This is a genomic window from Hahella sp. HNIBRBA332, from assembly GCF_030719035.1.
Lineage (GTDB): Bacteria > Pseudomonadota > Gammaproteobacteria > Pseudomonadales > Oleiphilaceae > Hahella.
On sequence record NZ_CP132203.1, the window covers coordinates 6,761,732 to 6,819,402 of the forward strand.

Consider the following 57,671-nt stretch of genomic DNA (forward strand, 5'->3'; position numbering starts at 1 on the left):
CCATAAGCCCCCTGCGATCAGATCCGTCTTGCCGCCTTTGACTGACTGCCAAAGCGTTGATCCGGATATGCCCAGCAGGGCGATGATGCTGGCGCCCAGGCCTGAGCCGGTGATATGTCCGGATAGTTTTCCGCCTTGTAGCACCACTACGCCTAATCCCGCCAGTCCCAGCATCACGCCGATCCACTGTAAAGGGCGTAAGGGCGAGCCAATTCCCAAAGGCCAACTGACCAGTGCGGTCAGCAAAGGCTGCACGCCGACAATCAGAGCGACGATGCCTGCCGGCATGCCCGCCGCAATGGCGTAGAACACGCCGCCGAGGTAGAGACCATGAGTGCCGATGCCGGTAATCATCTGCTGGCGGCGCTGCTCGGCGTTAAGCCGCGGGCGCTTCATAGTGATCGCCAGGAGCGCGAATAGAGGCACAACCAGCAACATGCGCAGGCTAAGAAAGGTGAAGGGCTCGGCGTAAGGCAGGCCCCATTTGGCGCTGACGAACCCGGTCGCCCACAACAAGACAAAAAGATAAGGGATATAGGTGGCCTGCATGTTGTCTCTATCGCCGAAGCGGCATTAATTTATTGAATTGAGGATCTTTATTGTACGGGGAGCGTTAAATCGCCGATAAGCCACAGATTGTGCTCGTTTGCAGGGATACAGATTGTCGACGCAGATTCTGTTATGGCGGCGGTGAGGAGTACAGAAAGGACCTTTAGCAGCCCTCGGTTTAACCCCGAAGGCCTTGTGTTTCGCGGGCTCAGAACAAGGGGGACGGAGCCAGGGGGATCAGATCGGTCAGCAGCTCCGCCAAAAAGCGCTCATCGACGGCGTCGAAAGCGTCGATATGGTCGGAATCGATGTCGAGCACCGCGGCGACGTCGCCATTGGCGTTGAATAAAGGCAGCACGATTTCACTTTGCGTTGTGCTGGAGCAGGCGATATGGCCGGGAAACTTATTAACGTCCGGCACTAACTGTACTTTCTGTTCACGGGCGGCGGCGCCGCACACGCCGCGGCTGAACGGAATGGTAAGGCAGCCGTGGCCGCCCTGATAGGGGCCCACTTTCATTAACTCGTGAGCCACGACGCGGTAAAAACCGGTCCAGTGAAAATATTCGAAGCGATGATGAAGTTCGCAGACAACAGTGGAAAGAATCGCCGTCCAGTCCGTTTCTCCCTCAATCGCGTGACGGATCGCCCGCAGGGTGTGTTGGTAGTGAGCGGATTTTTCTTCCTCGGAGCTCAATAAAGGCAGGCTGTCATACATGGTTGTGCGTTCCCTGAGTAAAAACGCTCACTATCATAGCGGTTGCGTCGACGGCTTGGCCATAGCTTCTGTACCTTTGCGAAGCTCAAAGCATCGACGCCGGCACAGGAGAAAATTGCCCGAAATCAGATAAGTAGCGGAATGTCACTGAAATAGTCGCGGAATTCAGTATGATCTCGAAAAACGCCTACCGATGGCTTTTTGAGCGCAATGGCTATCCATAAAGCTTTCTAGAAAATCTATCTATAAGAACTGCCTACAAAGACTGCGAGGGATATTATGCTGAGACAACTGCTTTCGGGACTGGGGCTCGCGCTGATCTGCCTGGGATTGGCGGGATGCTGGGCCGGCGCTGCGGCGGTGGCGACGGATGTGGCTATCGTCAAACGCACGGAGCAAAAACATGACTTCGTCCATGCGGTGAAAGAGGGATACGCCAAATATCAGGAAGAATTCGAAAGGGTCGACTGCCCGCGCCAGCAGTACCGCATCAGCCCGGAAATCATTGAGTTCGTGAAAAGCCGGCCTCCTCATGGTCTCGATCAGGCGATTGAGCTGTTGCTGGACATATACAACGACAAGACCCAAACGGCGGATGTACGCTCCCACGCTTTGTATCACGTCGCCGTGGCTTATATGCGCCGTCGAGAGAGCAACCTGGATCTGGCCAAAGGCTATCTGCTGACGATAAAGGAAGAATTTCCTGGCACCCATGACTGCGTCATCGCCTATCTGCTGGCGGAAATCAAAGAGCGTAAAGCCTATCAGGAGCAGATGGACGCGTTGGAGGATGAGTAAGTTCCGACGCTGCGATTAGAGCGCGGCCAAATCTAGTAGTTCCAACACCCTGGCGCTGTCGGACAGGTCGCCAATAATGCGTCGACTTCCCCAGGCCAGGGTCGGCGTCGCCAGCACGGCGTCATGCTCGGCGGTCTGAGGGTTTTGATCGAGGTCGACGATGTGCAGAGCGCAGCGGCCCGCCAGTACATTTTCGCAAAGGTGACGGGCTGCGCGGATCGCATTCATTGATACTTTAGACGCGGATTGCACATAGAGCGTCAGCTCAAGCGGTGATGAGTCAGGCCCGGGCTGCATCGCTGACTCCGCTCGCTGTGTCCAACAGTCGCGTCTGGTGTTCTTTTTCGTATTGCTCAAAGGCTTCCGTCACGACTTGCTGTAGTTTGTCATCCTGCCAGGGCTTGGTAAGGAACTTGAATATCCAGCCTTTGTTTACCGCTTCTGTGATGGTCTCCATATCTACATAGCCGGTGAGAATCAGGCGGATTGCGTTGGGGTGCAGCTCTTTCACCCGATTCAGAAACTCGGTCCCTGACATGTCCGGCATACGCTGATCGGAGATAACGACCTGAATTGGAGTGCGCGCCATGATGTCAAACGCTTGCCGCGACGTGGTGGCGTGGAACACGTTGAACTGATGACGCAGCAATCGCTTGATGGCGCTACCCACGTTCATCTCGTCATCCAGCACCAGCAGGTTGCGGGCGGCGGTGGAAGGGGGAGGACGCACAGAGCGAATACGGGGGCTGGCGAGCAACGCTTCGATATTCGGCGCGCAGGCCGGTCGTCCCAGGAAAAAACCCTGGCCGACGTCACACCCCAGTCGTTGCAGATAGCGCAACTGAGCTTCCGTTTCGATGCCTTCCGCCACCACTTGCATATGCATGGTTCTAGCCATCGACATGACGGTGCGGGCGATGGAGGCGGTATTGGGGTCGGTAGTGATATCGCGGACGAAAGTGATATCAAGTTTGAGCCGGTCAAAGGAGAAACTGCGCAGATGGCTGAAGCTGGAATAACCGACGCCGAAGTCGTCCACCGCCAGTTTGAGTCCCTGTTCCTTCAAGATATTCAGACGCTCGCGCATTTCGTCCACGTTGCGCATGATGGCGCTTTCCGTCAGTTCGATCTCGATATGGCGACAGTCCACGCCGGTGTCAGTGAGAATGCTGTGCAGGGCGCTTTCGAAACGCGCCATGGTCAGTTGCTTCGCAGACAGGTTGATGGACATGGTCAATGGATGTGCGACCAAGTCAGACCAGGCTTTGGCTTGAACGCAGGCGGCGTGCAATACCCATTCTCCAATGGCGCCGATAAGACCGGTTTCCTCTGCAATGGGGATGAACTTTCCGGGCGGGATGTCGCCGAGCTCTGGTTCATGCCAGCGCAACAGCGCTTCGACGCCGGTGATGACGCCGCTACGCAGGTCAACTTGAGGCTGATATTCCAAATGAAACTGCTGTTTCTCCAAGGCGGCGCGCAGGCGCACTTCCAGATCCAGGCGCTCCATCGCGGTTTTGTTGAGGTCTTCAGTAAAGAAGTGGAAGCGGTTGCGGCCCTCTTCTTTGGCCAGATACATGGCGATATCCGCGTTTTTTATCAGGACTTCGGGGTGATCGCCATCCTGAGGGTAGATGCTGACGCCGATGCTGGCGGAAACCCGAATGTCGCGATGATCCAGTTGAATGGGCTGCGCGATCACATCCATAAGACGGGAAATGAAGCTGGCGACTTTCTCTGGCGGCGAGATATCTGGAAGTATGATGACGAACTCGTCGCCGCCATAGCGCACAACGGTATCGCTGGCGCGGGCCATGCCGGTGAGTCGCTTGGCGATTACCTTCAGCATGGCGTCGCCGGCGTTATGACCGAGGCTGTCATTGATCAATTTAAACTGGTCAATATCCAGAAATACAATCGCCACTTTGTGTTTGTTGCGGGCGGCGCGCCACAGCTCCTGACCCAGGCGGTCGCGCATCATGTTGCGGTTGGGCAGGCCGGTCAGGTCGTCATGGGTGGCCTGGTACTCCAGTTGTTCCTGATAATGCCGGCTTTCCGTGACGTCGTTGATCACGGCGACAAAATGGGTAAGCATGCGCCGGTCATCGTAGACTGGCGCAATATGCAGCTCATTCCAGAATTGTGAACCGTCTTTGCGTTTATTGCGCAACAGAACGCAGCCTTCCTCCCGGTTGCGAATCAGAAAGTGCAGAGATTCTCTGCGGCGCTCTTCATCAACATCGCTTTGTAGAAAAAACGGGCCCTTCCCCAACACTTCATCGCTGCTATATCCCGTAATACGCTCGAATGCGGGGTTGACATAGACCAGCGGCAGATCAGGGCGGCGCGCATTGAGAATCAGGATGCCGTTGGGGGTGGACTCTACTGCGCGATTGCGCAAGCGCAGCGATTCTTCCGCCTTTTCCCGGGCATGCCGGGTGCGCAGGGAGACAACACCGTAGTAGAGGTCATCCGCGAGCTGTTCAAGCAACTCAATCTCTTCATGGTCGAAAGCTTCCGCATATTCCGAATAAATGACCATGACCCCCAGCGTTTCGGGGGACTTGCCCACGGGTAAGGCGATCATGGACTGGCACAAGAGCGGGTTGTCCGTGTTGGCGGGGAGTCCATAGAGATCTGTCAGGTTATATTGCGTCACAGAGCTGTCCTCGCGAAGCGCGCGGATAACGGGATCATTCTCAGCCAGCGCCAGTCGCAGTCGCTCCTTCATCAATAAAAAGGGCGTCTCGTTTCCGGCCAATATGACATTGCCTGAGGTGTCCAGCCGCCCGTCATCGACCCATCCAAACCAGGCGGTTTGATGGCGACCCACGCCAACCAACTGACGACAGAAGGACTCAATTAAATGCCTTTCGTCATTCTCTCTGACCAAGTGGTGGTCGCAGGCGGTGAGCACCGCCAGCGTGCGGTTACGACGCTGCAACAGGTGTTCTCGTTTACGGTGATCCGTCACGTCATGCAAAGTAATCAGATGCGCCTGGATATCGTTCCAGGGTAACGGTTGCGCTCTCATTTCCGCGATACGCTTGCCGCCTCTGGGAAACTCGACTTCAGCGTAATCGCCTATCAGGCAAGGGAAGCCGAATGACTGACCGATCAACATCTCTTTGGGCTTGCCGAAAATACGCTCCGCCGCCGGGTTGGCGAAGCGAATGACGCCCGCGTCGTCAATCACCAGAATACTGTCCGCTTCAGCTGAAACGAGAGCGCCAAGCCGGTTTTCACTCTGGCGCAGCGCAACTTCATTTTGTTTTTGCTGACTGATATCCGTGACATAGATATTGGCGACTTTCTCCCGAGAGGAGGACGGTCGGTCGCAGGATAGAGTCAGAAGAAAGTGTCGATTGTTGCGCTCCAGCTCCAGCGTCGCCGTGTCTCCTGATTTGATCACCTTGTGCAGGGCGGCGGACCAGGATGAGGGAATCGATTCGCCGATGGCGGTTCCCCACAGCTTGAGAAATTCCGCCGCAGCGTAATTGACGTAGATAATCGCTCCATTGCTGGTTGCGCGCATGATCGGGTGGGGGCTTAAGGTCGCCAGACTGGCCATGGAGCCTATCTGTTCATTGGTTTCCCGGCTGTCAGTGATGTCGCGACCGATGGATTGAAACTCCAGCAGTCGCCCTTGTGAGTCAAAAATCCCTCGGTCCGTCCAAAGCAACCATCGCTGGGCTCCGCGCCCGTCGATAACTCTGCGTTCTTGCTGGCTGACAGGGGAGGACTGAGTAATCCGGCGCATTTGTTCATGAATCACGTTGCGTTCTTCAGGGGGCGACAAGGTGAAGATCGATTTTCCAATCAAGGCGTCTCTGGAAGACCCGAAGTAGCGGCAATATTGCGAATTCACATAAGTGATGGTTCCGTCCGGTTTCCAGCGGCATATCAATTCGGGAATGTCGTCGAGGATGTACTGAAATCGGGCTTCATGAGGAACGGCGAGAAAGGGACCTTTTATGGCGCGCCGCCCGCTGGGAAGGGCTTTGTCAGATCTGGGCCCGGCGTGGGCCTGCGGTTGGCGCAGACGCCCGCTGTTCCTTGTATTTTTCGGCATCCATCTTGGTCCTTATAAGCCCTGAAATCTCTCAGTCGGTCTCAAAAGAATAGGTCAGCTTACTCAATATATCCAAGGCTCACGGGCGTGAAAAATGAGCCGGCGGCCCCGTTGTTATGCGAATGCGGCAGGAGTATTCGTTAAGTGGCGGAAAACGTGACGGATTTATAAATGAAGGGATTCGGCGGCGAGTTTTCGCCGCCGAAAAAAGTGGGAATCAGGCGTTTTTGTTTGCCTGCTCCCGGGCGATAGCGCGGTAAGCGATATCTTTGCGGTAGTACATGTCCAGCCAGTCGATGCGGGCGACCTGTTCATACGCTTTACGTTGCGCTTCGGTGACATCCGCGCCCAAGGCGGTGGCGCACAGTACGCGTCCACCCTGGGTGACGACTTGGCCGTCGCGCAGGGTCGTGCCGGCGTGAAATACTTTGGCGTCAGCCCGGTCTGCGTTCTCCAGTCCGGAGATTACGGCGCCTTTCGCATAGCTGTCCGGATATCCGCCGGCGGCCAACACTACGCCCACGGCGGCGCGCGCGTCCCACTCCGAGGTTTTGCTGTCCAGCGCGCCTTGAGTGGCGGCGATGCACAGTTCAACCAAATCTGACTGCATGCGCATCATGATGGGTTGGGTTTCAGGGTCGCCGAAACGGCAGTTGTACTCAATGACTTTAGGCGCGCCATCCGCGCCGATCATCAAGCCAGCGTACAGGAAGCCCACGTAATCGTTGCCTTCCTGCGCCATGCCCTGCACGGTGGGATAAATCACTTCGCGCATGACGCGCTCATGGACGCTGTCAGTGACGACTGGCGCGGGAGAATAAGCGCCCATGCCGCCGGTATTGGGACCAGTGTCGCCGTCGCCGACGCGTTTGTGATCCTGACTGGTGGCCATAGGCAACACGTGTTTACCGTCCACCATCACGATGAAACTGGCTTCTTCGCCTTCCAGAAATTCTTCAATCACCACGCGGTGCCCTGCGTCGCCGAATTTGGCGTCAGCCAGCATATCACGCACTGCGTCTTCCGCTTCTTCCAGCGTCATCGCGACAATAACGCCTTTGCCTGCGGCAAGGCCGTCCGCTTTCACCACGATCGGAGCGCCCTGTTCGCGCAGGTAGGCGAGAGCGGGCTCAATCTCAGTGAAGCTCTGATAGGCGGCGGTAGGAATATTGTGGCGAGCCAGAAAATCTTTGGTGAAGGCCTTTGAGCCCTCCAGTTGCGCGGCGCCCTGAGAGGGGCCGAAGATGCGCAAACCTTCCGCCTGGAAGCGGTTTACAACACCCGCCACCAATGGGGCTTCTGGACCAACGATAGTGAGCTCCACCTGGTTGTCTTTGGCGAAGGCAATCAGCGCATCGAAGTCGAGCACATCAATCGCCACATTTTCCAGTTTGGGTTCCAGAGCTGTGCCGGCGTTACCTGGCGCGACAAATACGGTGTTTACATAATCCGCCTGCGCCGCTTTCCAGGCCAGGGCGTGTTCCCGGCCGCCGCTGCCGATGACCAAAACATTCATCTGTTTGCTCCACATTTGCGAGCGGAGCCTGACGCTCCGCGGTAATTGGGGTTTAGCGGCTACTCGGACGCTGGTAGCCGCTGGTGCGGAATTAGTGTCGGAAATGGCGCATGCCGGTGAACACCATGGCGATGCCGTGTTCATTGGCTGCGTCGATCACTTCCTGATCGCGCATTGAGCCGCCGGGCTGAATGATCGCCGTAATGCCGGCCGCCGCCGCTGCGTCAACGCTGTCCCGGAACGGGAAGAAGGCGTCTGACGCCATGACCGAGCCTTTGACTTCCAGGTTCTCATCCGCTGCTTTGATACCTGCGATCTTGGCGCTGTATACGCGGCTCATCTGGCCGGCGCCGATGCCGATCGTGCGTCCGCTCTTGGCGTAAACAATGGCGTTGGATTTTACGAACTTGGCGACTTCCCAGGCGAACAGCAGGTCGTTCAGTTCCTGTTCCGTGGGCGCGCGATCCGTCACCATTTTCAGCGCATCCATATTCACCATGCCCAGATCGCGGTCCTGCACCAGCAGGCCGCCAGTGACGCGCTTGAAGTCGAACGCGCTGAGGCGTTCGCCCTGGAACTCTCCGCATTCCAGCACCCGGACATTGGTCTTGGCGGACAGTGCTGCACGGGCTCCCTCGCTGACTTTGGGGGCGATGATCACCTCAACGAACTGGCGGGAAATGATCGCCTCAGCGGTGTCGGCGTCCAGCTCGCGGTTAAAGGCGATAATGCCGCCGAAAGCGGAGGTGGGGTCCGTCGCATAGGCCAGTTCGTAGGCTTGCTTGATGTCTACGCCAATGGCGACGCCGCAAGGATTGGCGTGCTTGACGATAACGCAGGCGGCGTCGGCGAATGGCTTCACGCACTCCAGCGCAGCGTCGGTGTCTGCGATGTTGTTATAGGACAGCTCTTTGCCCTGCAACTGAGTGGCGGTGGAGACAGAGGCCTCGCGCGCATTCGCTTCTACATAAAAGGCGGCGCTTTGGTGAGGATTTTCCCCATAACGGAGATCCTGCTTCTTAATAAACTGCTGATTGAGGGTGCGAGGATAAGCGCTCTCTTCGCTCTGAACCTTCAGGCCGAGATAATTGGCGATGGCTCCGTCGTAGGCGGAAGTGTGTTCAAACGCTTTGACGGCGAGATCAAAGCGGCGAGAGAAAGCCAGGGCGCCGCCATTTGCCTGCAACTCGGCGACAATGTCGTTGTAATCGGAAGGATTAACCACAATCGCTACATCTTTATGGTTTTTCGCCGCAGAACGCACCATTGTCGGCCCGCCGATGTCGATGTTCTCAATCGCATCTTCCAGCGAGCAATTAGGGCGTGCGATGGTGGCTTCGAAAGGATAGAGATTGACGACCACCAGATCGATCTGCGCGATGCCGTGCTCCGTCATCACCGCGTCGTCCTGACCGCGACGGCCCAGAATGCCGCCGTGTACTTTGGGGTGCAATGTTTTCACTCGCCCGTCCATCATTTCCGGGAAACCGGTGTAGTCAGAAACTTCACGCACCGGGACGGATTCCTGCTGCAATAATTTATACGTACCGCCGGTGGACAGGATTTCCACGCCGAGATCAGCCAGGGACTTGGCGAATTCGACGATGCCGGATTTATCGGAAACGCTGATGAGCGCTCGTTTGATCTTCACATTATCTGGGCTGGACATGATAAGTTGATCTCTTGCCTTAGTGCAGAATTATCAGGGTCAGTTACCGAAACGCCAACAGACCCTAGCGTAAAAAAGCTTAGCCTGTTGTGCAAAAAACAAAAGAGGGCTCTTGTGCCGGACATTTCAGAGTTGGATGAGAAATGTCGGCGAGCCCTCTTTTAAAAGATGTGTGATTCAGCGATTACAGTAGGTCGTACTGCTTCAGCTTCTTGCGCAGCGTGCCGCGGTTCAAGCCCAGCAGGACAGAAGCCTTGGTTTGGTTATTGCGGGTGTATTTCAGCACCTGCTCAAGCAGGGGAGCTTCAACTTCGGAAAGCACCATTTGATAGACGTCTTTGACGGGAGCTCCGTCCAGTTGCGCGAAATAGTTCGCCAGCGCTTGATCAACGCTATCGCGCAAAGTCATGGTTTGAGTGGCCGACTGCTCCACGGTCAGTAATTTATTAGCTCCAGAACCGGTTTCTGTTGTAACGATAGATTCTGTAGTCATGCGGCTTTTTCCTCTCCTTCAATACTCAGATGCTCAAAAAAGTGATGGAGTTCATCCAGCTGCGCTTGAGCATCGTTTAAACGATTAAATTGTGACTTGAAAATGGCCCCAATATTTGCGGTTTGCAGATACCAGCCCACATGCTTGCGTGCGATGCGGACGCCTTGGTAGTCACCATAAAACTCGTGTAACGCTTTAATATGACCGATGAGTATCTGCTTAATCTCATCCATTGGCGGTTCCGGTAAGCGCTCTCCGGTAGCGATAAAGTGTTCGATTTCACGGAAAATCCAGGGACGTCCCTGGGCTCCTCTGCCGATCATCAATGCGTCGACGCCGGTGTAATCCAACACATGCCTGGCTTGTTCAACACAGGTAATATCGCCGTTGGCCACCACCGGAATGGATACGCTTTGCTTGATCTCAGCTATAGTGTCGTACTCCGCCGTTCCCTCGTATTTGCACTCGCGGGTTCTGCCGTGCACAGCGAGCGATTGTATGCCGCAATCTTCCGCAATGCGGGCGACAGTCACCCCGTTCCGGCTTTGCCGGCTCCATCCGGTACGTATTTTCAGTGTCACCGGCACAGAGACAGCGCTTACCACAGCCGTCAATATATCTTTCACCAGGGCTTCATCTCTTAACAAAGCTGAGCCTGCCGCTTTGTTACAGACCTTTTTTGCGGGACAACCCATGTTGATATCGATGATTTGCGCGCCATGTTCGACGTTGTATCTCGCCGCTTCGGCCAACATCTCCGGCTCAGCGCCGGCGATTTGCACCGCAATGGGCTCGCCTTCGCCGTCGTGATCCATACGTAATCTGGATTTTCGGGTATCTCGCAGATCCGGATTCGCAGCCATCATTTCCGACACTGCGAGGCCTGCGCCCAGACTACGGCACAGCAGCCTGAAGGGGCGGTCGGTCACTCCAGCCATCGGGGCCAGTATCAAATTGTTACGCAACTCATAGGGTCCAATTTTCACGGCCGCTTCCGCTCTGGTCATAAGAAATGACTAAAAAGTGTTCGCCCTGGATAGGGGTGCCTATGATACTCAGATGATGAATGACGGGAAAGACTTGAAATTTTAAAAATAGAGTATTTTTTATCCCAAATCTCAATATGTTGGTTATTCGTTAATCATAACGACGAGGCGTATAGGTTAAATGGCCTATTTGTAGAACTTGGCCATCGAGTCAAGTCCAAATTGCGCTTGTTTGTATCGGCTCTTGTCTCAATGGCGCGCCCCTTCCGGGCCTTCCTATTGGGAGGGCGCCGGACCAGATAGGGCAGAGATGAAGTCGAGTGTGTAATTGACCGCCTGCTTGCCGGGGTCAAGGATTTCCAAAGTAATATGGACGGGCGCGCTCGGCGGCATCTGAGTCATGTCCTTCGCCTCGCCGGACAGATACTCAAGCGGCGTGAAGATGCGATGGGCAATGACATTGTTGTTAATGTCTGAAAAGTTCAGCGAAATGTTTGGGAAGGGCTGCGCAAAACTGGCTTGATTGGTGATGATGGCGTCAATGATCAGCGCCTTGTTAACCAAGGGGTGACTGCGCACCACTAGGTTCTGACTACGAATCTGGCCAACATCATATAAAGAAGGCAGGGTGCAGCCAATGACTTCGCATGCCTTGGCGTACCAGGGGCGCAGTTGGTCGTAGCGGGCCAGTTTATCGAAATGGAACCAGGCCAACTGTGAAACCAGGAACACCACCAACAACAGATTGGCGAAGGTCCACATGATTTTACTTAAAACGCCGGGTGACGCTTTTTGCTCATATGAGTGGTCGATGCTGATCGGTTCTGCGCGTAACCCATGGAACTGGGAGGGGGGCTCCGCGTGCATGGGTGTCTCAAACTCGGGATAGCTCTCATATTCCGGCTCTGGCTCCGGCGCAGCAGGGACTGGCGCGGGCTCTGGTTTGGGCGGCGGCGGAGGGTCGACTTTTAGCGCTTCTTTGGGAGCTGCCTTTTTAACATCTTGCTTTGCTTCCTGAACGGGGGGAGGGGGAGGCGCCTGTCCTGGGCGCTCCAACTCACGCAACATCTGTTCAGCCCAGCTTTCGTCAGTGGTTTCCTCTTCTTCCGTTTCTTCAGGCGTTTCGAATTCGCGCTTGGCGCTGGAGCCGCCTCGGTCAAGCTCCCTGAAGCTGTCGCTCAACTCGCTCTGATCGAACATGCCGCCGGAGTAGCCCTCGTCGTGCTTGTCCTCTTCCGGATTATCCTGAAATATGAATTCATCATCATCGTCTCCCGCTGCGACCAGCGCGTCGGTCAGATCGCCAAGATCGTCGTCCGGGTCCATCGCTGTGAGTGGAGTAATAACTGAAGATGAGGCCTTTGCCGCGCTTTCTTTTATACCGCGCTCTACTTTGGGTTTCGTCGCTGGCTTGGGAGCGGAAGAAACTGTCGCTGGTCTGGGCGGCGGCGCTTTAACGGGAGTCGGGTCCACATGCGCGGGAGCGCTGTCAGACATCAAATGCTCCGCTGCGTTGAATACCTTCATGCAAGCGCCGCATCTTACTTTGCCATGGGCGGCTTGCAGCTGTTTATCAGTAACCCTGAAACTTGCAGCGCAATGTGGGCAGCGAGTGAGCAAAACGCCTCCTGGAGAAAACTGCGTCAGTAGTTAAATGTAGACCAACTCTATGTTAAGGGTGTTACTGCAAATGGGGCGCCGAGATTGTCGCACATTCGCAAAGTTGTTTAAAAATGAATGAATTGTTCCCTATTTGCAAGAGCAACCTTGCGCTCCATTGTCGCCTAGCGAAGGGGGGCTGTCTATCACGGGAGTGGCTAACCGGCGCCTTGAAAAAACGCCGGATTGGAGATCAATAAGGCAGGCGTCTGCCGCTGATCAGGACCCAGTCCTCTTTGTACTCGGTGGGATCCAGTTCGAAGTAATTTCGATACGCTTCCGCCACGGCTTCTTCCTGATCTTTCAGTATGCCGGACAGGGCGATGGAGCCGCCGGGCAGGGTAAGAGCCGCCAGTTTGGGCGCCAGGCTGATCAAGGGATTGGCCAGGATATTGGCGATAACGACTTCCGCCTGCATCTCTGGCATTTGTTCCGGGAAGTGCAGAGTCAGACCTTCGCTGACGCTGTTGCGCTCGGCGTTGTCGCGGCTGGCTTCCAGGGCTTGTGGATCGATATCCGTGCCGGTGGCGTGGTCCGCGCCCAGCAATAAGGCTGCGATGGCGAGCACGCCGGAACCGCAGCCAAAGTCGATAACCTGTTTACCTTGCAGCTTCTGGCTATCCAGCCATGTGAGGCAAAGCGCGGTTGTAGGGTGAGTGCCGGTGCCAAAAGCCAGGCCGGGGTCGAGCAATAAATTGACCCCGTTTGGATCTTCGGGCTCTCCCCAGCTTGGGCAAATCCAAAGCCGGGAGCCAAAGCGCATGGGGTGGAAGTGGGTCATCCACTCCCTTTCCCAGTCACGATCTTCAATGACTTCGCACTCTATATCCGCCGCGGCAATCTGATTGCGCTCTAGCTGCTCACGGACCATTTCTGCGCTGGTGTCGGCGCTGAAAAGCGCGACGACCTGAGTGTTGCGCCACAGGGGCGTGGTTCCAAGGTCAGGCTCAAGGACGGGATCGTCGGCGGCGTCGAGCATAGTGACGGAGAGGGCGCCAAGGCCCTCGAAAATCTGCTCCAGAGCGGCCGCCCCGGCTTCATCAGTTAAGACTTTTACTTGTAACCAGGACACCTGTGTTCCTCAAATCAAGCTTTTAACAGCTTTTCCAGATAGTGAATGGTGTACTCCATACGGCGTACGCCTGCGTCGGTCACTAACCGGCGATGCAGAGGAATATTGGTTTTGATGCCTTCCACCAGCATTTCGTCCAGAGCATTGTTCATGCGATCCAGTGCGTTGTTGCGGTTGGAGCCCCAGCAAATCACCTTGCCGATCAGTGAGTCATAATAAGGGGGAACCTTATATCCGCTATATAAATGGGAGTCAACACGCACGCCGTTGCCGCCTGGCGCATGGTAATGCGTCACGGTTCCGGGGCTGGGAGTGAAGGTGCGTGGATCTTCCGCGTTGATGCGGCACTCAATGGCGTGACCGCGGAACTGGATGTCTTCCTGCTTGATGGACAGAGGCATGCCGGAGGCGATGCGCAACTGCTCTTTGACGATATCGACGCCAGTGATCATCTCTGATACGGGGTGCTCAACCTGAACGCGCGTATTCATCTCAATGAAGTAAAAACGTCCGTCCTGGTACAGGAACTCGAACGTTCCGGCGCCACGGTAGCCGATATCCAGACAGGCCTGCACACAGGCGTTCAGTGTGGCGGCGCGGGCTTCAGGATCGACGTCCGGAGCCGGGGCTTCCTCCAGTACTTTCTGGTGGCGGCGCTGCAGAGAGCAGTCGCGGTCGCCCAGGTGGATAACGTTGCCTTGTCCGTCAGCCAGCACCTGTACTTCAATGTGGCGGGGACGGTCGAGAAACTTCTCCAAATAGACAGTGGGGTCGCCAAAAGCGGCCTTGGCTTCGCTTTGCGTCAGCTGGATAGCGTTCAGCAACGCCGCTTCGCTATTGACCACTTGCATGCCGCGTCCACCGCCGCCGGAAGCGGCTTTGATGATGACTGGGTAGCCAATTTTACGAGCGACTTCCAGCGTGCGTTCTTTGTCTTCAGTGATGGAGCCGTCGGAGCCTGGCACTGTCGGCACGCCCGCTTTGCGCATGGCCTGGATGGCGGAAACTTTGTTGCCCATCAGGCGAATGGTGTCCGGCTTGGGACCGATAAAGACGAAGCCGCTTTTCTCCACCTGCTCGGCGAAATCGGCGTTTTCCGCCAGAAAGCCGTAGCCTGGGTGAATGCCAACGCTGTCAGTGACTTCCGCAGCGCTGATAATAGCGGGAATATTCAGGTAGCTGTCCGTGGGGCTGTTCGGGCCGATGCAGACGGATTCGTCCGCCAGTCGTACATGCATCAGGTCGCGATCCACGCTTGAGTGCACCGCTACGGTATTAATGCCCAACTCTTTACAGGCGCGCAGGATGCGTAACGCAATTTCGCCTCGATTGGCGATAAGCACTTTTTCCAACATGGTAGGAGTACCCTAAAAAAACATTGCCGTCCGGCTTGCGCCGGAATGATCAGGATGTCCCGCTGGGCGGGAAGAGCCCGGATAGGGGCTCTTAAACAATCGAGAACAGCGGCTGGTCGAACTCCACCGGTTGTCCGTTTTCCACCAGAATGGCTTCAATCGTGCCGGACTTGTCCGCTTCAATCTGGTTCATCATCTTCATTGCTTCGACGATGCACAGTACGTCGCCTGCTTTGACGGTTTGTCCAACTTCAGCGAACACTGGCGCGGAGGGCGATGGGGCGCGGTAGAAGGTGCCAACCATAGGCGACTTGACCAGATGACCATTATATTGAGGGCCGGCGTCGACTTCCGCCGCAGGAGCCGCAGCGGCGACAGGTGCGGCGGCCGGACGGGCTTCCACTGTCGCAGAAGAAACGTATACAGGCTCGGCGCCAGCCAAACGGCGGCTGATGCGTACGGAATCATCGCCTTCTTTAATTTCGATTTCGGCGATGTCTGACTCTTCAATCAGTTCAATTAGCTTTTTTACTTTTCTGATATCCATCATAGGCTCTCGTAATTTATTTTCCGGTAATCTTTGAAAAGGCGGCCTGTAAAGCGAGTTCGTAACTCTGGCTGCCGAATCCGCATATCACACCGACGGCGACATCGGAGAAATAGGAGTGGTGGCGGAACGCCTCACGGGCGTGCACATTGGACAAGTGCGTCTCAATAAAAGGGATGCCTACGCCGAGAAGGGCGTCACGTAGCGCCACGCTGGTATGGGTAAAGGCCGCTGGATTGATAATGATGAAATCCACGCCTTCTTTCTTGGCTTCATGGATGCGATCAATCAATTCGTATTCTGCATTGCTTTGCAGCGTCAGCAGATGGTGGCCTGCCTGCCTGGCGATTTCCGTCAGGCGGAAATTAATATCGTCCAAGGTTTCTGCGCCATAAATTTCCGGTTCGCGCGTTCCCAATAAGTTCAAATTAGGGCCGTGCAACACTAGAATGCTTGCCATGGCGTCTTGTCCTTATATGTCGGATATTTAAGGTGTAATAAAAGCAAGATTTCGGAAGTTTGACTCTTTTGTCTACTATATTCAAGCAGATTGCCGCACTTTGCGGTCATACTTTGGTAGTAGCGCAGCGTCTGCGAAAATGGATGCGTTTTTCCCAGAAAAAACAGGGCGTTCGCGTACTTGGCGGGAACTATTATGTCGCCGTCATGATGGCGGCGACAGTGGCAATTTAACCCAGTCCTGTGAACTATTTTTGATACTTCGGTTTAAAACACAATAAGCGCATTGTTGTAGGCGGTTTCCACGATAGCTGGAAACCGGTGAGTTCAGAGCCTTTGAGCTTATCTGAACACTTTCACGCAGTTCCGGCCGGCGTGTTTGGCTTCATAAAGCGCTTTATCCGCCTTCTGCGCCAGCACCTGCTGAGTGTTGCCAGCCTGATAAGCGGCGATACCGCAGCTGAACGTCACTTTGAACGTGTCGCTCTCGGTGGGGTGCATGAGCTCTCCGAAACGTTCACGAATGTCGTTCATCATATTTTTTGCGTCGCACTCGTCTGTATTGGGGAGCACGACGGCGAACTCTTCTCCGCCGTAACGGCCAATATGGTCGGTCTTTCGCAGTCGCTGTTTAAGGAATAGCGACATACTCTTTAACACTCTGTCGCCAACGGGGTGGCCATGAGTGTCGTTAATGCGTTTGAAGTAGTCGATGTCCATCATGGCGAAGCTGAGCGGTTCGCGGGTCTGATTGGCCTTGTTGATCTCCATGCTGAGCAGATTCAGCGTATGGGTGTGATTGTAGAGTCCAGTCAGGCTGTCGCGGATCATCATGGCGTGCAATGTGCGCGCTCGCCGCCCACGGTTGTGAATAGTGGCGATCAGATGCCGGGGATTGATCGGCTTCACCAGGAAATCGTCGCCGCCAAGGCTCATCGCGTGCAACTGCTTGTTGATGTCATCTTCCGCGGACAGATAAATAATGGGGACGCTGACGAACTTGTCCTGCTGGCGGATCACTTTAGCCAGCTCAGTTCCTGTGCAGCCCGGCATGTACATGTCCATGATGATGATCTCGGGAGAGAACTCATCCAGAGCAATCAAAACCTGCATTGGGTCGGTGATGATCTTGGCGGTCATGCCCGCTTTGCGCAGGGTGCTCTCCATAAACGCAGCCTGGGCTCTGGAGTCGTCCACCACCATGATGCGATAGGGCTCATGGGCGCTGGAGCGAGTGTAAGTCTCCACTTTCTCGATAAGTTGCGCCGCGTCCAGGGTGCGTTCAACAAATTCTTCACCTCCGCAACGCGCAGCTTCCAGGCGGGTCTTGATATCGCCCTCACGAGGGCAGATAAACATGACCGGAATGGGCGTCTCATGATTGGCCTGGATGCGTTTGATCAGCTCGATCCCGGCATTTTTCTCGCCGCCAAAATCCACGTCGACAATCATGGTTTCAGGTTTATTCTTCTGAGTCGCCGCCTGCAGGGTGTCGTGAGAGGAATACAATTCACCACGGAAGCCAAAAAACTGCATTTGCTGCGCGATGCGCTGCGCCAGATCTTTTTGATTTAAGGCCAAATAGATTGGTGAGCGCAGATAAGTCCGGTTGGCGCTGCTGTCGGTGCGATCGGTTTTGCGTTGGGTGACAGTCGCCAGTTGCATGACCTGCTGCTCCACCGCGAGGATATCCGCAGTAGTGACGGGGGTTTTGCGCAGGCTGATGCTTTTGAGGCTGGTATTGATCGACTGTGCGATGCACAGGTGATCCGTCATGTCGAAACGGGCTGCGTAACGGCCCAATTTATCGGTTGCAAGCTGGAAATCGGAAAACCATTGTTTGTCCTGCCAGTTCCTTTGCTTCAACTGTTGCCATGCTTCCAGGACAATGCGCGCCTGCGTCGTTACACGGCCGGCAAAGTGCTGCTTGAGTTTGTCCCGTTGACTTTCTATGGTCATAGAGAGGGTAAATCCGCTTCCATTAGTGGTTGCAACCAGTTTGTCTTTCTTCTATGCGCCTGATTTACAAGTACAAAATTCAAGCCAGGACGTATTGATATAAGTTTCAGTATAGTTTGGCAATTTTATTTAAATATAGTCGTAAACTGTATGTGTATGTAAATTCTTGTGCATTTGTGTAGTAGCGCAAACCTTTAAGCGTCAACTGCGGGCGGTTTGAGCGGAAGGCGCTGAATCTGTGATCAACTCCGACGGAGTCGCCATGACTGATAATAATAAAGCATTGCGTGACAAACGATCGATCAAAGTGCTGATGCTGGGTCTGATCTCCACGATGTTGTTGATTTTGTTAGGGGGCGTGTTCAGCCTTAATTTGTGGCAGAAGAAGTTGTACCTGCAGGATCAGCTACAGTCTCACGCCAGAGACTCCGCCACATCGTTGGGATTGTCCGTTTCTCATGTGGCGGATCCGCAGGACTGGGTCGTTGCGTCTTCCATGGTTGACGCCATCTTTGACTCGGGCGCTTATCAAGGCATACGCATTCTGGATCAAGAAGGGCGCTCGGTAGTGGCGCGAACCAGCTCTAAGGACCTGGAAGGCGTACCGAAATGGTTCGTGCGCTGGCTCGATCTGCAGGCTCCAGTAGGAGAGGCGGATGTTATCGCTGGCTGGAGCCCGGTTGGGCGCTTGATGGTGCAAAGCGATCCTGGCATCGCCTATCGGGAACTCTGGTCGACACTGCGTAATCAATTAGTTTGGTTTGCGGTCGTCACGATGTTTGCCTTTGCGGCTTTCCATTTGTTATTGAGCAGCCTGCTGCGCCCCTTGCAGCGCCTGGAGCAAGCGGCGCATCGGATAGAAGATAAACATTTCGATGTCTCGCTGCCGATTCCGGGCACTCGTGAGCTGGCGAAAGTCACGTTGGCGGTGAACAGTATGGCGGACCATTTGCGGCGCTCATTCGAAGAACAGGTGGCCACCATTGAGTCGCTGCGCAAACTGGCGCTGCTGGATTCCGTCACCGGGGTGCTGAACCGGCAGTCATTTGATAATCGCTTGCAGGCGGCTTTGGCGGGAGACGATGGCGACAGCGTCGGCGCGCTGCTGTTGGCGCAGCTGTCAGGCCTGTCTGAGTACAACGACCAGTTTGGGAGAGAGCAGGGAGATGCGCTGCTCAAGCAGATGGCGGAAGTTATCCATGACGAGTGCCTGTCGCATATCGGTAGTTATGTGGGCCGGCGTGGCGGTGGTTGCTTCACCGTTTTTCTCAGCGGCTTGACGGACAATCGTGCGGAAACTGTGGCGGAGCGTTTGCTGGAGAGGTTGACATCACTGCCGTTGATCAAGAGCTGGGGCGGCTCTAACCGCTTGCATATAGGGGTGGTCAATACAGAGGGGCGAACTCCCTTGGCGCAGGTGCTGTCGGTGGCGGACTTCGCGATGCGGGTGGCGCAGAAATCCTGTACGAACGCATGGCGCAAGGGACGCAGCGGCGGACGCGAAGGAGGGCAAAAACCGCTTACGGCGACGGAATGGCAATCCATCTTGTTGTCGACGCTGGCGGAGAAGAAGTTTTATTTGCACTTTCAGCCAGTTCTGAGCGACGACTCTCGAAGCTTTCTGTTCCATCAGGCGCTGGTGCGCATGAACATGGAGGGACGAGTGCTGGCGGCGGCGGAATTTCTTCCTATGGCGGACCGCTTTAATCTCGCGCTGAAAGTCGACGCGCAAGTGCTGGAAGATGCGCTGACCAGATTGGCGGAGCATCATGAGGATGCTGCCTTTTGTGTCAGTCTGGCGGTATCCAGTATGCAGTCGGCTGAGTTCGCAGATATGGTTGGCGTGATATTACGTCGTTTTCCCGCACAATGTCCGCGCTTGCTGCTGGAAGTTTCCGAACACGCATTGCAGGCGGCCTGGGCGGGGTTTGATCGTCTGTTACAGTTGCGTAATGAACTGGCTTTCCGTATCGTCATCAGCCGATTCGGCTCCACCGGTATGCCATTCGGGTATTTGAAAAGTTGTCCGGTGGACATGATCAAAATCGACCCGGGTCTGGTGAAAAATATTCATAAAGATCAGGGACATCAGTTTTATTTGCGCTCCATCGTGCAGATTGCGCACTCACAGGCCATTAAAGTCATTGGCGTGGGCGTCGAGTCCCAGGAGGATTGGGACAGTCTGGTGCAGCTCGGGGTGGACGGCGCAATGGGATATTATCTCTTTCGGCCTCAGGAAAGCCCGCCACATATGGCGGCGCCGTGAGCGGCGGAGCTTGAAGATTGCGAGGAGCGGCAATATCTATGTGGCAGGCGATAAAAGACTTTTTTAATGAACGCGGAGAAGAACTCGGCGATTACGTGGGAGGTGGTTTTTTGGCTAAATTGATTGGCGGCGCTCTGGGCGTTTATTTAGTCGTCGCATTGTTTGTGGGCTGGTACTGGAGTGACGAACCGGAGCTGTTTGAGGTGGGCCCCAACGCGAGAAGTGTGGTGACGGACCAGAACCGCCCGCTGGTGGTTGGCAGCACGACCACGGCGACGCTTATCACTCTGGTTGATACGTTACTGGAAAAGCCCGGTGGTTATATTTCCAACGATGTATTCCCTCCCGGCTTGTGGCTGGACAACATCTCCCATTGGGAATATGGCGTGCTGGTGCAAGTGAGAGATCTGAGCCGCGCCTTGCGTAAAGATATCAGCCGTTCACAGAGTCAGTCGACGGAAGACCGTGATCTGACAGTGGCGGAACCTCAGTTTAACTTTGACAGTCGTTCCTGGGTGATTCCCTCCACGGAAGATGAATACCGTCGTGGATTGAAAGCGCTACGCAGCTACCTGAACCGCTTGTCTGATCCGAACAAACCTGACGCCCAGTTTTACGCCCGTGCAGACAACCTGCGCAACTGGCTGTCTGATGTGGAGACTCGCCTTGGCAGCTTGTCGCAGCGGTTGAGTGAAAGCGTCGGCAAACGGCAGTTGGATATGGCGCTGGCTGGCGACAAGGCGGCGAAGCAGTCCACGCCGGGGCAGGGCGAGGTGGAGCTGAAGACTTCCTGGCTGGAAATTGACGATGTCTTTTATGAGGCGCGCGGCACCGCTTGGGCGTTGATTCACATACTCAAAGCCATTGAGGTGGATTTCGGCGATGTGTTGCGGGATAAGAACGCGGTCGTCAGTCTGCGTCAGATTATTGTTGAGCTGGAGGCGACTCAGGAGTCGGTTTGGAGTCCGGTCATTCTGAATGGCAGCGGCTTTGGCGTATTGGCCAACCACTCACTGACCATGGCGTCGTTCATCTCCCGGGCGAATGCGGCCATTATCGATTTGCGCAGTCTGTTGGCGCAGGGATAGTGCTGGCGCAGGGATAGGAAGAGAAGGCTGAGAACGGCGCGCGTCAGAGAGGTAACGCGCGCACGTTTTCTTTGAAATGCTCGGGGTTGATGGTGCCAATAATGGCGCTGGATACGCCGGGGTGGGCGAATACAAACTCCATGCTTTTCCGCAATGGATCCTCATGAGGGCCGACGCAGATATGGCCGCTGGCCAGCGCCTTTTTGATCAAAACTCCCTTTTGATGCGCCTGCGCATAGTCCAGCACGGGCTTTTCTTCCTGATACTCCAAATTGTATGTCACCATGGCGACATCCCCTTGTTGCAGAGCGGCGATACCGCCCTCCACCGTCTTGCCGGAGAGCCCGATGGCGCGAATCATTCCTTTGGCCTTTAGTTCCGCCAGGGCTTGCAGCGTGCCTTCTTTCTGCAGAATCGCCATGTCATCGCCATCGGAGTGAATTAGCACAATGTCTATATAGTCTGTGCGCAGCCGTTGCAGACTGCGCTCGACGCTCATTCGGGTATGTTCTGGCGTGAAGTTGAAATAGGACTGCCCGTCAACGAACTCTTCACCTACTTTGCTGCAAATCACCCAACGCTGGCGGCGGCCTTGCAGCAGCCCGCCCAATCGGGTTTCACTGGAACCGTAAGCCGGCGCCGTATCAATCAGATTGACCCCCAAGTCTTCCGCCAAGCCAATCAGCGCCAGGGCTTGCTGATCATCAGGAATTTTGAAGGCGGTGGGGTACTTTACGCCCTGATCACGACCCAGCTTCACTGTGCCTAAACCGAGCAAGCTGACTTCAATGCCAGTGTCGCCGAGCGGACGATATTTCATGAAAGCATCTCCTGCCACACTGGCGCGCTGATGCCGGGGCGGGGAAGGAAGCTTAAGGTTCCCAGATCGCTTGCTGTTCCGGGCTCGACGCCGTCCGCCTGCAGTTGCGCCATGACGGTGTCGACCAGATTCGGCGTCAGCGCCAGTTTGGTTGGCCAGCAGGTCAGAATATTCTTTTCACTGTGAACGAACGCGGTATCCGGACGCAGCATGCCTTTTTGCTGAGGCTCTGCTCGATGGATCAGGAAGCTGGACCAGCGGGATTCGCCAAGGTCAATCCAGGGGAGAAGATCTTTCACCAGGGTTTTGGCGGAATTGATCTGCGTTTCGCGATCAAGCTCTACCCCGGTTTCCGCCAGATTGCCGCCCAAGTACCAGACGGGCTGGCCGTCCTGCATGTAGTGGGTGGTGATGGTCAGCAATGGCTTGGAGCCGGCTCCGATGCAATGCGCGTAAACCGGGTGCGGATATTGATGGCGTACGATCACCATGTGCAGGGGCCTGCGCTGCATGGCGGGGCGATGCAGTTGGGCGCCGTGCAGAACGCTTTCATTGCCTTCTCCCGCTGCGAGGATAAAGCGCTTGGCCTTGACACGCACGCGTTTGTTCTTGCCGACCAAGTGCATCTCCACGATTTCCCCTTGGTCCTGCACCAATGTGCCGGGCTGGGTGCAGTCATACTGGAGAATACCATCGTTGAAAGGGGCGATCAGTGCATTGATTACTGTGGGGACGTCCAGTACTAATTCATTCAGTGCGTAGAAGTTGCCATGGAAATCCGGCGTATTGAATGCGGCGGGACGTTCAATGGAGGCGTCTCCAGAAACTTTGCCGCGTACGGCCTTACTGGCGAAGAACGCCGTCAGTTTGGAAACAAGACGGTCGCGGGACCACATGTAGTGATATTCGGAGAGCACGCGAGCGGAGCTGAGATCCACGTCTCCCTCGCCTTTGAGGCAGGCGCGCCAGCGATCCGGCATTTCCGAAATGGCGTTAGCGGCGGTGGTTAGCGCGCCGTTGAGGGTGTACTTGGCGCCGCCATGAATAATGCCCTGTGAACGAACGCTTTGTCCGCCGCCCAGGGTTTTCTTCTCCAATAGCAGCGTGCTATAGCCCGCTTTGCGAAGCCGATAGTTCAGCCATAGCCCAGCGATTCCCCCGCCGATAATGACGACATCTGTCTCTAGAGTTTCTGCCATTCGGTGGCTCCATTACGAAAAATGCGCGCCATTATAGCTGTTCGTCAGACCGAACCCAAACCCGCCGCGAGCATCATGAACAAGATTTAAAAGCCTGATGGCTCCTCCGACGCTGTGCTAAACTCGCCTCCGGTTTGAAAGAGCGGCGACATGGCGAGATTCCTTTACACACTCATTTATTACCTGATACTTCCTCTAATTCTAGCCCGTCTATACTGGCGAGGTCGTGCGGCGCCCGCCTATCGGCTGCGCTGGCGGGAACGTTTAGGATGGTTCAACGCGCCAGTGTTCGCACAGCGGCCGCTCTGGATTCACAGTGTCTCCGTTGGCGAAACGGTTGCGGCGGCGCTGTTGGTGAATCGCCTTCTGAAAGAGCATCCGGAACGTCCTATTATCGTGACCACCATGACGCCCACTGGGTCGGAGCGGGTGAAAGCGTTATTTGGCGATCGCGTATTTCATGTCTACGCGCCTTATGATCTTCCCGGGCCTGTTGTGCGCTTTCTGCGTCGCCTGAATCCGTGCGCCCTGATCATTATGGAAACCGAGTTATGGCCTAACTGGATTGCTTTGTGTGCTGCGCAGGGCATACCTACAATGGTGGCCAATGCGCGGCTTTCAGAGCGCTCCGCCAGAGGATATGGCAAAGTCTCCGCTATAACCCGACCAATGCTGCAGAAACTGTCCTGGGTGGCGGTGCAAAACGCTGTGGATGGCGGCCGTTTTGTGGCCCTGGGCTTACCCCAGGAGCGTCTCAGCGTCACAGGCAGCATTAAATTCGATATCAGCGTCAGTGACGAGCTACGCGCACAGAGCTTGGCGCTTCGGGACGATTGGGGTGGACCCAAACGCTTTGTATGGGTGGCCGGAAGCACCCATGAGGGCGAAGACTCTGTGATTCTGGCTGCGCATCAACAACTGCTGGCGCATCATCCTGACGCTCTTCTGGTGATCGTTCCCAGGCATCCTGAGCGCTTTGATAAAGTGAGCGAGGATATCCTGCGGGCTGGTTTGCGCATGGTCAGACGCAGTAGCAATGAAACTGTGACCCCGGAGACGCAGGTTTTGCTCGGCGACACCATGGGGGAACTGCTGCGCTTTTACGCCGCCGCAGACTTGGCTTTTGTCGGAGGAAGCCTGGTCGATACGGGAGGGCATAACCCGTTGGAGCCTGCAGCGGTGGGTAAACCTGTGCTGATGGGGTCGGCTGTGTTCAATTTTTCGGATATTTGCGCGCAACTGGAGCAGGCGCAAGGACTGCGTTTTGTTGAGCGGGGAACGCTGGGAGATGTTTTGTTGGCGTTGTGTGGCGATGAAGCTGCTCGGCGTCGTATGGGGGAGGCGGCGTCTAACGTCGTCATTGATAATCGTGGGGCCCTGGATCGATTGCTGGAAGGCGTCCTCCGGCAAGCGCCCGAAAGCTGATCACCAGAATAAATAAAAAGCCGCAACTCAGTGCGGCTTTTTTAATGCTTGCAGAGGGTTTAACGGGTCAGCACGTTGACTGGCTCCGCCAACCATTTGTTCAGCTCATTGATGTCGTTGACCGACAAGACGCCAGCAGTTTGCTTGAACGACAGCGTGTTCAGCACGAAGTCGTAACGCGCGTTGGCGTAGTTGCTGAGGGAAGCGTAATAGCGACGCTCTGAGTCCAGAACTTCAACGATATTGCGCGTTCCGACATCATAGCCGGCGCGAGTCGCTTGCAGGGCGCTCTCGGAGGAAATGATCTCCTGTCTGCGAGCCTGGATCGATTCAATATTGGTTTGCAGAGTCCGGTAAAGACTGCGTAGTTGCAGACGAATATTGCGCTGCGCGGTGTTCAATGACTGCTCAGCCTGTTCCAGACGATAGCTTGCCTGGCGCACCCCGGACTGGGTTGCTCCACCGGTATAGATGGGAACTGAAAGATTTAACGACACGGACAAATCATTGCTGCGTTCATCCGCTGCGCCACGGCCGTCGGACTCACTGAAGCCATAGCTCGCCTTAGCGTCGAGGGTCGGGTAATGGCCGGCTTTTTGTGCGGAAACGCTGCTCTGAGCGCTTTGTACGCTCCAGCTGGCCGCCAAAACCTGAGGGTTGTTGGCGAAAGCGATTTCTTCCCACTTCACGGCAGAGTCGGGCGATACCTGTACGACAGGGAAGCCCTCACTGAGCACCTGTACGGTATCGGTATAATCGCCCGTGATGCGCTGCAGGCTCTCCAGTGCGACATCCAGTTGCCCTTGTGCGTTGATGCGGGACACTTTGCCGGAATCATAGGTTGCTTTCGACTCATGGACTTCTGTAATTGCGATAAGTCCGACTTCAAAGCGCTCTTTCGCTTGCTCCCATTGGCGCTGAAAAGCTTCTTCGGCGCGTTTGGCTGTGATCAGATTGTCCCAGGCGCGCAGCACGCCGAAATACGCATCGGCGGTGCGGAACAGTAAATCCTGCTCTGCGCTGCGCAAGTCCTCATCGGCCCGATTACGGGAGTATTTACTGGCTTGGTAGCTGTAGTAGGTGTCGAGCTTCAACAATGGCTGAGTCAATGTGACTTCGCCGCCTTGGCTGACGTAACTGTCATCCGGGGTGAGCCGAGTGTCCACATCATGATGGGCGACGCTGGCTCCGGCGCCGACGCTGGGCATCAGATCTGCACGAGTTTGAATGACACTTTCTGCTTCCGCATTTCTTCCCGCCAAAGCGGCCGCCAGCTCAGAGTCGTATTGCAGGGCTTTATTGTAGGCGGTGGCGAGATCCATGGCTTGAGTGGAGGCGCTAAGGCATAGCGCCCCGATTGAGATAAGCAATTTGCTTGGTCGGAACATAACGTCGGGCACCCCTCTTTAACAGTCCGGGTTGTGTGGAGTAAACACTTGAAAATTCGTATGAATTAAAAATGCCGCACAGTTTAACGCAGAATGCGTCTCATTAGATCACGAAGTGAGGAAATAAATCATTACGTATGTATACGGTGATTACATGGGGCGCTATCTTCGGTTATTTATAGGCTCCGCGCAATAGCGCCCGGGTGAGGTGGCGTTGCATGGTCTACACTGCTAACTCGCTTTGAACTCAAATCTTGGCGGCTTTAAGTCCGGGCAATAAGCCGTAAAGCCATTGCAATCGAAAATGGTTTAACATGAAATGATTGCGCTTATCTGAGCGAAAACCCGCGCCAGAAAGGGCGATACGAAATCCGTATACATGAGTGAGAGGTGAAAGGTGAAGCAGGATACCCAGAAACTGCCGGCGGACAGCCAATTTGGTAGGGACGATGTGGAAGTAATCTCCAGGCAGATTGGCTATCAGGGATTCTTTTCTATCCAGAAACTCGAACTCAGGCATAAATTGTTCGCAGGCTCCTGGTCTGAGCCTATTCGCCGGGAGCTGTTTGTGCGCGGCGGCGCCACCTGTATGCTTCCCTATGACCCGGTGCGCGATCAGGTAGTGCTTTGTGAACAGTTCCGTATTGGAGCCCTGTATGAAGGCTCTTCGCCCTGGTTGATGGAACTGGTGGCGGGCATCAATGAGGAAGGTGAGACGCCGGAAAGCGTTGCGTGTCGCGAAGCACAGGAAGAGGCGGGGCTGGAAGTAAAGGCCTTGCGCAAAATTCACCACTATCTGCCTTCTCCTGGCGGAAGCTCAGAAGCCATTGACCTGTATTGTGGCTTGGTGAATGCGGAAGGGGTTGAAGGGCTGTATGGATTGCCCCATGAAGGAGAGGATATTCGTGTGCATGTGGTGAGTCGCGAGCAGGCCTATGCATGGATGGGAAGCGGTCGCATCAAGGATGCAGCAGGGATCATTGCGTTACAGTGGCTGCAATTGAACCGCGAGCAATTGTTCGCCGAGTGGCGCGAGTTTTTATGAGATGATGAATACTTCCATTACGAAGGAGAATGCGTGAAACAACGGTACGTGCCAGACATCGCCCAATTCGGAGCTATCTGTGAGGCGAATTACTTTCGCCTGAGCAAGCTCGTCGCCGATAGGGAAGCCGGCTCGGAGGTCACCTATTCGCTGCATAATCATGCCGCCTATCTGGGGTTAATCCGTATAAAGGTGCTGGAATCCAGTCGTTATACTAACCTCTTGTTTTTGGAACAGGTTCACGCGATCGGTCGGTGGGTGAACAACCCTCAGTTAACGGTTCGGATATATCATGACGCACGTATGGCGGAAGTCATTAGCGCGGTGAATCACGCCCGAGTAGAGGCGGTGAACGATTATCCTAACGGCAAAATGCATTTACCTGATGAAAAACTGCAACTAAACCAGTTTCTTTCCGAGTGGCTGAATTATTGTCTGCATCATGGTCATTCGACGGAAGAGCTGAGAAACTTATAATCCCTCCGGCTCATTGTTAGCCGGCTGATTCAGGGACGAGTAGACAGCCGGTGACGGGCCTAAAAATGTCTGATTGTTGTGAAATAACACAAATTTCAAGGATTATGTGACTGACTAACTGGAAAATGTCCATATCCGGCATATATTTTTTATAAGTAAGCAAAAGGATTTTCTCGTAACAACTCACTCAGACTGCGGCGGATGATGAGGTGGCGTCAGACAACAACCAAGCGTTAACCGTTATTCAGGTAACGGATTCCCATCTGCGGCGGGAACCGGACGGCACTCTATTGGGTATGAATACCCGACGTAGCCTGGATGCGGTTTTGTCGCTTGTGCGCGCGAATCATCAAAGCCCGGATTTGGTGCTTGCCACCGGCGACATTGCGCAGGATGGGTCAACGGAAGCGTATAAGTGTTTCCATGAAAAAATGCTGCCGTTTCAATGTCCGATCTATTGGTTCTCCGGCAATCATGATGATCCTGGCGTCATGGCCAAAGCGGTGCAGGATCCCGAGTGTCTGGCCAAGGTGAAAACGTTTGGCCCCTGGAAACTAATCTTTCTCGACTCCTCTGTTCGACGCAAGGTATACGGCAAGTTAGCCAAAAAAGAGTTGCAGTTGCTGAAAGCGGAACTGGAGAAAGACCAGGACAAACACGTGATCATCTGCTTTCATCATCACCCAGTCGATGTTGACTGCGCGTGGCTGGATACCATCGGTTTGCATAACCGGGATGAATTTTTCTCAGTCATTGACTCCTATGATCATGTTCGATTGATACTTTGGGGGCACATACACCAGGAGTATGACCAGATGCGCAACGGCGTGCGGCTACTGGCGACGCCGTCCACTTGTGTGCAATTCAAGCCATACAGCGAGGACTTCGCGGTGGACAGTCTGGCGCCCGGCTATCGTTGGTTGAAACTGTATCCGGATGGCCGGGTGGAGACTTCCGTGGTGCGGGCCAGTCATATAGAGTTTGAGGTCGACCTTTCCAGCAAAGGCTATTGAGCACGCGCTCTTGCTTCCGTCATGATGGCTCCCGCTAATTTGTGAGTATTAATGCATCACTCCTTTATTCTTTATCTGCATGGCTTTAATAGTTCTCCGCAATCTTATAAAGCGCAGCGCAGCCAGCGATGGCTCGCCAAACATCATCCAAGCATAGAACTTGCTATTCCCGAACTGCATTATTCACCTTTAGCGGCGATGGAGCGGTTGGAGAGAGAGTACTTCGTTGATGGCGACAGGCCGCTGGGGATGATCGGCAGTTCTCTGGGGGGCTATTACGCGGCCTATCTGCACCATAAATATGGTGTCTCCGCGGCATTGATTAATCCGGCAGTCAGGCCCTATGATTTGCTGGAAGAATATCTGGGGGTGAATAAAAACCTTTATACGGGCGAAGAGTACGTGCTGGAGCCTCATCACATGGATGAGTTGCTGGCGCTGGATTCTCCTCCTCCGGTTACAGGAGAGCGCGTTTATGCCTTGCTGCAGACTGGCGACGCCACTTTGAATTACCGTGAGGCGGTGTTGAAATTCGCCCACTGCGCGCTTTGGGTGCAGCCAGGCGGGTCGCACGAATTTGAAGACTTTGAGCGGGTTTTGCCAAGTATCGTAAATTTTTTTCTATCGTCTACAATCCAGAAATGACGATAAAAGGATTTTAATAACGCAAACCTAATTATGTCCGTATAAAATACCCGAATATTAACCTAATGAATTGACAAAGAAGGGTCAAAAGATGAGCAGCGTTCCAAGCGAACTGAAATACAGCCCCACTCACGAATGGGTGTTGTTGGAAGACAACGGCGTGGTGACTGTAGGCATTACCGATCACGCTCAGGATTTATTGGGTGACATCGTGTTTGTCGAGCTGCCTGAGGTCGGTGCGGAACTGGGCGCAGGCGACAACGCCGGTGTGGTTGAGTCCGTCAAGGCTGCATCTGATATCTACTCGCCGGTGACCGGAGAAGTGGTGGAAGTCAATGAGGCGCTGCAAGAGTCTCCAGAGCTGGTCAATAGTGACCCTTACAACGATGGCTGGTTTTTCAAAATCAAGATCGCCGACGTTAAAGAGTTGGAAGGCATGATGGATGCCGAAGCATACACAGAGCAGTGTGAAGCGGAAGAAGGCTGATTCGCCGACTTGATATCTCGTGCGTGCGTCCGGGATGACCCCGGGCGCGGCATGATTCTCGAATGCTCAGCGGTAATTGCTGACGCTGACGCCCATTTCTGAAAACGACTCTTTCATCTCATCCACGTCGTAGTTGGTTAACCCAACGAACTCCAGTACATCTTTTTGAATGCGGTTCCATTCATGGTCTTCCGATTGCCTGCCCAGCACGTGGAAATTGCCACAGATGTGTTCGGAAATTTTCAGCACCGCCAGTAAGGTTTTTTTCTCTGGATTACGGCTGTCTCGATCGGCAAAAATCCTTTCCGCGCTGTGATGCTCTGCAATGGCCTCGCAGATATGTTTGGGCAGGTTCCAGGATTTGGCGGTGTAATAGCCGACTACTGCGTGATTGGTGTTAAGACGTTCGTTCTCGGTCTCCGTGATTCGTTTATCGACTTGGCTGTACGCCTCCTCAACCACTTTCAGGTAGTTGGGGAAACGCTGAATCATTAAAGGAATACCGCAGTTGTGGAACAAGCCCAGCATATAAGCCTCATCCGGGGACTGATAACCAATTTTCTTGGCGATATTGGCGGAGATGCTGGAAATATCGTTAGCTGTATCCCAGAAGCGGGTGAGCTCCACGATATGCTCATCAGACATCTCACCCTTGATGGAAATACCGTTGATGATGTTGACGACGCTCTTAAGCCCCAAAAGAGAAACCGCTTGGGCGATGGACGCAATCTTGTTGGATAGACCGAACATGGGGGAGTTAACGAACTTCAACACTGTGCCGGCGAGCCCCACATCCTGACTGATCAGCTGGGCGATTCGGCTGATATCCGGATCGGGCATGACCTGTTCCATTTGAATATCCACCAGAATTTGCGGCTGCGGCGGTATTTTTATTCCCTGCAGAATATGCTGGATCTGCTCTTCGTTGAGTTCGGTGCTCATGAGGACTCCTATGTGAATACAGCGGATGCGACGCCGCAAATTTAAGTTTAGTCCAACTGAAAAAGTCCGGGGTGTTGAAGATGTCGAGCCTGACCGATATTAAGCGGCTTCGAGAGAGCTTTATCAGTTATAATCCGCGCCGTTTCATCGAATCACCAGCGCCAGCGGCGCAGCAACTAATGAGGGGCGAATATGGACGCGGGCGTATTGCGTTTACGGGAAAATGCCGACAAGCGGCTTCGTAGCGGGCATTTGTGGGTATACAGCAACGAAATCGATATTCAGAAAACGCCACTGACAGAGTTAGCGGCCGGGCAGCCGGTCGTTATCGAAAACGCGAAGGGAAAACCGCTGGCGACGGCCTTTGCTAATCCTCACGCACTGATTTGCGCCCGCGTCGTCAGTCGCAGCCCCAAGCTGTTTCTATCCCGTTCCCTGCTGAAAAAACGGATGCAGGCGGCTGACGAGTGGCGTAGTCAGCTGTTCGGAACCCCGCATTATCGGATGGTCTTTGGCGATAGCGATGGACTACCGGGCTTGGTGATTGACCGTTTCGGCTCCGACTTCGTGGCGCAAATCTCCACGGCGGGAATGGAGCTGTTCAAAGACGATGTCGTCGATATTCTCAAAAATAATTTCTCCGCTCGCACTGTGATCATGAAGAATGACGGCAAGATGCGTGAAGTGGAAGGGTTGGAGCGTTATACCCAGTGTTTTGGGGATGAGATCGAAGCACTGGAAGTGATTGAGAATGGCGTACCCATGTCAGCGCCTGCCCAAGGCGGCCAAAAAACGGGATGGTTCTATGATCACCGCCCCAATCGCGCCGCTCTGTTTCCTTGGGTGAAAGGCAAGCGTGTGCTGGACCTGTTCAGTTATGTTGGCGGCTGGGGCGTGCAGACCCTGGCCAATGGTGCGGAATCAGTCACTTTCGTCGACTCATCTGAAAGCGCATTGGAATGGGCGCAGCGCAATTGTCGCCTGCAGATGGATAATCCGCCATGCCGCTTTATCCGCGAAGATGCTTTCAGTGCGCTGGAAAATCTGTGTCAGGAAAAAGAAAAGTTTGACGTGGTGATTGTCGATCCGCCTGCACTGATACCTCGTCGCAAAGATCAAAAACAAGGTGAGCGGGCCTATCAGCGTTTGAATCAGATGGCGCTGCGATTGACGGCTCCTGGCGGCATGCTGATGTCAGCTTCTTGTTCCATGCATCTTTCTTCTGAGCGCCTGAGAGACATCCTGCGAGCGTCGGCGCGAGAAGTTGACCGTACGGCGCAATTGATATTCCAGGGCGGGCAGGGCGCGGATCATCCGATTCTCCCCGCGATACCCGAGACGGACTACATCAAGGCCATGCTGCTGCGTGTTACGCCGACCTTGTAAAAGTTGGTTGGAGGGTATGATGGCCGGAGTCATCCGGCCATAAGAATGCGGACTTAGTTTCCGGCGAACCGGATAATGATTTGTTCTCGAAGTTGCAGCGCCTGATTTTCGCAAATGGCTATTTGCTCTTGGTTGTCCTCGGCGGTAGCGCTCAATGCCGTCAGGCAGCCCTCCAGTTTAAGACGAAGCTCCTTCAGACTGTTGCGAGTCTGGGCGTCCGTAAACAATGCGGGCTCAGTCAGAAACGGCTGCATGGCTTTCATTCGTCCACGCCAAAAATGGGCGGCGTCCTGACTGAACTCCAGGTGTTCCTGAAACCGCCAGCCGGGTTCGCCCTCTTTAGGCTTCAAGGCGCTGACCACTTCTCGGTCAATAAAGTCGATTAAAGCGATTAGCCAAGGGTTGGCTTCCCGCACTGCTTCCATCTGACTCATGCTTTTTCCTTTCAGGAAGATACTTCCGGAAGGCGGCCGCCAAGCGGCGGTGAACTCAGTCATTTCCTGTAGCAGACGCTCACCCTGCAAGCGCAGAAGCTCGCGTCGGCGCTCTGTATCAGGGGCGTCGGCATTCGCGATAAAGCGAGCGGACTGTTGTGCAGGATCGCTATGCGACCAGAGCATGAACTCAATTGGATGCATTCCGTAAACCAGATAGTATTCGTCCGCAAACTGATGCTGTTCACTTAGCGTTGCGTCGCCTATCTCAAGATCTTCCGCGTAGGTCAGTCCACTTTTCGGGTAGCCGGGCACTTCGTCAAGGTAGCCGCCCAACAGCGGCGCAGCGTCCAGAAGCGACGCGCGATTATATGGCGCTCCAGGCGCCTTGTGCTTGAGGTAGTTTTTCGCTGCAGGCAATTGGCTCCACACTTTGAGTTCTTGTAACGCCGCGTGCGCCTGCATCCAATCCTCTCTCGCATCCTTCAGGGAGTCTGGCGTCGGCGCACTGATAAATTGCTGTAGGCCTCGATTCAACTTTTCAATCGCGTGCAGGGCGACGTCATGTTTTTCCGTCGCCGCGCTCCAAAGTGGCGACACAACTGCTCCTGCCGTCGCTTTGGCGTCAGCCTGCTCCTGTGCGGTGAGTGGCGTGGCGCTCTGCTGCGGGGCTGAGGATTCAGTTGGAGAGTTCCGCTCCGTGCTTTTATCGCAGGCAGTTAATGCGATGCACAGCAAGAATAGCTGGATCGCAATATGACGTCCGCCCACTCTCATGGGCGCAGACTCATGATTTCCCAGCCGCGCTCGCGAGCAGTTTGCAATAGACGCTCGTCGCCATCCACTACAACAGGATTGCCGACATGCTCCAGAAGGGGAATATCGTTGTGGGAGTCGCTATAGAAGTAGGCATCTGACAGATCATAAGGGTTGTGTTGCAACCACTCACGCAGACGCGTCACTTTTCCGGTCTGATAACTCGGCGTGCCGCTGACTTTGCCTGTATACCGGTTGTTGATGAACTCAGGCTCCGTGGCGATTAGCTCATCGACTTCCAGCAGGTCGGCGATAGGCTGGGTGACGAAGCGATTGGTGGCGGTGATGATAAGTAGATAATCGCCTTTGTCGCGGTGACTACGGAGTAACTCAAGCGCTTTGGGAAGCAGGAGAGGGCGAATCGACTCTTCGACGAATTCTTTTCGCCACTGATGCAATTGCTCCAGAGGATGCTGGGTCAGGGGGCTCAGGGCGAACCCCAGGTATTTGAAGATATCCAGCTGACCTTTAAGGTAGTCCTGATAGAACTCGTCATTTACGCGTTTGAAGTCTTCCTGATCGACAATTCCCCTGTGAACCAGAAAATCGCCCCAGGCGTGGTCGCTGTCGCCGGCGATGAGAGTATTGTCCAGATCAAAAATAGCTAGAGCCAATGCTTAAACTCCTCTGTGATGGGCGTGGGAATTGTACACTATAAAGGAAATTGATCCGTAGCGGCCAACCGTAGCGGAAACGAGGCGTGACGGGCGTTCGGGGTGACATTCTGTTATTTATTGACTAAATCCTAATATATTATTAGAAGAGTTAGCTAAAAGCCCTTAAAGTAAAGCTAATTTGTATACAGCTGTTCAATTGTGGAACAATGTTGAAAAAAATTATAAGGATGGCAGTTCGTGATAGACGCTGAAGGTTACCGTCCCAACGTCGGCATCATACTGTGCAACCCTCGTGGTGAAGTGTTCTGGGCCAGACGTATTGGACAAGACTCCTGGCAGTTTCCCCAAGGCGGCATTAAGAAAGACGAATCGCCTGAAGAGGCTCTGTTCAGAGAGCTAAAAGAAGAAGTGGGGCTGCCGCCCGAGGCTGTGGAGATTGTCGCTGGCACTCGCGGCTGGTTGCGTTACCGCCTGCCGAAGAAAATGATTCGCTATGACTCTCATCCCGTGTGTGTGGGGCAAAAGCAAAAGTGGTTCATGTTGCAGTTATTGGCGGATGAATCGGAAATCTGCACGAATTACACGGACAAACCTGAATTTGACGGCTGGCGATGGGTCAGCTATTGGTATCCCCTCGGGCAGGTAGTATCCTTCAAACGAGAGGTGTATCGACGGGCGATGAGGGAGTTCGCCCCGGTCTTGTTCAAGCGTGAGGAAAGTTGAAGCGTCCCGCCTATGCTGAGTGTATTGCGTAGTATTGTACAAGAAGTCAACGCCGCTCCGAATCTGGTAGAGGCGTTGGAGCTTATTGTGAAACGCGTACATGAGTCGATGGACACTGAGGTGTGTTCCATCTATCTGCTGGATCCAGAGACCAATCACTATATTTTAATGGCTACCCAGGGGCTGAATCCTGAGTCTATCGGTAAGGTTAAATTGGGGCATTCCGAAGGGTTGGTAGGATTGGTGGGGGTGCGTGAAGAGCCCTTAAACCTGCACAATGCGCCAGCCCACCCCCGTTATCGTTATTTCCCTGAAACCGGCGAAGAAAAGTATAAGTCCTTCCTCGGCGTTCCTATTATTCATCACCGTAAAGTACTTGGCGTATTGGTTGTTCAGCAGCAGGCCAGTCGTCTGTTTGATGAAAGTGAAGAAGCCTTCCTGGTAACTATCTCCGCTCAGCTCGCGGCGGTTATCGCTCATGGGGAGGCGACGGGAATTATCTCCGGGTTAAATTTTACTGGACAGAAAGCCCGGGACATTTGTTTTAAAGGCGTCGCAGGTGCGTCAGGCGTCGCCATCGGTAAATGTGTCGTCAAATTCCCTCATGCTGACCTGAAAGCCGTACCGGAAAAGCCCTGCACAGACATTGAAGCGGAGATGGCGCTGTTTGACTCTGCGGTTGCAGCAGTGCGGCAAGATATCAAAGAGGTAGGCGAACGCCTGTCTACGCAGTTGAGACCGGAAGAGCAGGCCTTGTTTGACGTCTATCTGGGCATGTTGGATGACAATGCGCTGAGCGGTGAGGTGAAAAACTTCATTCGAGAGGGCAACTGGGCTCAGGGCAGTCTTAAAGTTGTCGTGCAGGAATACGTGCGTCACTTCGAGGCGATCAATGACGCTTACCTGCGGGAGCGAGCCGTCGATATCAAAGACCTGGGGCAGAGAGTTCTGGCTTATCTGCAAAAACAGCATATTGATGAGCAGCGCGACTATCCGGAAAACACCATTCTGGTCAGTGAAGAGCTGACGCCATCCATGTTGGGCGAGGTGCCTCGCGAGAAGCTGTTGGGGTTGGTGTCGGTGCAGGGTTCTGGTAACTCCCACGTGGCGATTCTCGCCAGAGCGATGGGGTTGCCGTGCGTAATGGGCGTTATAGATATGCCCATTAACAAGCTGGATGACAGAGATATCATCATCGATGGCTATAACGGCGAAATATACAGCCATCCGTCTCCAGAGCTATTGAGCTACTACAACTCAATCGTTGAGGAAGAGCAGCAAATATCAAAGGGCCTGGAAGAGCTGCGGGATCTTCCCTGCGTCACCAAAGACGGCCATCACATGACGCTATGGGTCAACACAGGCTTGATGACCGATGTCGTGCGGTCTTTGAATCATGGTGCAGAAGGGGTTGGGCTTTATCGCACGGAAGTGCCCTTCATGATCAATGACCGCTTTCCCAGTGAACAGGAACAACGGGATTGCTATCGTGAACAGCTGGAGGCCTTTGCGCCCAGCATGGTCACCATGCGTACGCTGGATGTGGGCGGCGATAAAGCGTTGAGCTATTTCCCGATTAGTGAAGAAAATCCTTTTCTGGGCTGGCGCGGCATTCGCGTAACGCTGGATCACCCGGAGATATTCCTGGTGCAGGTGCGGGCGATGCTGAAGGCCAGCGAAGGCCTGGATAATCTGCGCATTATGCTTCCCATGATTTCCAATATCTCGGAGATAGAGGAAGCGTTGCACTTGATCTATCGTGTTTATCACGAGGTCAGAGAAGAAGGCGCTAATGTGCGGATGCCGCCAGTGGGGGTAATGATTGAAGTGCCCAGCGCGATTTTTCAGGTCAAAGAGATTGCTGAGCGAGTGGACTTTATTTCCGTAGGCAGCAATGACCTGACTCAGTATATGTTGGCGGTGGATCGCAATAATCCGCGCGTTGCGTCTTTATATCACTCTTTCCATCCCTCTGTATTACAGGCGCTGTATAAGATTGCCTGCGACGCCCATGCCGTCGGGAAACAGGCGAGCATATGCGGAGAACTGGCGGGGGATCCCGGCGGCGCCATTCTGCTGACGGCGATGGGATATGATGTGCTGTCTATGAATGCGGTGAACCTGCCGAAAGTAAAATCCGTTCTGCGCTCGATCTCACTGCGCTGGGCGGAAGACCTGTTACGCAGGCTGTTGATAATGGATAGCCCTCAAGTGATAAAAAGTACACTGGAGTTTGCGCTGAAAGAGGTCGGGTTTGAGCATCTTACACGTCCGGTGCGGCAAAACTAATCGGCTAAACCAAAGTCTCAGTGACGAACCACTCTGAAAGGCGCTTTAATGAGCCTGGGCGTTAAACGCGTCAAAGTGTCGATAGAATAAAGGAAAATGCGTCGTTATAACGCCATGTGAGGCTTTTCGTGACGACGTTTATTTAGTATGAATATTCTAATTCCGTCTGCTAGCGTTTGAATTAAGTCACATAACAAGAAAAGCCATCTGCGCAGTGATTACGCGCACTATCAAGCATGAGCTGAAATTAAAAGGTTGGAGAACTAATGGCGGCAATCCCTGAGAAAAATAAGGCTGGCCCCAAGATCGGGCTGGTATTGGGAGGCGGCGGCGCGCTGGGCGGCATCTATGAAATTGGCGCTTTGCGGGCTCTGGACGAGGCATTAGATGGACTGGATTTCAACGACCTGTACGTCTATGTCGGCGTTAGCGCAGGCGCATTCGTCGCAGCGAATTTGGCTAATCAGATGACCACGGCGCAGATGTGCCGAATATTTGTCAAAAACGAAGCGGATGTGCACCCCTTTCACCCCGGCGTATTTTACCGACCCGCTTTACGCGAATATCTACGTCGAGCTGTTTCGATTCCTGGGCTGGTGATGGAAGCCTGCGCAAAATTCATCGAAAACCCTCGCGATCAAAGTCTGCTGGAAGCCATGACGATTCTTGCGCAGGCGGCCCCCTCCGGTTTATTTGAAAACGAAGGTTTGCATGAATACCTTGAGCGTTCCTACAGTCTGTTGGGGCGAACCAATGACTTCAGAAAACTCAGTCGCCGTTTGTATTTGATTGCGGCGGACCTTGAGAGCAGCGACGCCGTTCGCTTTGGCTCGCCCGGTTACGATCACGTTCCTATCTCCAAAGCGGTGCAAGCCAGTGTCGCCGCTCCGGGTATCTATACGCCAGTGGAGATTGACGGTCGACACTATGTCGACGGTATCCTGCGGAAGGGGATGCATGCTTCCGTCGCGTTGGAGGATGGCGCAGATTTGGTGTTGGCGATAAACCCGGTCGTGCCCATAGACGTTCAGCAGGCAGTGGAAGCTGGAACCATGGCTCAGGGCGCCTTGCTGAACAAAGGGATGCCGAACATCTGGTCGCAGACATATAGAACCATGGTTTACTCCCGCATGCGCGCTGGAATGGCGATGTATGAAAGCGAGTATCCTGATGCGGATATCGTGCTGTTTGAGCCGGCCCGTTATGACGCTAAACTGTTTTTCTCCAATGTCTTCAGTTTCCAGTCGCGCCGTATTGTTTGCGAGCATGCATACCAGATGACCAGGCAGGACTTGCTGCACCGGTATGACGCATTGTCAGAGCAGTTTGCGCCCTACGGCGTCACCATTCGTAGAGATATTCTTGAAGATGAGCAGAGGACTATCAGTACGAGCCTTTATGGTGAAATGCTGCCAGTCTACGTGGCGAATGAAAAGCGCAATAATGTCAGCTACTTAAGCCGGATCGGCAATAGCCTTGAAGGGGTGGCGGATTTATTGCAGAGCGCTAAGAATATAATTTGAGGTTTTACCCTTCGTCCGATTTCCCCCTCCTATCAAACCCCATTTGGACGAAGGGTTTTTTCTTTTGCAGATAAATAGAATCGCGCTATTTGTCTGTCAATAAAGCAGGCAGGGATTCGGGGGTTAATCTCTTGAGCTTCCGGCGGCCTGTAGTTGGGTGAGGTAACCTTCCCAGTAACGCTCTTTGTTTTGGCACAAGTCATATAGATATGGCCAGGAATAAATACCACTATCATGGCCGTCGCTAAATGTCAGCTTTAATGCGTAATTGCCTGCGGCCTCTACGCCATCAATGCGCACAAGGCGTTTGCCGGTCTGTAACACCGCACCCTTGCCCCCATGCCCTCGCACTTCCGCAGAAGGCGAGAGTACACGTAAAAATTCCGCTTCCAACACGTAGGTTTCCGCTTCGCTATAACTTAACTCAAGCGTAGCCGAGCGCTGATGGAGTTGGATTCGCCGTGGAATAGGGGCCTGAGTGGCAGACATTAATGCTGTTTCCTGTGGAAATATTAGAGAATATACCGGCTGAGGTCTTCGTCTTCCGACAGTTCTCCCAGACACTCATCGACATATTCAGCGGTGACCTCAAAGCTATCTCTGATTTTATCGCCCGCCGCGAAGGAGACTTCTTCAAGCAGCTTTTCCATAACGGTGTGCAGCCTTCTGGCGCCGATATTCTCAGTTTTCTCATTTACCTTCCAGGCGATCTCCGCGATGCGCTGGATGGCGCCTTCACTGAAGCTGATGTCCACACCTTCGGTTTTCATCAGGGCGACATATTGCTCAGTAAGCGAAGCATTCGGTTCGGTCAGAATACGTTGGAAGTCGCTGGGCGATAACGCATCCAGTTCCACGCGAATGGGCAAACGCCCCTGAAGCTCTGGAATCAGATCTGAAGGCTTGGCGAGATGGAACGCGCCTGAAGCGATGAAGAGGATATGGTCTGTCTTCAGCATGCCGAATTTAGTGCTGACGGTGCAGCCTTCGATCAGCGGCAACAGGTCTCTCTGTACGCCTTCCCGGGATACGTCGGCGGAGCTGGTTTCGGAACGTTTGGCGACCTTATCAATTTCATCAATAAAGACAATCCCGTTCTCCTCAACCGCCCGCAGGGCGCGTTGCTTGATTTCTTCCTCGTTGACCAGCTTGGCGGCTTCCTCGTCTTTGACCTTTTTCATGGCTTCCGCCACTTTCATACGTTTGGTGCGCTTCCGGTCGCCGCTCATGTTGGAGAACATGCTTTGCAACTGGCTGGTCATTTCCTCCATGCCGGGAGGCGCCATGATCTCTACACCGACCGGCGTGGCCTTGATTTCAATGTCTATTTCTTTGTCATCCAGCGTGCCTTCACGCAGCTTCTTGCGAAATACCTGGCGGGCGGCGGATTCTTTCTCCACCGGCGCATCGCTGTTGAATGAACGTGCGGGAGGAAGCAGGGCGTCCAGAATACGCTCTTCGGCGGCATCCAGCGCGCGGTTCTCCACTTTCGTCATTTCTTTCTCGCGTAGAAGCTTGATGGCCATATCCGCTAAATCACGAATGATGGACTCTACGTCGCGGCCGACATAGCCCACCTCTGTAAACTTGGTGGCTTCTACTTTTATAAATGGCGCATCAGCCAGTTTGGCCAGACGCCGGGCGATTTCAGTCTTCCCTACGCCGGTAGGGCCGATCATCAGAATGTTTTTGGGAGTGACTTCTTCACGCAGGCCTTCATCGATCTGCATGCGACGCCAGCGATTGCGCAGTGCGATTGCAACCGCACGCTTGGCGGAGTCTTGTCCTATGATGTGCTTGTCTAGCTCCTGAACTATTTCACGGGGAGTCATGGACGACATTGTTTAAACCTTCTCTTACACAGTGGGGGGAGTCTGAGTCCCGTCAATTTCTTCCAGCGTCAGGTTCTGGTTAGTGAAAACGCAGATGTCCCCCGCTATTGCCAGGCTCTTCTTAACGATATCAGTCGCTTCAAGCTCTGTATTTTCGAGTAGTGCGCGCGCTGCAGCTTGGGCGTAGGGGCCGCCGGAGCCAATGGCGATCAAGCTATTCTCCGGCTCTATTACGTCGCCGTTGCCGGTAATGATCAGTGAAGCTTTGCTGTCTGCAACCGCCAGCAGGGCTTCCAGGCGGCGCAAGGCGCGATCGGTTCGCCAGTCTTTGGCGAGTTCAACGGCGGCTCTGACGAGATTGCCCTGATGCTTTTCCAGCTGGGCTTCAAAACGCTCAAACAATGTAAATGCGTCAGCGGTGCCACCAGCGAAACCGGCGATTACTTTATTGTGGTAGAGGCGGCGCACTTTGCGGGCGTTCCCCTTCATAACTGTATTGCCCAGGGATACCTGGCCGTCGCCACCCATGGCGACCTTACCGTCTCTACGGACTGAAACAATGGTGGTCATGCCTTTCTCCAGGCGATTGAATGAATAACCGTAAGGAAAGGTATATGGAGCCGATGACGGCTATTTCAAGGAAGTAGGTGAGTAGAAAATAGTCGTAGTCAAGGCGATGCGCCTATTGCCTTGGCAGCGCGGCGCAATACGGACAGGAGGCGGGATTAATTCTCCCGCTTTTGCTTCTTCACCAACGGTTGAATGTTGATGGCGACCAAACGGTCCATGGCGCTGTTCATCTTTGAGCGCGACGAAAATGGGCCGACCTGCACTCGATACCAAACATTTTCATTGGAAAGTTTCACTTCTTCCACCTGGGCTTTTAGGCCCTGAAATCCAATGGTCGCCCGCTGTTTTTCTGCATCGTCAAACTCTCTGAAAGAGCCTGTTTGCAGCATATAGATAATCGCCTCGTTGGACTTTTTAGGTGTATAGGCTTCCACTTTGGGGGCCACCACTTCCGTTTCCGGAAGCATGTCGTAGAACTTGAAGCGCGGCTCGTCCGACTCTTTGACTTCTGTTTTGGCGACATTGGCGGATGAGTTGGGCTTGGATGTTTGCGCCGTCGCGGAAGAGGGGATTCCTGTATTTAACTTGGTTGCAGGCACAGAATTCAAGTAGAACAAAAAATAGAGAAAGGCGGCAGCCAAACCCAGGTTGATAAACCAAACCCAAGGTGAAATTTTCTTTTCAGGTTGCTTTGTAGCGGCTTTTTTACTCATTTACCTAAGATTAGTCAGTCTGTTAATACAGTGAAAGGTCCGACAAAGGCAGGTTTTGCTTTCCAGCGCATAATCCTGAGATAGCCGCTCTCTCGGCGCAACCCTCGTCAAACTCGCCATTATCCATGTCGCAGAAACAACTCGCAACCGCATGCTAGAGCGTTTCCAGCGGATCGACGTCAATCAACCATCTAAAATTTGAGGGCGTCGCTATTCCCTCGTTATATCGTAACCAATGCTTCAGAAACTGGCGCAACTCCGCTTTTTGAGGAGCGAATAGCCACAGGATTGCATGGAAGCGGTTTTGCTTTCGCTGCATTACGCTAGGGAAAGGGCCGTGAATCTCAATCTGCAGACCGCTATTAACCTGCTGCAGCTCCATGAGAGACTCTTTTAGCGTCCAGAGTCCTCCTAACGCCGCCTCCAGCGTGGGGGCTTCCGCTCGAATCAGGGCCATGCTAGTGAAGGGGGGGAGCCTGCCGGACTCGCGAATAAACAGCTCTTCTTCGCAAATGGCGTTGTAATCCTGAGCGGCGATGGCCTGAAGTAAAGGATGGCTCGGGAACAAGGTTTGAATGATGACTTTACCTTCCACTGTGGATCGCCCCGCTCTTCCCGCTACCTGCAATAGCAGCTGCGCTGTTTTTTCCGCCGCTCTGAAGTCGCTGCTGAATAATCCACTGTCGGCGTTAATAATTCCGACCAATGCCAGGTTAGGAAAGTCATGTCCCTTCGCTAACATTTGAGTGCCGACAATGATACAGGACTCGTTACTGCGAATTTGGTGGAGCTTGTCCTGCAGACTGCCCTTGGTTTGAGTCGTGTCGCGGTCGATACGAATGACGGGCGTATCGGGAAATGTCGCTTCCAAGAACTCCTCTGTGCGCTCCGTGCCGGCGCCGACGGCTTTAATGGAGTCTTGTTTGCACTTTGGGCAGCATGTTGGGAGTGGGTAAGTGCTATCACAATGATGGCAACGAAGTTGGGCCGCTTTCATGTGATAGGTCAAACGTGCGTCGCAATTCCGGCACTCCGCCAGCCACCCGCATTCGACGCACATTAATGTAGGGGAGAACCCTCGGCGATTGATGAACAGCATGACTTGGCGCTGTTCAGCCAAATGCTGTTTTATCTCTTCTAATAAAGGAGGGGATATTCCGCCATGCAGAGGTCGGCTCTTAATATCCAGCAGTCTGATGCTCGGCGTGTTGGCGTTGACGGCTCGTTGTCGCAATAAAATAGACTCATACCGCCTGCCGCGGGCATTCATGAGTGACTCAAGCGAGGGAGTGGCGGAGCCCAATACGATAGGGCAACTGTGCTCTTTGGCGCGCAATATGGCAAGGTCTCTCGCGTTATAGCGAGCGCCGTCCTGCTGCTTAAATGAGCTGTCGTGCTCTTCATCCACGATAATGCCGGCCAGATCATTGAAGGGGAGAAACACCGCAGAGCGGGTGCCAATGACTATTTGCGTCCGACCTTCCAGAACATTTATCCACACACGCATGCGTTCTTTATCAGTGAGAGCGCTGTGGTAAGCGGCCACCTTGTCGCCAAAGCGAGAAGCGAAGCGTTGTCTCAACTGAGGGGTGAGTGATATCTCCGGCGCGAGAGCAAGAAACTGACTGTCAGGGCGTTGGGTAAGTGCGAGTGCAATCCAGGCCAAATAGACTTCTGTTTTTCCGCTGCCGGTGACTCCGTTCAACAATATAGTGCGGAAGCTGTCTGGCTTAGAGACGATCGTGTTGAGAGCATCCTGTTGTTCCCGGTTGAGCAGCGGCGGCGCAAGAATTTGAGGTGTGGCGGTATTCCCCCCAGGAATATAAGAATGCGATTGAACCAGCCCTTTCTCTCCAAGGGCGCGCAATTGGGTTAGAGAGTATCCTTGGGCGGTGATATCGCCTTGCAGCATGGACTTTCTTTGTGAGAGCACGCTCCACAACTGCTTTTGCTTGGCGCCTCGTATTAGGTGATCTGCATTGCCTGCTGTGAGACCCAACGAGGAAACTGACCAGTAAGTCTCCTGCAAAGAATTGATTATATGCGCATCAGTGCTTGCCGTGCGCAGCGGCGGAGGGAGGGAGGCTAACACGACCTCGCCGATTGGGGCGTGATAATAATCGGCGACCCACTGGCATAGCTGGAGGATGACAGGCGGAATCAATGGTGCGCGATCAAGTATTTTGGCGACGGGTTTGAGCCGGGATACTGGCAGTTCTGATTCGTTGGAAATGGCAAGTACAACCCCAGTCAGGCTCCTGCGTCCGAAGGGAACTTGTACTCGCGTGCCCGGCGAGTAGTCTTTCCTGAGATCTGTGGATTGTGACGGGAGATAGTCAAATTGTCGGCGGAGGGGGACTGGCAGCGCTACGCTTACTACGAAAGAGGTTGACATTTCAGATTAAAGGAATCTAATGCTTGTGAATTGTTCACAATCTGGTATGATCACGCGTCTTTTCCACAGGCCAAATTGGTTGTGCGCTAGTTTGCCTAACATTGCGGTGCCCGACAAGTTCAGGGTTCGGGTAGCGGCAGGTTTTAAGCGAGGTAAGGTTATGAAGCAAGGTATTCACCCGGAATATAAAGAAATTACTGCAACCTGCAGTTGCGGTAATGTTATCAAGACCAAGTCTACTCTGTGTGAAAATATTCACATTGACGTATGCTCCAGCTGCCACCCTTTCTATACTGGTAAGCAGAAGGTTCTGGATACTGGCGGACGTATTGATCGCTTTAAAAAGCGTTTCGGCGGTCGCATGGGGCGTGCCGGCTAATCTCGGAACACCCAACAATAAAAAAGGCGCCTTTGGCGCCTTTTTTATTTTCTGGACCTGTGTCGCCCCAAGTAGGGCTTAAGTCGCTGAAACCGCCGTGGTTTCCCTTGAGCGCAGAAATTAAACACGTAATAATGTGCCTCCGGTTCTTTCGGGCAATATAAAATATATAAAAAAGTGGAGGTTCGTTTAGCCTTTTGGGCGACGGTAATCCCATCATTAGAGAGTAGGATAAAAGCAATGTCAGACGAGTTGAAAAAAGCGGCGCTGGAGTATCATGCACAACCGCGCCCGGGTAAGTTGAGTGTTGAGATTACCAAACCTACGGCGACTTCTCGTGATCTGTCCCTGGCTTATAGCCCGGGCGTAGCTGAGCCTGTTCGCGAAATCGCCAAAGATGCGGAAAATGCATATCGCTACACCAATAAGGGGAATTTGGTCGCAGTGATATCTGATGGGACGGCCATTCTTGGGCTGGGTAATTTAGGGCCCTTGGCCAGCAAGCCTGTCATGGAAGGTAAAGGCGTACTGTTCAAGCGTTTCGCTGGAATCGATGTTTTTGATATCGAAGTCAAAGCGGAGAGTCCACAGGCGTTTATCGATACGGTCGCTCGTATCGCTGATACCTTCGGGGGGATTAACCTCGAAGACATCAAGGCGCCGGAGTGTTTTGAGATAGAAAGAGTTCTCATTGAGCAATGCTCTATCCCTGTATTCCATGACGACCAGCACGGTACGGCCATCGTTACAGCGGCGGGCATGCTGAATGCACTGGAGCTGCAAGGCAAACAAATTGGCGAGGCCAAAATTGTGTGTCTGGGTGCGGGTGCTGCGGCGGTAGCCTGTATGAAGCTTTTGATTAGCTGCGGCGCGAAATCGGAAAATATCTATATGATTGACCGTAAAGGGGTCATTCATAGCGGTCGTGATGACCTTAACCAATACAAGGCTATGTTTGCCTTGGATACTGACAAGCGCACTCTGGCTGACGCTTGTGAGGGCGCAGACGTATTTGTGGGCCTTTCAGGGCCAGATCTGCTTTCGGTAGATATGTTGAAGAGCATGGCCCCGAATCCGGTGATTTTCGCTTGCTCCAACCCCGACCCGGAAATCAAGCCTGAGCTGGCGTTGGCGGCTCGTGACGATTTGATCATGGCGACAGGACGTTCCGATTACCCGAATCAGGTGAACAACGTACTGGGTTTCCCTTTTATATTCCGTGGAGCCCTGGATGTGCGTGCGACTGCTATCAATGAAGAGATGAAAGTCGCGGCAGTGAACGCTATCCGTGAACTGGCCAAACAGCCTGTACCACAGGATGTTGTTGACGCATATGGCGGTGAGCAATTCGAGTTTGGCAAGAACTATATCATCCCAAAACCGATGGACGTTCGTTTGTTGACGGAAGTATGCGCGGCTGTCGCCAGAGCGGCGGTTGACTCAGGTGTTGCTCGTTTGCCTTACCCCGAGCACTACCCATTGAACTCAATCGACGATATTAAAATTGTATGATTTGAGTTGAGGAATAAAAAGCCGCGCAATTGCGCGGCTTTTTTGTGGCGTGAAGGGGGGCTAATTAAAAATCATCTCCATGAGTGGCGTATCGTTGGAGCCACTACTTCCGCCGTCATAGGTGGGTGAGTCTTGGCGCACTACCTGTGGCGCCGCCTCCGCTTTAAACATTTCGAAAATCGCATTCTCCTGTCCCGGTGCTGCACGCTCGCCAGTGTCTGGGTCAATTTTCACCGTGACTATACCGGGGGGCTGTTTGAGCTGCGCTTCCGGCATGTCCTTAAGCGCCTCTTCCATGAAGTCGATCCATATGGGGAGCGCCGCGCGGCTTCCGTATTCACGTCGACCCAGTGTCGAAGGCTGATCAAAGCCCACCCAAACAGTCGTTGCAATGTTGGCGTTGTAGCCGGAGAACCACGCGTCGACCTGGTCATTAGTTGTGCCTGTTTTGCCTGCTAGGTCGTTTCTGCCAAGAGACAAGGCTTTGGTTCCTGTGCCGCGCTTAATAACGTCCTGCAGGATGCTATTTAATATGTAGACCGATCTAGGGTCGGCAATGGGGGGCGCTATATTGGCCTGATGTTGGTCATTGCTGGAGGATGTCTTTCTATTGTTGTCACATTGGCTGCATGCCACTGCCGGGTTGCTTTGATAAACAACCTTGCCGTTATAGTCGATGACCTTGTCTATAAGGTAGGGACTTACTTTATATCCACCGTTAGCGATGGCGGCGTACCCTGACACCACATTCATTGGCGTATATTCAACCGATCCTAAGGCAAGTGAGAGATTGCGTGGGATGCGGCTTTCCTCAAATCCGACTTGCGAAAGAAAGTTGACAGTAGTATCGATGCCTATCTTTTGCAGGAGACGTATCGAAACAAGGTTGCGAGACTGATAAAGCGCCTTTCTCAATCTCATTGGGCCGTTAAAATTCAAAGATGAGTTTTGCGGTCTCCATGAGTCCTCCAGATTGGCGTCTTCGAAAACAACGGGGGCGTCATTTATTGTAGTCGAAGCGGTGGCGCCATTCTCCAGAGCCGCCAGATAAACAAACGGTTTGAAGTTGGAGCCTGGTTGTCTCAATGCCTGAGTGGCGCGATTGAACTTGCTTAAAAAGAAGTCAAAGCCGCCAGTTAACGCCAATATGGCTCCATCCTCTGGCGCTAGTGAAACTACGGCGCCTTGAACGTTGGGGATCTGGCTGAGGAACAGTTTGTCATCATGCGGCTTCACATAAATGACATCGCCTTGCTTGAATATATCTTCTGCTTTTTTGGGGGGAGCGCCGCGCTCGTTAACATGAACGTACTTGCGCGCCCAGGCCATACCTTCCCAGGCCAGTGTGGCGGTGTCGCCGGAGGACATCAGCAGGGTCGCCTTCTTCTCTGTGACGGCGACGACCCATGCGGGTTTGAGCTCTCCAACAGAGGGGAACTCTTTTAAACGTTCAGCGACAATATTAAATGCGTCGTCGCCCTCTGGCGCGTCAATATGCCCAGCAGGGCCTTTGTAGCCATGGCGCTCGCTATATTCGACGAGCCCTCGCTTTAGGGCTGCGTCTGCTTCTTTCTGTAATTTACTATCTATCGTCAAAATGACATTGTAACCATCGGTATAGGCGTCGACGCCAAACCGGTTGACAATTTCCTGGCGCGCCATTTCTGCTACGTAAGGCGCATCCGCCTCAGGTTGGGCGCCATGATAGCTGGCGGTGACCGGAGCCTTGCGGGCCTCGGCCTGCTGCTCTGGAGTAATCATTCCCAACTCCTGCATGCGGCCTAGGATCCAGTTTCTGCGGATTAGCGCCCGATCCGGCGAAGCGATAGGGTTATATTTGGACGGGGCTTTTGGAAGGCCGGCGATCATCGCTGCCTGAGCAAGTGTCAGTTCTTTGATGCTCTTCCCATAATAAGCATTTGCTGCGGCCTCTATGCCATATGCCCTATTCCCTAGATAGATTTTGTTTAGGTAAAGTTCAAGTATTTCCGGTTTTTCAAGTTCGCGCTCAATCTTTAAAGCCAAAAGTATCTCATTGAATTTTCGGTCGAAAGTGCGTTCCTGACTGAGAAAGAAGTTTTTTGCGACTTGCATTGTAATCGTACTGCCGCCGGACTGAATGCGGCCAGTACTGGCAAGTTGCAAAGAAGCGCGCGCCAAGCTCTTTATATTAACGCCTTGGTGTTCAAAAAAAGCGGAGTCTTCCGCAGCAAGGAAGGCGTTGACAAGATTTGTAGGTATTTGATTGTAGGAAACAGGCGTTCTTCGCTTTTCGCCAAATTCACCTAACAGTTGCTGGTCGCGGGTATATATTCGCAGTGGAGTCTGTAGTTGGACGGATCTTAACTGCTCCACATCAGGCAGGTTGGGTGATAAGAAAAGATAGAAGCTGGATGCAATAACAATACCGGCGGCGAGGCCCGCCGCGAACATCCAACTTAAAAATCGTAAGAGCCTCACAAAATTTCGCATGTTTTTCCTGACATCTTTACAATCTATGTCTATTATTTAAGAAATTTCTTTAGGTTTGGATAACACAGTCAGATTATACGCTTTTTGCGCTGGAGATTTTAGTAATCTTCGAATGTTGGCTATGCTTTCAGAGCAGACTTTAACCTTTTAACCGTAGTGCGATAAGAAGGCAACTTTGTGTTTGGACTATTTGGAAAGAAAAAACAGCCGGTTTTAGGGCTTGATATCAGTTCTACATCGGTCAAGCTGATTGAACTCAGTCAGCAGGGCAGTCGATATCGAGTGGATAGTTATGCCGTGGAGCCTTTGCCGCCGAACGCAGTCGTTGAAAAGAATATCAATGATGCCGAAGCAGTGGGTGAAGTGATCTCAAGAGTTGTAAGCAAGGCTCGGGTCAACACCAAGCAGGCTGCGGTTGCAGTCGCAGGTTCAGCGGTTATCACCAAAGTCATTCAGATGAGCTCGTCAATTCGAGAGCAAGATCTGGAGTCACAAATTCAAATCGAAGCGGACCAGTATATCCCTTATCCTCTGGACGAAGTCGCTCTCGACTTTGAGGTGGTGGGGCCAAACGAAGTCAACGCAGAGATGATGGACGTTCTCTTGGCTGCGTGCAGACGGGAAAACGTTGAGCTGCGTGAAGATGCTTTAGAGATCGGCGGCCTTACCACCAAAGTGGTGGATGTCGAGGCTTACGCTATGGAACGAGCCATGGGGCTTATAGAAGCCCAGCTTGGTACGGGTGATGAGTCTCAAACCGTGGCTGTTGTGGATATCGGCGCCACCATGACCACACTGAGTGTGTTATCAGACGGCAAGACTATCTACACGCGCGAACAATTATTTGGCGGCAAGCAGCTAACGGAAGAAATACAGCGCCGATACGGTTTGTCGCAAGAGGAAGCGGGGTTGGCCAAAAAACAAGGCGGCCTACCGGATGACTACGAACAGGAAGTTTTGCATCCTTTCAAAGAGGCGGTTGTGCAGCAAGTGGCCAGGTCGCTGCAGTTCTTTTTCTCGTCTACTCAGTTTAATGAAGTTGATTACATCATTTTGGCGGGGGGAACAGCCTCAATTCCTGGTGTCGCTGAACTGGTTCAAGAGCGGGTAGGGACCACGACGCTGGTGGCTAACCCATTTGCAGACATGACAGTGTCGTCAAAGGTTAATGCGTCAGCATTAAGTAATGACGCACCCTCCCTCATGATCGCGTGCGGATTGGCAATGAGGAGTTTTGACTAATGGCGCGTATTAACCTCCGCCCCTGGCGGGAAGAGCTCCGAGCTGAGCGACAGAAGCAGTTTATTTCCGTACTTTTGGGTATGTTAATTATTAGCGCTGGCGCAGGTTTTCTTTGGCACCGTTACGTTGAAGGCTCAATCGAATACCAAGTTCAGCGTAATAACTTCGTTCGTAATGAAATCGCTCAGCTAGAGAAGCAGATAAAAGAGATTCAGGAGCTTAAGAAAAGACGTGCGGAGTTGATTGAGCGCATGAAAGTTATCCAAGACCTTCAGGGGCGGCGACCTGTTATCGTCCGAGTGTTTGATGAACTTGTTAAGACAAATCCGGATGGGGTCTATTTTACGAGCTTGTCTAAGGTTGGTGAAGTATTAGAGATAAAAGGAGTGGGTGAGTCGAATAGTAGAATTTCTAGTCTAATGAGAAGGCTTGATGAGTCGGCTTGGTTTAAAGAGCCCAATCTTACCTCTGTTAAGGCGCTTCAGGATAATGAATCAAAGAGTTCTTTTGATATGACTATTAAGCAAGAAGCGCCGATAGATGAATCTAAAAAAGAAGGAGGGGCGTGATTTATGAGTATCGCTGACACCTTCGAGAGTATGAAAGACTTTAACCTTAATGATTTGGACTTTAATAATGCAGGTTCGTGGCCTGGTCCGATAAAGGTGATTTGTTGCCTGATCGTTTCCGCATTGGTTTTAGGCGCTGTTTATTGGTTTGATATTAAAGAGCTTAATGTAAAACTGGAGAGAAGCCATGCGGAAGAGTTGGATTTGAAAAGGCAGTTTGAGTCTAAAGCTGCGCAGGTTTCGAATCTGGAGGAGTATAAAGCTCAAATGGCCGAGATGGAGAAGACTTTTGGAGATCTCCTCAAACAGTTACCGAGTGATACTGAAGTTCCAGGCTTACTTGAAGATATTTCATCAATTGGTTCTTTGAGTGGATTGGAGTTGGCGTCTATTGATTTAAGGCCTGAAATATCAAAAGAGTTTTATGTCGAGCTTCCAATAGATATAAAGGTCAATGGTGGGTACCATGATTTGGCTTCTTTTGTAAGTGGAGTGGCTGGACTTTCTCGGATTGTAACTTTGCACGATTTTACAATTAAGGCTGACAAAGAGGGAGGTCCATTGTCTATGGCAATTCAAGCTAAGACATACCGCTACAATGGGGGTGAGACAAGACAATGAGGTGCTATTTGCTAGTTTTGACGGCCGCTTTCCCATTGCTCCTAAGTGGATGTAGCTCAAATAGCGGCTTCGAGGATTTGCAGCTATTTGTTCAGGAAGTAAAAGCACGGCCTAAAGGTCGCATTGAACCTTTACCTGAACCGAAGGCGTATCAAGCATTTTCCTATAGTGCCGCTAATAGACGCTCTCCTTTTTCACAGCCCGAGGAAATAAAGTTGGCGCAGGTTGAAGCTACGCCTAAGAGCAATGTTAAGCCTGATTTTGACAGACCGCCTGAATTGTTAGAAAGCTTTTCCATTGGTTCGATGAATATGGTGGGGACCATCAATAAAGATGGAGAGTCCACCTTATATGCATTGGTGAATGATGGCCAGGGTGGAATTCATCGCGTGCGGAAAGGGCAATATATGGGGAAAAATCACGGGAAGGTGGTTTCTATTAATGAGACAGGAATTGAAATTGTTGAAATAGTTTCTGATGGGCAAGGCGGTTGGTTTGAGCGGCCTAGGACCCTCGGGTTGAAGGAAATAAATTAATGAAGGTATACCTTAGGCCATTTGAAAATCTCGTGGAGAAAACAATGACAGCGCGCATCTTGAAAGTATGGTTGTCGTTTATTGCGCTAGCCATAAGCGGTTGGGCTGGCGCCACCAGTTTAACCGGTATTGAGTTCGCAGCCTTGCCTGGAGACCGGACAGAAATAAAACTGCAGTTTGATTCTCCTCCACCAGAGCCTAGGAGCTACAGTATCGAGCAACCGGCTCGAATAGCTTTGGATCTTGAAGGGGTGGCAAATTCACTAGCTGAGCGTAGCCATGAGCTGTCAAAGGGTAATACTCAAAGCGTTACCGTGTTAGAAGCTGGTGGTCGAACCAGAGTGATTGTTAATTTAGTTGAACTTGTGCCCTACACTAGCGAAGTTAGAGGCGATACGTTAGTTCTTCGTCTTGGAGAAGGAGGGGGAAATATTGCCCCACAAGCACAGGTAGTAAACAAGTCTTCACAAAATGCAGCATCAACCGCTTCTGCTCGCTCAGCTAGCGCTTCTGCTACCTCAAAGCCTGCAATTGCAGAAGTAGATTTTTTACGAGGTGAGAAAGGTGATGGCAGGGTTCTAATTACGTTGACGAATCCTAAAGTTAGCGTAGATATGTCAGAAGAGGCTGGTAACATAAAGCTTGTGTTCAATGGTGTATCGCTTCCGGCTGAGTTGCAGCGTCGGCTAGATGTGACGGACTTTGCTACTCCTGTCCGCATCGTCGACTCGTTCGTCGAAAGTGGTAATGCTACTGTATTAATTAAGCCCGAGGGCGATTATGACTACTTGGCTTATCAGGCCGATAATCAGTTTACTCTGGCTGTAGAGCCTTTGACGGAGGAAGAGTCCGAGCAGCGGCGCAAAGATAAATTTCCTTATTCAGGAGAGAAGCTATCTCTCAATTTTCAAGATATTGAAGTTCGTTCAGTGCTGCAGTTGATTGCAGACTTCACCGGATTGAACTTAGTTGCAAGTGATACTGTGGGAGGGCGTATTACCCTCAGGCTACAAAATGTTCCTTGGGACCAAGCCTTGGAATTAATTCTTAAAACTAAAGGACTAGATCAACGTAAAGTAGGGAATGTTCTTTTGGTTGCCCCGGCTGAAGAAATTGCTGCGAGGGAAAGACTAGAGCTTGAGGCTAGTAAGCAAGTTAAAGAGTTGGCTCCAGTTAGGCTTGAAGTGGTTCAGATTAATTACGCAAAGGCGCAAGATATCGTTGGTCTGCTAAAAGAGGATAAGGATCTTATATCATCTAGAGGCTTTATCTCTTCAGATGAAAGGACGAATACCATTAGCATTCGCGAAACCGCAGAAAAGCTGGCTCAGGTGAGAAGGTTAATTCAAACCTGGGATGTGCCTGTAAGCCAAGTTTTAATTGAGGCTCGAATTGTAAGAGCAAGGACCGATGCTGTTTCTGACTTTGGTATTGAGTGGGGTGGGTTTTACGACAAAACGAATAGTGACTCTAGAATTGTTGTCGGCGGTTCTCGTGGGACAATGGTAGAGAGAGTCAATGGAGACCCGGTTCAATTTCCAGGAGCATTGGCTGTGGATTTGGGGGTTACGAAAACAAATGCAAGTTCTTTGGCCCTAGGTTTCCTCAAGGATAGTAGGTTAATATCAATGGAGCTATCTGCTCTGGAGTCCGATGGTAAAGGTGAGATCGTCGCACAGCCTAAGATAGTGAGTGCAGATAGGCAGACTGCTCGAATAGAGTCCGGTGAGGAAATTCCTTATCAAGAAGCAACGTCAAGTGGCGCGACCTCTATATCATTTAAGAAGGCAGTTTTGGCATTAGAGGTGACCCCTCAGATAACTCCGGATGATAAAATTATAATGGATCTGGTTGTTAATCAGGATTCGCGTGGAGATGTAACGGCAGGAATCCCTAGCATCGATACCAACGAAGTGAAGACTCAGGTGTTGGTAGGGAATGGTGAGACAATCGTATTGGGTGGAATATTCACAGCAGAGACCTCTACGACGACCACAAAAACCCCCTTCCTTGGTGATGTTCCTTATTTAGGGAGGCTCTTTACTAAAAAGGAAAATACTAATGAGAGGTCCGAACTCTTGATCTTCATCACACCAAAACTAATCACTAACGGCCTGATCGAAAACTAAGGTTAAGTGACGAGATGAAAAAGCCGCCGCAAGGCGGCTTTTTTGTGCCTGTTCGCCAGCAAAAGTGGAGGGGGATGGGATTGGCGTGATATGCTCCGCTACCGTGGCGTATCAATATGGACTGTTCGGGTGAAAGCGAAGAAGAATGTCGTTCTGGTGGGCCCTATGGGGACCGGTAAAACTACAATCGGCAAATTGCTTGCGAAAGAGCTTCAATTTGAGTTTGTGGACTCTGATCGTGAAATCGAGGCCCGTTGCGGCGCTGATATTCCCTGGATATTCGATGTAGAAGGCGAGGTTGGCTTTCGTGGGCGGGAAAAGAGTGTTATCGCTGACCTGTCGCAACGGGATGCGGTCGTCATTGCCACTGGCGGTGGCGCTGTTGTAGATCCAGATAATCAGAGCGCGCTGAAAGAAAACGGCTTCATCGTTTATCTCCACACCTCCGTAGAGCAACAATATCAGCGCACTCGTAAAGACCGCAAAAGACCTTTGCTGCGTAGTGAAGATCCTCTCAGTGTGCTGAAGAAACTCATGTCAGTACGCGAGCCCATATACAGATCCATAGCCGACCTGATTATCAGCACCGATAGCAAGCGTCCCAAAGGAGTCGTGCGGGATATAGTGAAAACACTTCGGGCATCACGTGAGGAAACCGTCGAGCGATGAAACAGATGACTATGGAAACCCTTCAGGTCGAATTAGGCGACCGTAGCTACCCAATTTATATCGGAGCAGGCTTGTTGAAGGCATCCAGTTATTTTGCGGACGCCATTAGACACAAGCAGGTAATGATCGTCACCAATGAAACGATCGCCCCTCTTTATTTAGCGCAGCTTGAAGCCAGTCTTGAAGGTTTTCAAGTTGACAAGACCATTCTGGAAGATGGGGAACAGTTCAAGAATTTAGATTCACTGAATAATATCTTTGACCACCTGTTAACTCAGAAGCATAACCGTACTACAACGCTTATCGCTCTTGGAGGTGGTGTAATTGGAGATATGACCGGTTTCGCCGCCGCTTGTTATCAGCGAGGGGTGGATTTTATTCAAGCGCCTACCACGCTGCTATCACAGGTGGACTCATCGGTTGGTGGCAAAACCGGCGTGAATCACCCGCAGGGTAAAAACATGATCGGCGCTTTTTATCAGCCGAAAGCAGTGGTTATAGATACGGATACGCTCAAAACTCTTCCGGCGGCGGAAGTGTCAGCGGGCCTGGCGGAAGTTATTAAGTACGGTCTTATCTACGATCAGGCGTTTTTCACTTGGTTGGAAGAAAATATTGACCTTATCAAAGAGCTTGACGCCGCAGCTATAACCTACGCTATCAAACGCTCTTGTGAAATCAAAGCGAAAGTGGTCGCTGCAGATGAGACGGAGCAAGGGCAGCGCGCCATTTTGAATCTCGGCCATACCTTCGGACATGCTATTGAAGCTTACACCCACTACAAAGAGTGGTTGCATGGTGAAGCAGTAGCCGTAGGAATGTTGATGGCGGCGGATTTGTCCCGCCGTATGGGAAGACTGAACGAGCAGGATTGCGAGCGGATTACAAAATTGATCAGCCGTGCGGATTTGCCTGTCCGTCCCCCTGTCAGTATGACGAAAGACGACTTTATTCGTTACATGGCTATCGATAAGAAAGTGCTGGATGGGCAGTTGCGTCTGGTGCTGCTGGAGTCGCTGGGATGCGCTGATGTGACGGCTGACTTCCCTGCGGACATGCTGCAGGAAACTCTGGCGCTTTTCACCACTCATTAGTTGTTCGAAACTTGATGCAAGAAACAGGTGTACAGCAGGAGCCAGTGTTTGCGTTAGATGCATGGCGTGAGGTCTATGGCGTAGACGGCGACCCTTTTGACGGTCGTCGCGCTGATCTGCTGCAAATAGGGCGCTATGGTGAGGTCATTGAAAACCTGCGTCATCTGATTCATTTTTCAGAACGCATTGTGGCTCTGACCGCCCCGAAAGGAGGCGGTAAGTCTTTGCTGTTAAAGCGTTTGATTGAATTGGAAGGCGAAGCGCTTAGAATTGTGTTATTGAAGCCCGGTCTGCTGGAAGGAGCGGAAGCGCTTGTTATTCAGTTGGCGACGGGGCTTGAGTTGCCGACGGTTGAAAACAACCTGTCCACTAAGGTGCTGTTGGCGGAGATAATGCAAAGCTGTGAAAGAAGCTTTGCGTCAGGCCTACGCACGCTTTTCATTATTGACGACGCCCATGAGCTCTCAGACGAATCACTTGAACTGCTGGTTACTCGCTTTAATCCCGAGCAGTCTGGGGCTTTCGGTCTATTGTTGGTGGGACAGCTACAGATCACTCAACAGCTTGCCCGCGCCTGTGGCGCGCGGGGGACTTCAGTTCAGTATGTTGGCGTTCCGCCGCTGGACCTTAGTGATACATCTCGTTATTTAAATGAAAAACTCCGCGCGGCCGGATGGAGTGGCGGTGAGGGAGAAATACCGCCTGCGGTTGTGGGGAAGCTATACCAGCTAAGTAAGGGGATACCGGGACGAATTGACCGCTTGGCGGGGTCTCTGCTTCTTTCCGCAGGGGCGGAGAAGCCCAAAAGCTTTAGTCCTTCCACGAAGCTGTATCAGCTGGTTTCCGGCTTTTTGTTGGCGATTTTTATTGGCGGCGTCGGCTTTATTGCGTGGCGTTATGAGGCGGCGCCCAGGATGGAAGGCGCCTCGGCGGACTCTTCCAGAGTGACGATAAAACTCCCTGCGCCAGAACCGGCAGTGGAGGCGATAGCTACTCAACCTGAAATACCTGTCGAGTCAGTTGCAGTCACGCCCGACGAGTTATCATCGACCGATTCGATGAAAGATGTGCAAGCAGAAAGTGCAACGAATCTGGCTCAGAAAACTGAGAAAGAAACGAATCAAAAGACAGTGGCTGCTGAGTCGGCGGTAAAAATGCCCGTAGCGAAGTCTGATGAAGTGGTCGAGGCCAAGTCCTCTGATCAAGCGCCTCCGACTTCTGTTCACAAAGATTTGACGTCAGTGGCGGGTGAGTCTGAATCTTCCATTCAAACAGTAGTGAAGAATACTCCTCCTAAAGCCAAGACTGTGGAAACAGTGAGAACAAATGTCCCGACTGCTGACGTTGTGGATGACTTGGATCACTACTTCCGCACCAATGAGTGGCTACAGTCACAAGCGTCGTCAGCATGGACGATCCAGCTGTTGGGCAGTTTACACAAAGAGTCAGTGCAGACCTTCCTGCGACGGGAGGGGGACACTCAGGATTTTTACGTCAAATCCCTGTATCAAGGGAAAGATTGGTACGTCGTATTGCGCGGCGTTTACCCTTCTATCGAGCAAGCCAAAGAAGCGCTTGCCCAGCTTCCTCAGCCCCTGGTTGAGCAGGGGGCGTGGGTGCGCAGTATTTCCGGTTTGCAGGGCTTGGTCAAATAAGGATCGAGACTTTTTCTCTCTTACCTCTGTCATAAGCACAAACCTTTAGGTATTTTTACTAATTAACAAATCTCTTTAGATTTGAGCTAAGGCTTGTCCGTGTGTATTATGGGCGGCCCATTTTTGCCTATCAAAAGCTGCTTGGTTTTGGTTTCTTTCAGGCAAGCTTTTGATTCGTAAGGATTTAAGTGAGAGAAAGCATATGAAGACAGGTCTGTATCAACCAGGTGAGTTCAAAGATAACTGTGGTTTTGGTTTGATCGCCCATATGAATGGGCAAGCCAGCCATGATCTGCTGCGCACCGCTATTGAGTCCCTCACATGCATGACTCATCGAGGTGGTATCGCTGCGGATGGCAAAACCGGCGACGGTTGTGGGTTACTGATACAAAAGCCTGATTCCTTTCTAAGGGCGATAGCCAAAGAAAGCTTTAATATTGAGTTGGGCGCGAATTACGCGGTAGGCATGGTGTTCCTGAATCAGGACGATGCTATGGCGAAAGCCGCCCGTGAGCGCTTGGAGTCCGCGTTGGCCGAACAAGGCGTCAAAACCCTCGGGTGGCGCTTGGTTCCTACGAATACGGAATGCCTGGGGCCTATGGCTCTGGATTGCCTTCCCGTTATAGAACAAATATTCGTTGAAGCCCCGAAGGGCATTAATGAACACGAGTTTGCGGTCAAACTGTATATCGCCCGCAGGGTGGCGGAAAACGCCCTGGCGGAAGATAAAGAGTTCTATATCTGTAGCTTGTCCAGCCAGGTGCTTTCTTACAAAGGGCTGATGATGCCCGTCGACTTGCCCAATTTTTATCTGGATCTTGGGGATGCGCGCCTGGAAACCGCTATTT

General features: G+C 52.8%; 50 protein-coding genes (2 of these 50 running past the window's edge). 24 read left to right on the forward strand and 26 right to left on the reverse strand.

The genetic code is table 11. The annotated features are described in order from the left end of the window. Together O5O45_RS30085 and O5O45_RS30090 are read right to left on the reverse strand one after the other, a co-directional pair. A protein-coding gene (locus O5O45_RS30085; protein ID WP_305902949.1) for a DMT family transporter crosses the window boundary here: on the reverse strand, positions 1-549 show its 5' portion. 342 nt of this gene lie to the left of the window's left edge; only the first 549 of its 891 coding nucleotides appear in the window; it begins with the start codon at positions 547-549; its stop codon lies off the left edge, out of view. Positions 550-757: 208 nt separating this feature from the next. Next, positions 758-1,267, reverse strand: a complete 510-nt coding sequence (locus O5O45_RS30090; RefSeq protein ID WP_305902950.1) for a GAF domain-containing protein — start codon at positions 1,265-1,267, stop codon at positions 758-760. 279 nt (positions 1,268-1,546) lie between these two features. Here O5O45_RS30090 and O5O45_RS30095 point away from each other — a divergent pair, with 279 nt between their 5' ends. Further along, complete coding sequence (locus O5O45_RS30095) at positions 1,547-2,065, forward strand: hypothetical protein (RefSeq protein ID WP_305902951.1); 519 nt, start codon at positions 1,547-1,549, stop codon at positions 2,063-2,065. A gap of 15 nt (positions 2,066-2,080) precedes the next feature. Here O5O45_RS30095 and O5O45_RS30100 read toward each other — a convergent pair whose 3' ends face one another. From O5O45_RS30100 to O5O45_RS30155, 12 genes are all read right to left on the reverse strand, one after another. After that, entirely contained in the window at positions 2,081-2,362 is a 282-nt protein-coding gene (locus O5O45_RS30100) for a circadian clock KaiB family protein (protein WP_305902952.1), read from the reverse strand. Next, complete coding sequence (locus O5O45_RS30105) at positions 2,346-6,137, reverse strand: EAL domain-containing protein (RefSeq protein ID WP_305902953.1); 3,792 nt, start codon at positions 6,135-6,137, stop codon at positions 2,346-2,348. The genes O5O45_RS30100 and O5O45_RS30105 overlap by 17 nt, the downstream gene beginning before the upstream one ends. A gap of 217 nt (positions 6,138-6,354) precedes the next feature. Further along, complete coding sequence (gene purD / locus O5O45_RS30110) at positions 6,355-7,653, reverse strand: phosphoribosylamine--glycine ligase (RefSeq protein ID WP_305902954.1); 1,299 nt, start codon at positions 7,651-7,653, stop codon at positions 6,355-6,357. 91 nt (positions 7,654-7,744) lie between these two features. Next, positions 7,745-9,322: a bifunctional phosphoribosylaminoimidazolecarboxamide formyltransferase/IMP cyclohydrolase gene (purH, locus tag O5O45_RS30115; RefSeq protein ID WP_305902955.1), complete on the reverse strand. Its 1,578-nt coding sequence runs from the start codon at positions 9,320-9,322 to the stop codon at positions 7,745-7,747. Between the two features lie 184 nt (positions 9,323-9,506). Then, positions 9,507-9,815, reverse strand: coding sequence for a DNA-binding transcriptional regulator Fis (gene fis, locus O5O45_RS30120; RefSeq protein WP_011399718.1), 309 nt, complete (start codon positions 9,813-9,815; stop codon positions 9,507-9,509). Next, positions 9,812-10,822 (reverse strand): tRNA dihydrouridine synthase DusB, encoded by a 1,011-nt coding sequence (gene dusB / locus O5O45_RS30125; RefSeq protein ID WP_305902956.1) that lies wholly within the window; start codon positions 10,820-10,822, stop codon positions 9,812-9,814. The genes fis and dusB overlap by 4 nt, the downstream gene beginning before the upstream one ends. Positions 10,823-11,077: 255 nt before the next feature. Continuing rightward, positions 11,078-12,421 carry a DUF3426 domain-containing protein gene (locus tag O5O45_RS30130; protein WP_305902957.1) on the reverse strand — a complete coding sequence of 448 codons (1,344 nt, stop codon included), beginning with the start codon at positions 12,419-12,421 and terminating at the stop codon, positions 11,078-11,080. 232 nt (positions 12,422-12,653) lie between these two features. After that, positions 12,654-13,532, reverse strand: a complete 879-nt coding sequence (gene prmA / locus O5O45_RS30135; RefSeq protein WP_305902958.1) for a 50S ribosomal protein L11 methyltransferase — start codon at positions 13,530-13,532, stop codon at positions 12,654-12,656. A gap of 14 nt (positions 13,533-13,546) precedes the next feature. Beyond that, positions 13,547-14,887 carry an acetyl-CoA carboxylase biotin carboxylase subunit gene (gene accC, locus O5O45_RS30140; protein WP_305902959.1) on the reverse strand — a complete coding sequence of 447 codons (1,341 nt, stop codon included), beginning with the start codon at positions 14,885-14,887 and terminating at the stop codon, positions 13,547-13,549. A 91-nt stretch (positions 14,888-14,978) separates the two neighbouring features. Beyond that, positions 14,979-15,434: an acetyl-CoA carboxylase biotin carboxyl carrier protein gene (accB, locus tag O5O45_RS30145; RefSeq protein ID WP_305906257.1), complete on the reverse strand. Its 456-nt coding sequence runs from the start codon at positions 15,432-15,434 to the stop codon at positions 14,979-14,981. Between the two features lie 16 nt (positions 15,435-15,450). Continuing rightward, positions 15,451-15,894 carry a type II 3-dehydroquinate dehydratase gene (gene aroQ, locus O5O45_RS30150; RefSeq protein WP_127973487.1) on the reverse strand — a complete coding sequence of 148 codons (444 nt, stop codon included), beginning with the start codon at positions 15,892-15,894 and terminating at the stop codon, positions 15,451-15,453. A gap of 341 nt (positions 15,895-16,235) precedes the next feature. Next, positions 16,236-17,852, reverse strand: coding sequence for a GGDEF domain-containing response regulator (locus O5O45_RS30155; protein ID WP_305902960.1), 1,617 nt, complete (start codon positions 17,850-17,852; stop codon positions 16,236-16,238). Between the two features lie 262 nt (positions 17,853-18,114). On the opposite strand from O5O45_RS30155, the gene O5O45_RS30160 reads away from it, so the two are divergent. Together O5O45_RS30160 and O5O45_RS30165 are read left to right on the forward strand one after the other, a co-directional pair. Next, the gene (locus O5O45_RS30160) at positions 18,115-20,118 is read left to right on the forward strand and encodes an EAL domain-containing protein (protein WP_305902961.1); all 2,004 of its coding nucleotides are present in this window, start codon (positions 18,115-18,117) and stop codon (positions 20,116-20,118) included. 38 nt (positions 20,119-20,156) lie between these two features. Beyond that, positions 20,157-21,206, forward strand: coding sequence for a DUF2333 family protein (locus tag O5O45_RS30165; RefSeq protein WP_305902962.1), 1,050 nt, complete (start codon positions 20,157-20,159; stop codon positions 21,204-21,206). Positions 21,207-21,249: 43 nt separating this feature from the next. Here the strand turns inward: O5O45_RS30165 and O5O45_RS30170 are convergent, their stop codons facing one another. Further along, positions 21,250-22,026, reverse strand: a complete 777-nt coding sequence (locus O5O45_RS30170) for an aldo/keto reductase (protein WP_305902963.1) — start codon at positions 22,024-22,026, stop codon at positions 21,250-21,252. Beyond that, a complete protein-coding gene (locus tag O5O45_RS30175) occupies positions 22,023-23,225 on the reverse strand; it encodes an NAD(P)/FAD-dependent oxidoreductase (RefSeq protein ID WP_305902964.1) in 1,203 nt (400 codons plus the stop codon). Before O5O45_RS30175 ends, O5O45_RS30170 begins: the two co-directional genes overlap by 4 nt. Positions 23,226-23,375: 150 nt before the next feature. Between O5O45_RS30175 and waaA the strand changes: the two genes are divergently transcribed. Next, complete coding sequence (gene waaA, locus O5O45_RS30180) at positions 23,376-24,650, forward strand: lipid IV(A) 3-deoxy-D-manno-octulosonic acid transferase (RefSeq protein WP_305902965.1); 1,275 nt, start codon at positions 23,376-23,378, stop codon at positions 24,648-24,650. A 59-nt stretch (positions 24,651-24,709) separates the two neighbouring features. Here waaA and O5O45_RS30185 read toward each other — a convergent pair whose 3' ends face one another. Next, on the reverse strand, positions 24,710-26,038 hold the full coding sequence (locus O5O45_RS30185; RefSeq protein ID WP_305902966.1) for a TolC family outer membrane protein: 1,329 nt from the start codon (positions 26,036-26,038) through the stop codon (positions 24,710-24,712). A 397-nt stretch (positions 26,039-26,435) separates the two neighbouring features. Between O5O45_RS30185 and nudF the strand changes: the two genes are divergently transcribed. The 5 genes from nudF to gcvH all read left to right on the forward strand — a co-directional run bounded on the left by nudF (position 26,436) and on the right by gcvH (position 29,705). Continuing rightward, positions 26,436-27,083 carry an ADP-ribose diphosphatase gene (nudF, locus tag O5O45_RS30190; protein WP_305902967.1) on the forward strand — a complete coding sequence of 216 codons (648 nt, stop codon included), beginning with the start codon at positions 26,436-26,438 and terminating at the stop codon, positions 27,081-27,083. A 33-nt stretch (positions 27,084-27,116) separates the two neighbouring features. Next, a complete protein-coding gene (locus tag O5O45_RS30195) occupies positions 27,117-27,560 on the forward strand; it encodes a DUF1249 domain-containing protein (RefSeq protein ID WP_305902968.1) in 444 nt (147 codons plus the stop codon). 209 nt (positions 27,561-27,769) lie between these two features. Beyond that, positions 27,770-28,573, forward strand: coding sequence for a 3',5'-cyclic-AMP phosphodiesterase (cpdA, locus tag O5O45_RS30200; RefSeq protein WP_305902969.1), 804 nt, complete (start codon positions 27,770-27,772; stop codon positions 28,571-28,573). A gap of 51 nt (positions 28,574-28,624) precedes the next feature. Further along, positions 28,625-29,218, forward strand: coding sequence for a YqiA/YcfP family alpha/beta fold hydrolase (locus O5O45_RS30205; RefSeq protein WP_305902970.1), 594 nt, complete (start codon positions 28,625-28,627; stop codon positions 29,216-29,218). A gap of 91 nt (positions 29,219-29,309) precedes the next feature. Then, entirely contained in the window at positions 29,310-29,705 is a 396-nt protein-coding gene (gene gcvH, locus O5O45_RS30210; protein ID WP_305902971.1) for a glycine cleavage system protein GcvH, read from the forward strand. Positions 29,706-29,771: 66 nt separating this feature from the next. On the opposite strand, the gene O5O45_RS30215 is transcribed toward gcvH, so the two are convergent. Next, on the reverse strand, positions 29,772-30,647 hold the full coding sequence (locus O5O45_RS30215; protein WP_305902972.1) for an HDOD domain-containing protein: 876 nt from the start codon (positions 30,645-30,647) through the stop codon (positions 29,772-29,774). A gap of 192 nt (positions 30,648-30,839) precedes the next feature. Between O5O45_RS30215 and O5O45_RS30220 the strand changes: the two genes are divergently transcribed. Next, on the forward strand, positions 30,840-32,033 hold the full coding sequence (locus O5O45_RS30220) for a class I SAM-dependent rRNA methyltransferase (RefSeq protein ID WP_305902973.1): 1,194 nt from the start codon (positions 30,840-30,842) through the stop codon (positions 32,031-32,033). A 53-nt stretch (positions 32,034-32,086) separates the two neighbouring features. On the opposite strand, the gene O5O45_RS30225 is transcribed toward O5O45_RS30220, so the two are convergent. Next, entirely contained in the window at positions 32,087-33,244 is a 1,158-nt protein-coding gene (locus O5O45_RS30225; RefSeq protein ID WP_305902974.1) for an imelysin family protein, read from the reverse strand. Next, on the reverse strand, positions 33,241-33,897 hold the full coding sequence (locus tag O5O45_RS30230) for a histidinol-phosphatase (RefSeq protein WP_305902975.1): 657 nt from the start codon (positions 33,895-33,897) through the stop codon (positions 33,241-33,243). The genes O5O45_RS30225 and O5O45_RS30230 overlap by 4 nt, the downstream gene beginning before the upstream one ends. A gap of 240 nt (positions 33,898-34,137) precedes the next feature. Between O5O45_RS30230 and rppH the strand changes: the two genes are divergently transcribed. The 3 genes from rppH (at position 34,138) to O5O45_RS30245 (ending at position 38,435) form a co-directional block, all read left to right on the forward strand. Next, positions 34,138-34,623 (forward strand): RNA pyrophosphohydrolase, encoded by a 486-nt coding sequence (rppH, locus tag O5O45_RS30235; protein WP_216738669.1) that lies wholly within the window; start codon positions 34,138-34,140, stop codon positions 34,621-34,623. A gap of 12 nt (positions 34,624-34,635) precedes the next feature. Continuing rightward, on the forward strand, positions 34,636-36,912 hold the full coding sequence (ptsP, locus tag O5O45_RS30240; RefSeq protein WP_305902976.1) for a phosphoenolpyruvate--protein phosphotransferase: 2,277 nt from the start codon (positions 34,636-34,638) through the stop codon (positions 36,910-36,912). Positions 36,913-37,178: 266 nt separating this feature from the next. Then, the gene (locus tag O5O45_RS30245; RefSeq protein ID WP_127973468.1) at positions 37,179-38,435 is read left to right on the forward strand and encodes a patatin-like phospholipase family protein; all 1,257 of its coding nucleotides are present in this window, start codon (positions 37,179-37,181) and stop codon (positions 38,433-38,435) included. Between the two features lie 123 nt (positions 38,436-38,558). On the opposite strand, the gene O5O45_RS30250 is transcribed toward O5O45_RS30245, so the two are convergent. The 5 genes from O5O45_RS30250 to O5O45_RS30270 all read right to left on the reverse strand — a co-directional run bounded on the left by O5O45_RS30250 (position 38,559) and on the right by O5O45_RS30270 (position 43,945). Further along, entirely contained in the window at positions 38,559-38,924 is a 366-nt protein-coding gene (locus tag O5O45_RS30250) for a gamma-butyrobetaine hydroxylase family protein (RefSeq protein ID WP_305902977.1), read from the reverse strand. Between the two features lie 23 nt (positions 38,925-38,947). Then, the gene (gene hslU / locus O5O45_RS30255; protein ID WP_305902978.1) at positions 38,948-40,276 is read right to left on the reverse strand and encodes an HslU--HslV peptidase ATPase subunit; all 1,329 of its coding nucleotides are present in this window, start codon (positions 40,274-40,276) and stop codon (positions 38,948-38,950) included. Between the two features lie 15 nt (positions 40,277-40,291). After that, positions 40,292-40,837 (reverse strand): ATP-dependent protease subunit HslV, encoded by a 546-nt coding sequence (gene hslV, locus O5O45_RS30260; protein ID WP_371747906.1) that lies wholly within the window; start codon positions 40,835-40,837, stop codon positions 40,292-40,294. Between the two features lie 155 nt (positions 40,838-40,992). After that, a complete protein-coding gene (locus tag O5O45_RS30265; protein WP_305902979.1) occupies positions 40,993-41,436 on the reverse strand; it encodes an SPOR domain-containing protein in 444 nt (147 codons plus the stop codon). A 268-nt stretch (positions 41,437-41,704) separates the two neighbouring features. Then, entirely contained in the window at positions 41,705-43,945 is a 2,241-nt protein-coding gene (locus O5O45_RS30270; protein ID WP_305902980.1) for a primosomal protein N', read from the reverse strand. Positions 43,946-44,105: 160 nt separating this feature from the next. Here O5O45_RS30270 and rpmE point away from each other — a divergent pair, with 160 nt between their 5' ends. Next, the gene (rpmE, locus tag O5O45_RS30275; protein ID WP_305902981.1) at positions 44,106-44,324 is read left to right on the forward strand and encodes a 50S ribosomal protein L31; all 219 of its coding nucleotides are present in this window, start codon (positions 44,106-44,108) and stop codon (positions 44,322-44,324) included. Between the two features lie 240 nt (positions 44,325-44,564). After that, the gene (locus tag O5O45_RS30280) at positions 44,565-45,836 is read left to right on the forward strand and encodes a malic enzyme-like NAD(P)-binding protein (RefSeq protein WP_305902982.1); all 1,272 of its coding nucleotides are present in this window, start codon (positions 44,565-44,567) and stop codon (positions 45,834-45,836) included. A gap of 60 nt (positions 45,837-45,896) precedes the next feature. Here the strand turns inward: O5O45_RS30280 and O5O45_RS30285 are convergent, their stop codons facing one another. Beyond that, positions 45,897-48,308 carry a penicillin-binding protein 1A gene (locus O5O45_RS30285; RefSeq protein ID WP_305902983.1) on the reverse strand — a complete coding sequence of 804 codons (2,412 nt, stop codon included), beginning with the start codon at positions 48,306-48,308 and terminating at the stop codon, positions 45,897-45,899. Between the two features lie 177 nt (positions 48,309-48,485). Here O5O45_RS30285 and O5O45_RS30290 point away from each other — a divergent pair, with 177 nt between their 5' ends. The 9 genes from O5O45_RS30290 to gltB form a co-directional block, all read left to right on the forward strand. Next, the gene (locus O5O45_RS30290; RefSeq protein ID WP_216738677.1) at positions 48,486-49,550 is read left to right on the forward strand and encodes a pilus assembly protein PilM; all 1,065 of its coding nucleotides are present in this window, start codon (positions 48,486-48,488) and stop codon (positions 49,548-49,550) included. Then, positions 49,550-50,119 (forward strand): PilN domain-containing protein, encoded by a 570-nt coding sequence (locus O5O45_RS30295; RefSeq protein WP_305902984.1) that lies wholly within the window; start codon positions 49,550-49,552, stop codon positions 50,117-50,119. The genes O5O45_RS30290 and O5O45_RS30295 overlap by 1 nt, the downstream gene beginning before the upstream one ends. A gap of 3 nt (positions 50,120-50,122) precedes the next feature. Further along, positions 50,123-50,740, forward strand: a complete 618-nt coding sequence (locus tag O5O45_RS30300) for a type IV pilus inner membrane component PilO (protein ID WP_305902985.1) — start codon at positions 50,123-50,125, stop codon at positions 50,738-50,740. A gap of 8 nt (positions 50,741-50,748) precedes the next feature. Continuing rightward, positions 50,749-51,276, forward strand: coding sequence for a pilus assembly protein PilP (locus O5O45_RS30305; RefSeq protein WP_305902986.1), 528 nt, complete (start codon positions 50,749-50,751; stop codon positions 51,274-51,276). Continuing rightward, the gene (gene pilQ, locus O5O45_RS30310) at positions 51,276-53,405 is read left to right on the forward strand and encodes a type IV pilus secretin PilQ (RefSeq protein ID WP_305902987.1); all 2,130 of its coding nucleotides are present in this window, start codon (positions 51,276-51,278) and stop codon (positions 53,403-53,405) included. Before O5O45_RS30305 ends, pilQ begins: the two co-directional genes overlap by 1 nt. 90 nt (positions 53,406-53,495) lie before the next feature. Next, positions 53,496-54,074: a shikimate kinase AroK gene (gene aroK, locus O5O45_RS30315; RefSeq protein WP_305902988.1), complete on the forward strand. Its 579-nt coding sequence runs from the start codon at positions 53,496-53,498 to the stop codon at positions 54,072-54,074. A gap of 11 nt (positions 54,075-54,085) precedes the next feature. Further along, positions 54,086-55,168 carry a 3-dehydroquinate synthase gene (gene aroB / locus O5O45_RS30320; RefSeq protein ID WP_305906259.1) on the forward strand — a complete coding sequence of 361 codons (1,083 nt, stop codon included), beginning with the start codon at positions 54,086-54,088 and terminating at the stop codon, positions 55,166-55,168. 14 nt (positions 55,169-55,182) lie between these two features. Then, positions 55,183-56,823, forward strand: a complete 1,641-nt coding sequence (locus O5O45_RS30325; protein ID WP_305902989.1) for an AAA family ATPase — start codon at positions 55,183-55,185, stop codon at positions 56,821-56,823. Positions 56,824-57,025: 202 nt separating this feature from the next. After that, on the forward strand, positions 57,026-57,671 hold the 5' portion of the coding sequence (gene gltB, locus O5O45_RS30330) for a glutamate synthase large subunit (protein WP_305902990.1). The gene runs 3,806 nt beyond the window's last position; only the first 646 of its 4,452 coding nucleotides appear in the window; it begins with the start codon at positions 57,026-57,028; its stop codon lies off the right edge, out of view.

Excerpts from the sequence above, each read along its gene's own strand:
- O5O45_RS30095 (WP_305902951.1), top strand. The coding sequence starts at position 1,547 with ATGCTGAGACAACTGCTTTCGGGACTGGGGCTCGCGCTGATCTGCCTG.
- O5O45_RS30225 (WP_305902974.1), bottom strand. The coding sequence starts at position 33,244 with ATGAGAGTGGGCGGACGTCATATTGCGATCCAGCTATTCTTGCTGTGC.
- fis (WP_011399718.1), bottom strand. The coding sequence starts at position 9,815 with ATGACTACAGAATCTATCGTTACAACAGAAACCGGTTCTGGAGCTAAT.
- waaA (WP_305902965.1), top strand. The coding sequence starts at position 23,376 with ATGGCGAGATTCCTTTACACACTCATTTATTACCTGATACTTCCTCTA.
- O5O45_RS30250 (WP_305902977.1), bottom strand. The coding sequence starts at position 38,924 with ATGTCTGCCACTCAGGCCCCTATTCCACGGCGAATCCAACTCCATCAG.
- O5O45_RS30090 (WP_305902950.1), bottom strand. The coding sequence starts at position 1,267 with ATGTATGACAGCCTGCCTTTATTGAGCTCCGAGGAAGAAAAATCCGCT.
- O5O45_RS30170 (WP_305902963.1), bottom strand. The coding sequence starts at position 22,026 with ATGAAATATCGTCCGCTCGGCGACACTGGCATTGAAGTCAGCTTGCTC.
- O5O45_RS30220 (WP_305902973.1), top strand. The coding sequence starts at position 30,840 with ATGGACGCGGGCGTATTGCGTTTACGGGAAAATGCCGACAAGCGGCTT.
- O5O45_RS30285 (WP_305902983.1), bottom strand. The coding sequence starts at position 48,308 with ATGCGAAATTTTGTGAGGCTCTTACGATTTTTAAGTTGGATGTTCGCG.
- accB (WP_305906257.1), bottom strand. The coding sequence starts at position 15,434 with ATGGATATCAGAAAAGTAAAAAAGCTAATTGAACTGATTGAAGAGTCA.
- gcvH (WP_305902971.1), top strand. The coding sequence starts at position 29,310 with ATGAGCAGCGTTCCAAGCGAACTGAAATACAGCCCCACTCACGAATGG.
- O5O45_RS30105 (WP_305902953.1), bottom strand. The coding sequence starts at position 6,137 with ATGCCGAAAAATACAAGGAACAGCGGGCGTCTGCGCCAACCGCAGGCC.
- O5O45_RS30295 (WP_305902984.1), top strand. The coding sequence starts at position 49,550 with ATGGCGCGTATTAACCTCCGCCCCTGGCGGGAAGAGCTCCGAGCTGAG.
- accC (WP_305902959.1), bottom strand. The coding sequence starts at position 14,887 with ATGTTGGAAAAAGTGCTTATCGCCAATCGAGGCGAAATTGCGTTACGC.
- purD (WP_305902954.1), bottom strand. The coding sequence starts at position 7,653 with ATGAATGTTTTGGTCATCGGCAGCGGCGGCCGGGAACACGCCCTGGCC.
- O5O45_RS30165 (WP_305902962.1), top strand. The coding sequence starts at position 20,157 with ATGTGGCAGGCGATAAAAGACTTTTTTAATGAACGCGGAGAAGAACTC.
- O5O45_RS30280 (WP_305902982.1), top strand. The coding sequence starts at position 44,565 with ATGTCAGACGAGTTGAAAAAAGCGGCGCTGGAGTATCATGCACAACCG.
- O5O45_RS30155 (WP_305902960.1), bottom strand. The coding sequence starts at position 17,852 with ATGACCATAGAAAGTCAACGGGACAAACTCAAGCAGCACTTTGCCGGC.
- O5O45_RS30270 (WP_305902980.1), bottom strand. The coding sequence starts at position 43,945 with ATGTCAACCTCTTTCGTAGTAAGCGTAGCGCTGCCAGTCCCCCTCCGC.
- aroK (WP_305902988.1), top strand. The coding sequence starts at position 53,496 with ATGCTCCGCTACCGTGGCGTATCAATATGGACTGTTCGGGTGAAAGCG.
- dusB (WP_305902956.1), bottom strand. The coding sequence starts at position 10,822 with ATGACCAGAGCGGAAGCGGCCGTGAAAATTGGACCCTATGAGTTGCGT.
- O5O45_RS30300 (WP_305902985.1), top strand. The coding sequence starts at position 50,123 with ATGAGTATCGCTGACACCTTCGAGAGTATGAAAGACTTTAACCTTAAT.
- rpmE (WP_305902981.1), top strand. The coding sequence starts at position 44,106 with ATGAAGCAAGGTATTCACCCGGAATATAAAGAAATTACTGCAACCTGC.
- O5O45_RS30175 (WP_305902964.1), bottom strand. The coding sequence starts at position 23,225 with ATGGCAGAAACTCTAGAGACAGATGTCGTCATTATCGGCGGGGGAATC.
- O5O45_RS30100 (WP_305902952.1), bottom strand. The coding sequence starts at position 2,362 with ATGCAGCCCGGGCCTGACTCATCACCGCTTGAGCTGACGCTCTATGTG.
- pilQ (WP_305902987.1), top strand. The coding sequence starts at position 51,276 with ATGAAGGTATACCTTAGGCCATTTGAAAATCTCGTGGAGAAAACAATG.
- O5O45_RS30215 (WP_305902972.1), bottom strand. The coding sequence starts at position 30,647 with ATGAGCACCGAACTCAACGAAGAGCAGATCCAGCATATTCTGCAGGGA.
- hslU (WP_305902978.1), bottom strand. The coding sequence starts at position 40,276 with ATGTCGTCCATGACTCCCCGTGAAATAGTTCAGGAGCTAGACAAGCAC.
- purH (WP_305902955.1), bottom strand. The coding sequence starts at position 9,322 with ATGTCCAGCCCAGATAATGTGAAGATCAAACGAGCGCTCATCAGCGTT.
- aroB (WP_305906259.1), top strand. The coding sequence starts at position 54,086 with ATGGAAACCCTTCAGGTCGAATTAGGCGACCGTAGCTACCCAATTTAT.
- O5O45_RS30325 (WP_305902989.1), top strand. The coding sequence starts at position 55,183 with ATGCAAGAAACAGGTGTACAGCAGGAGCCAGTGTTTGCGTTAGATGCA.
- O5O45_RS30245 (WP_127973468.1), top strand. The coding sequence starts at position 37,179 with ATGGCGGCAATCCCTGAGAAAAATAAGGCTGGCCCCAAGATCGGGCTG.
- ptsP (WP_305902976.1), top strand. The coding sequence starts at position 34,636 with ATGCTGAGTGTATTGCGTAGTATTGTACAAGAAGTCAACGCCGCTCCG.
- O5O45_RS30205 (WP_305902970.1), top strand. The coding sequence starts at position 28,625 with ATGCATCACTCCTTTATTCTTTATCTGCATGGCTTTAATAGTTCTCCG.
- aroQ (WP_127973487.1), bottom strand. The coding sequence starts at position 15,894 with ATGGCAAGCATTCTAGTGTTGCACGGCCCTAATTTGAACTTATTGGGA.
- hslV (WP_371747906.1), bottom strand. The coding sequence starts at position 40,837 with ATGACCACCATTGTTTCAGTCCGTAGAGACGGTAAGGTCGCCATGGGT.
- O5O45_RS30160 (WP_305902961.1), top strand. The coding sequence starts at position 18,115 with ATGACTGATAATAATAAAGCATTGCGTGACAAACGATCGATCAAAGTG.
- O5O45_RS30185 (WP_305902966.1), bottom strand. The coding sequence starts at position 26,038 with ATGTTCCGACCAAGCAAATTGCTTATCTCAATCGGGGCGCTATGCCTT.